The sequence below is a fragment of the Paenibacillus diazotrophicus genome, assembly GCF_042610465.1.
On the sequence record NZ_JBGJZN010000005.1, the window covers coordinates 173015 to 230685 of the forward strand.

Annotated in this window: 56 protein-coding genes and 1 riboswitch (2 of these 57 running past the window's edge); of the genes, 44 read left to right on the forward strand and 12 right to left on the reverse strand. The window is 52.9% G+C overall.

Going from position 1 to position 57671, the window contains the following annotated elements; all coding sequences use genetic code 11:
* From ACAN54_RS19820 to ACAN54_RS19840, 5 genes are all read left to right on the forward strand, one after another.
* Window positions 1-470, forward strand: partial view of a DUF3891 family protein gene (locus ACAN54_RS19820; protein WP_379159216.1) — the 3' portion only. It extends 319 nt beyond the left edge of the window; 470 of the gene's 789 nt are visible here — the last part of the coding sequence; its start codon lies beyond the left edge, outside the window; the stop codon is at window positions 468-470.
* A 41-nt stretch (window positions 471-511) separates the two neighbouring features.
* Window positions 512-1252 carry an ion channel gene (locus tag ACAN54_RS19825; protein ID WP_379159219.1) on the forward strand — a complete coding sequence of 247 codons (741 nt, stop codon included), beginning with the start codon at window positions 512-514 and terminating at the stop codon, window positions 1250-1252.
* A gap of 42 nt (window positions 1253-1294) precedes the next feature.
* The gene (locus tag ACAN54_RS19830; protein WP_379159222.1) at window positions 1295-2230 is read left to right on the forward strand and encodes a metallophosphoesterase; all 936 of its coding nucleotides are present in this window, start codon (window positions 1295-1297) and stop codon (window positions 2228-2230) included.
* An 85-nt stretch (window positions 2231-2315) separates the two neighbouring features.
* On the forward strand, window positions 2316-2858 hold the full coding sequence (locus tag ACAN54_RS19835) for a GNAT family N-acetyltransferase (RefSeq protein ID WP_379159225.1): 543 nt from the start codon (window positions 2316-2318) through the stop codon (window positions 2856-2858).
* Between the two features lie 244 nt (window positions 2859-3102).
* A complete protein-coding gene (locus tag ACAN54_RS19840) occupies window positions 3103-3840 on the forward strand; it encodes an NADPH-dependent oxidoreductase (RefSeq protein WP_379159877.1) in 738 nt (245 codons plus the stop codon).
* A 73-nt stretch (window positions 3841-3913) separates the two neighbouring features.
* Here the strand turns inward: ACAN54_RS19840 and ACAN54_RS19845 are convergent, their stop codons facing one another.
* Together ACAN54_RS19845 and ACAN54_RS19850 are read right to left on the reverse strand one after the other, a co-directional pair.
* A complete protein-coding gene (locus tag ACAN54_RS19845; RefSeq protein ID WP_379159228.1) occupies window positions 3914-4723 on the reverse strand; it encodes a histidinol-phosphatase in 810 nt (269 codons plus the stop codon).
* Between the two features lie 143 nt (window positions 4724-4866).
* Window positions 4867-5769, reverse strand: coding sequence for a LysR family transcriptional regulator (locus ACAN54_RS19850; protein WP_379159231.1), 903 nt, complete (start codon window positions 5767-5769; stop codon window positions 4867-4869).
* Between the two features lie 466 nt (window positions 5770-6235).
* Here ACAN54_RS19850 and ACAN54_RS19855 point away from each other — a divergent pair, with 466 nt between their 5' ends.
* The 5 genes from ACAN54_RS19855 (at window position 6236) to ACAN54_RS19875 (ending at window position 11040) form a co-directional block, all read left to right on the forward strand.
* Window positions 6236-6691, forward strand: a complete 456-nt coding sequence (locus ACAN54_RS19855) for a chemotaxis protein CheX (RefSeq protein WP_379159234.1) — start codon at window positions 6236-6238, stop codon at window positions 6689-6691.
* Window positions 6692-6719: 28 nt separating this feature from the next.
* Window positions 6720-7496: an SDR family NAD(P)-dependent oxidoreductase gene (locus ACAN54_RS19860; RefSeq protein WP_379159237.1), complete on the forward strand. Its 777-nt coding sequence runs from the start codon at window positions 6720-6722 to the stop codon at window positions 7494-7496.
* Between the two features lie 100 nt (window positions 7497-7596).
* Window positions 7597-9078, forward strand: coding sequence for a DEAD/DEAH box helicase (locus ACAN54_RS19865; RefSeq protein WP_379159240.1), 1482 nt, complete (start codon window positions 7597-7599; stop codon window positions 9076-9078).
* Entirely contained in the window at window positions 9075-9821 is a 747-nt protein-coding gene (locus tag ACAN54_RS19870; protein ID WP_379159243.1) for an ABC transporter ATP-binding protein, read from the forward strand. Before ACAN54_RS19865 ends, ACAN54_RS19870 begins: the two co-directional genes overlap by 4 nt.
* A 1-nt stretch (window position 9822) precedes the next feature.
* Window positions 9823-11040 carry an ABC transporter permease gene (locus ACAN54_RS19875; protein ID WP_379159246.1) on the forward strand — a complete coding sequence of 406 codons (1218 nt, stop codon included), beginning with the start codon at window positions 9823-9825 and terminating at the stop codon, window positions 11038-11040.
* Window positions 11041-11386: 346 nt separating this feature from the next.
* Here the strand turns inward: ACAN54_RS19875 and ACAN54_RS19880 are convergent, their stop codons facing one another.
* The 4 genes from ACAN54_RS19880 to ACAN54_RS19895 all read right to left on the reverse strand — a co-directional run bounded on the left by ACAN54_RS19880 (window position 11387) and on the right by ACAN54_RS19895 (window position 14270).
* Entirely contained in the window at window positions 11387-11497 is a 111-nt protein-coding gene (locus ACAN54_RS19880) for a hypothetical protein (RefSeq protein ID WP_020429695.1), read from the reverse strand.
* Window positions 11498-11653: 156 nt separating this feature from the next.
* Window positions 11654-12955 (reverse strand): aminotransferase class I/II-fold pyridoxal phosphate-dependent enzyme, encoded by a 1302-nt coding sequence (locus tag ACAN54_RS19885; RefSeq protein ID WP_379159249.1) that lies wholly within the window; start codon window positions 12953-12955, stop codon window positions 11654-11656.
* A 108-nt stretch (window positions 12956-13063) separates the two neighbouring features.
* Window positions 13064-13588 carry a hypothetical protein gene (locus ACAN54_RS19890; protein WP_379159252.1) on the reverse strand — a complete coding sequence of 175 codons (525 nt, stop codon included), beginning with the start codon at window positions 13586-13588 and terminating at the stop codon, window positions 13064-13066.
* A 67-nt stretch (window positions 13589-13655) separates the two neighbouring features.
* A complete protein-coding gene (locus ACAN54_RS19895; RefSeq protein WP_379159255.1) occupies window positions 13656-14270 on the reverse strand; it encodes a pyridoxamine 5'-phosphate oxidase family protein in 615 nt (204 codons plus the stop codon).
* Window positions 14271-14415: 145 nt separating this feature from the next.
* On the opposite strand from ACAN54_RS19895, the gene ACAN54_RS19900 reads away from it, so the two are divergent.
* The 7 genes from ACAN54_RS19900 to ACAN54_RS19930 all read left to right on the forward strand — a co-directional run bounded on the left by ACAN54_RS19900 (window position 14416) and on the right by ACAN54_RS19930 (window position 21855).
* Window positions 14416-16080, forward strand: coding sequence for an aminotransferase-like domain-containing protein (locus ACAN54_RS19900; protein ID WP_379159258.1), 1665 nt, complete (start codon window positions 14416-14418; stop codon window positions 16078-16080).
* Window positions 16081-16210: 130 nt separating this feature from the next.
* Window positions 16211-16996, forward strand: a complete 786-nt coding sequence (locus tag ACAN54_RS19905) for a helix-turn-helix domain-containing protein (RefSeq protein WP_379159261.1) — start codon at window positions 16211-16213, stop codon at window positions 16994-16996.
* A gap of 455 nt (window positions 16997-17451) precedes the next feature.
* Complete coding sequence (gene gpmA, locus ACAN54_RS19910; RefSeq protein ID WP_379159264.1) at window positions 17452-18201, forward strand: 2,3-diphosphoglycerate-dependent phosphoglycerate mutase; 750 nt, start codon at window positions 17452-17454, stop codon at window positions 18199-18201.
* A gap of 327 nt (window positions 18202-18528) precedes the next feature.
* Window positions 18529-19371 carry an imm11 family protein gene (locus ACAN54_RS19915; RefSeq protein WP_379159267.1) on the forward strand — a complete coding sequence of 281 codons (843 nt, stop codon included), beginning with the start codon at window positions 18529-18531 and terminating at the stop codon, window positions 19369-19371.
* Window positions 19372-19547: 176 nt separating this feature from the next.
* Window positions 19548-20393, forward strand: coding sequence for an imm11 family protein (locus ACAN54_RS19920; RefSeq protein ID WP_379159270.1), 846 nt, complete (start codon window positions 19548-19550; stop codon window positions 20391-20393).
* The gene (locus ACAN54_RS19925; RefSeq protein ID WP_379159273.1) at window positions 20393-21214 is read left to right on the forward strand and encodes an imm11 family protein; all 822 of its coding nucleotides are present in this window, start codon (window positions 20393-20395) and stop codon (window positions 21212-21214) included. The genes ACAN54_RS19920 and ACAN54_RS19925 overlap by 1 nt, the downstream gene beginning before the upstream one ends.
* Window positions 21215-21348: 134 nt before the next feature.
* The gene (locus ACAN54_RS19930; protein ID WP_379159276.1) at window positions 21349-21855 is read left to right on the forward strand and encodes a DUF2569 domain-containing protein; all 507 of its coding nucleotides are present in this window, start codon (window positions 21349-21351) and stop codon (window positions 21853-21855) included.
* Between the two features lie 117 nt (window positions 21856-21972).
* Here the strand turns inward: ACAN54_RS19930 and asd are convergent, their stop codons facing one another.
* Together asd and ACAN54_RS19940 are read right to left on the reverse strand one after the other, a co-directional pair.
* Complete coding sequence (gene asd / locus ACAN54_RS19935) at window positions 21973-22764, reverse strand: archaetidylserine decarboxylase (RefSeq protein WP_379159279.1); 792 nt, start codon at window positions 22762-22764, stop codon at window positions 21973-21975.
* 89 nt (window positions 22765-22853) lie between these two features.
* Window positions 22854-23948, reverse strand: coding sequence for a YheC/YheD family endospore coat-associated protein (locus tag ACAN54_RS19940; RefSeq protein ID WP_379159282.1), 1095 nt, complete (start codon window positions 23946-23948; stop codon window positions 22854-22856).
* 236 nt (window positions 23949-24184) lie between these two features.
* Between ACAN54_RS19940 and ACAN54_RS19945 the strand changes: the two genes are divergently transcribed.
* The 5 genes from ACAN54_RS19945 (at window position 24185) to ACAN54_RS19965 (ending at window position 33532) form a co-directional block, all read left to right on the forward strand.
* Window positions 24185-29599 carry a WIAG-tail domain gene (locus ACAN54_RS19945; RefSeq protein WP_379159285.1) on the forward strand — a complete coding sequence of 1805 codons (5415 nt, stop codon included), beginning with the start codon at window positions 24185-24187 and terminating at the stop codon, window positions 29597-29599.
* A 390-nt stretch (window positions 29600-29989) separates the two neighbouring features.
* Complete coding sequence (locus ACAN54_RS19950) at window positions 29990-30838, forward strand: glycosyltransferase family 2 protein (RefSeq protein WP_379159288.1); 849 nt, start codon at window positions 29990-29992, stop codon at window positions 30836-30838.
* The gene (locus ACAN54_RS19955) at window positions 30835-32019 is read left to right on the forward strand and encodes a glycosyltransferase family 2 protein (protein ID WP_379159291.1); all 1185 of its coding nucleotides are present in this window, start codon (window positions 30835-30837) and stop codon (window positions 32017-32019) included. Before ACAN54_RS19950 ends, ACAN54_RS19955 begins: the two co-directional genes overlap by 4 nt.
* Window positions 32016-32753, forward strand: coding sequence for a glycosyltransferase family 2 protein (locus tag ACAN54_RS19960; RefSeq protein WP_379159294.1), 738 nt, complete (start codon window positions 32016-32018; stop codon window positions 32751-32753). Before ACAN54_RS19955 ends, ACAN54_RS19960 begins: the two co-directional genes overlap by 4 nt.
* Window positions 32754-32800: 47 nt before the next feature.
* Entirely contained in the window at window positions 32801-33532 is a 732-nt protein-coding gene (locus ACAN54_RS19965; protein ID WP_379159297.1) for a sugar phosphate nucleotidyltransferase, read from the forward strand.
* 84 nt (window positions 33533-33616) lie between these two features.
* Here ACAN54_RS19965 and ACAN54_RS19970 read toward each other — a convergent pair whose 3' ends face one another.
* A complete protein-coding gene (locus ACAN54_RS19970) occupies window positions 33617-34162 on the reverse strand; it encodes a GNAT family N-acetyltransferase (protein WP_379159299.1) in 546 nt (181 codons plus the stop codon).
* A gap of 254 nt (window positions 34163-34416) precedes the next feature.
* Between ACAN54_RS19970 and ACAN54_RS19975 the strand changes: the two genes are divergently transcribed.
* The 11 genes from ACAN54_RS19975 to ACAN54_RS20025 all read left to right on the forward strand — a co-directional run bounded on the left by ACAN54_RS19975 (window position 34417) and on the right by ACAN54_RS20025 (window position 43760).
* Window positions 34417-34710: a nucleoside-diphosphate sugar epimerase gene (locus tag ACAN54_RS19975; RefSeq protein ID WP_083606978.1), complete on the forward strand. Its 294-nt coding sequence runs from the start codon at window positions 34417-34419 to the stop codon at window positions 34708-34710.
* 24 nt (window positions 34711-34734) lie between these two features.
* Window positions 34735-35073: an alpha-helical endospore appendage domain-containing protein gene (locus ACAN54_RS19980; protein WP_379159302.1), complete on the forward strand. Its 339-nt coding sequence runs from the start codon at window positions 34735-34737 to the stop codon at window positions 35071-35073.
* A complete protein-coding gene (locus ACAN54_RS19985) occupies window positions 35070-35381 on the forward strand; it encodes a hypothetical protein (RefSeq protein ID WP_379159305.1) in 312 nt (103 codons plus the stop codon). Before ACAN54_RS19980 ends, ACAN54_RS19985 begins: the two co-directional genes overlap by 4 nt.
* Window positions 35378-35785 (forward strand): hypothetical protein, encoded by a 408-nt coding sequence (locus ACAN54_RS19990; RefSeq protein ID WP_379159308.1) that lies wholly within the window; start codon window positions 35378-35380, stop codon window positions 35783-35785. The genes ACAN54_RS19985 and ACAN54_RS19990 overlap by 4 nt, the downstream gene beginning before the upstream one ends.
* A 166-nt stretch (window positions 35786-35951) precedes the next feature.
* Window positions 35952-36476, forward strand: coding sequence for a GNAT family N-acetyltransferase (locus ACAN54_RS19995; protein ID WP_379159311.1), 525 nt, complete (start codon window positions 35952-35954; stop codon window positions 36474-36476).
* Between the two features lie 209 nt (window positions 36477-36685).
* A riboswitch (purine riboswitch) is annotated at window positions 36686-36784 on the forward strand.
* A gap of 63 nt (window positions 36785-36847) precedes the next feature.
* Window positions 36848-38185, forward strand: a complete 1338-nt coding sequence (locus tag ACAN54_RS20000) for a 5'-deoxyadenosine deaminase (protein ID WP_379159314.1) — start codon at window positions 36848-36850, stop codon at window positions 38183-38185.
* 118 nt (window positions 38186-38303) lie between these two features.
* Window positions 38304-38894, forward strand: a complete 591-nt coding sequence (locus tag ACAN54_RS20005; RefSeq protein ID WP_379159317.1) for an RNA polymerase sigma factor — start codon at window positions 38304-38306, stop codon at window positions 38892-38894.
* The gene (locus ACAN54_RS20010; protein ID WP_379159320.1) at window positions 38894-40063 is read left to right on the forward strand and encodes a hypothetical protein; all 1170 of its coding nucleotides are present in this window, start codon (window positions 38894-38896) and stop codon (window positions 40061-40063) included. Before ACAN54_RS20005 ends, ACAN54_RS20010 begins: the two co-directional genes overlap by 1 nt.
* Before the next feature lie 168 nt (window positions 40064-40231).
* The gene (locus ACAN54_RS20015; RefSeq protein ID WP_379159324.1) at window positions 40232-42130 is read left to right on the forward strand and encodes an LTA synthase family protein; all 1899 of its coding nucleotides are present in this window, start codon (window positions 40232-40234) and stop codon (window positions 42128-42130) included.
* A gap of 9 nt (window positions 42131-42139) precedes the next feature.
* Entirely contained in the window at window positions 42140-43585 is a 1446-nt protein-coding gene (gene wsfD / locus ACAN54_RS20020) for a glycan biosynthesis hexose transferase WsfD (RefSeq protein WP_379159327.1), read from the forward strand.
* Window positions 43575-43760, forward strand: a complete 186-nt coding sequence (locus ACAN54_RS20025) for an aspartyl-phosphate phosphatase Spo0E family protein (protein ID WP_379159330.1) — start codon at window positions 43575-43577, stop codon at window positions 43758-43760. The genes wsfD and ACAN54_RS20025 overlap by 11 nt, the downstream gene beginning before the upstream one ends.
* Before the next feature lie 99 nt (window positions 43761-43859).
* Here ACAN54_RS20025 and ACAN54_RS20030 read toward each other — a convergent pair whose 3' ends face one another.
* A complete protein-coding gene (locus ACAN54_RS20030; RefSeq protein WP_379159335.1) occupies window positions 43860-44621 on the reverse strand; it encodes an AAA family ATPase in 762 nt (253 codons plus the stop codon).
* Between the two features lie 212 nt (window positions 44622-44833).
* On the opposite strand from ACAN54_RS20030, the gene ACAN54_RS20035 reads away from it, so the two are divergent.
* The 3 genes from ACAN54_RS20035 (at window position 44834) to ACAN54_RS20045 (ending at window position 48911) form a co-directional block, all read left to right on the forward strand.
* The gene (locus ACAN54_RS20035; protein WP_379159338.1) at window positions 44834-45916 is read left to right on the forward strand and encodes a CgeB family protein; all 1083 of its coding nucleotides are present in this window, start codon (window positions 44834-44836) and stop codon (window positions 45914-45916) included.
* Between the two features lie 31 nt (window positions 45917-45947).
* Window positions 45948-47081, forward strand: a complete 1134-nt coding sequence (locus ACAN54_RS20040) for a CgeB family protein (RefSeq protein ID WP_379159341.1) — start codon at window positions 45948-45950, stop codon at window positions 47079-47081.
* 291 nt (window positions 47082-47372) lie between these two features.
* On the forward strand, window positions 47373-48911 hold the full coding sequence (locus tag ACAN54_RS20045; RefSeq protein WP_379159344.1) for a glycosyltransferase family 4 protein: 1539 nt from the start codon (window positions 47373-47375) through the stop codon (window positions 48909-48911).
* Window positions 48912-49340: 429 nt separating this feature from the next.
* On the opposite strand, the gene ACAN54_RS20050 is transcribed toward ACAN54_RS20045, so the two are convergent.
* On the reverse strand, window positions 49341-49694 hold the full coding sequence (locus ACAN54_RS20050; protein WP_379159347.1) for a hypothetical protein: 354 nt from the start codon (window positions 49692-49694) through the stop codon (window positions 49341-49343).
* Window positions 49695-49806: 112 nt separating this feature from the next.
* On the opposite strand from ACAN54_RS20050, the gene wecB reads away from it, so the two are divergent.
* The 8 genes from wecB to ACAN54_RS20090 are packed head-to-tail and all read left to right on the forward strand — an operon-like array spanning window position 49807 to window position 56810.
* Window positions 49807-50901 (forward strand): non-hydrolyzing UDP-N-acetylglucosamine 2-epimerase, encoded by a 1095-nt coding sequence (gene wecB / locus ACAN54_RS20055; protein ID WP_379159350.1) that lies wholly within the window; start codon window positions 49807-49809, stop codon window positions 50899-50901.
* Window positions 50891-51877 carry a polysaccharide biosynthesis protein gene (locus ACAN54_RS20060; protein WP_379159353.1) on the forward strand — a complete coding sequence of 329 codons (987 nt, stop codon included), beginning with the start codon at window positions 50891-50893 and terminating at the stop codon, window positions 51875-51877. Before wecB ends, ACAN54_RS20060 begins: the two co-directional genes overlap by 11 nt.
* On the forward strand, window positions 51874-52713 hold the full coding sequence (locus ACAN54_RS20065) for a dTDP-4-dehydrorhamnose reductase family protein (RefSeq protein WP_379159356.1): 840 nt from the start codon (window positions 51874-51876) through the stop codon (window positions 52711-52713). Before ACAN54_RS20060 ends, ACAN54_RS20065 begins: the two co-directional genes overlap by 4 nt.
* Entirely contained in the window at window positions 52683-53708 is a 1026-nt protein-coding gene (locus tag ACAN54_RS20070; protein ID WP_379159359.1) for an SDR family oxidoreductase, read from the forward strand. The genes ACAN54_RS20065 and ACAN54_RS20070 overlap by 31 nt, the downstream gene beginning before the upstream one ends.
* Complete coding sequence (locus ACAN54_RS20075; RefSeq protein ID WP_379159362.1) at window positions 53705-54421, forward strand: glycosyltransferase; 717 nt, start codon at window positions 53705-53707, stop codon at window positions 54419-54421. Before ACAN54_RS20070 ends, ACAN54_RS20075 begins: the two co-directional genes overlap by 4 nt.
* Before the next feature lie 33 nt (window positions 54422-54454).
* On the forward strand, window positions 54455-55027 hold the full coding sequence (locus ACAN54_RS20080; protein ID WP_379159365.1) for a class I SAM-dependent methyltransferase: 573 nt from the start codon (window positions 54455-54457) through the stop codon (window positions 55025-55027).
* 26 nt (window positions 55028-55053) lie between these two features.
* Window positions 55054-55776, forward strand: coding sequence for a glycosyltransferase family 2 protein (locus tag ACAN54_RS20085; RefSeq protein WP_379159368.1), 723 nt, complete (start codon window positions 55054-55056; stop codon window positions 55774-55776).
* Window positions 55773-56810, forward strand: a complete 1038-nt coding sequence (locus ACAN54_RS20090; protein WP_379159371.1) for a glycosyltransferase family 4 protein — start codon at window positions 55773-55775, stop codon at window positions 56808-56810. The genes ACAN54_RS20085 and ACAN54_RS20090 overlap by 4 nt, the downstream gene beginning before the upstream one ends.
* 78 nt (window positions 56811-56888) lie before the next feature.
* Here ACAN54_RS20090 and ACAN54_RS20095 read toward each other — a convergent pair whose 3' ends face one another.
* Window positions 56889-57671: the 3' portion of a glycosyltransferase family 4 protein gene (locus ACAN54_RS20095; RefSeq protein ID WP_379159374.1), read on the reverse strand. Its footprint extends 294 nt past the window's final position; only the last 783 of its 1077 coding nucleotides appear in the window; its start codon lies off the right edge, out of view; its stop codon occupies window positions 56889-56891.

Genomic DNA, 57671 nt, shown 5'->3' on the forward strand with positions numbered 1-57671 from the left:
ATGAGCGGCTGATCGAGGTATCGGGTGAGGACAGTCCTGAGCTTACCGCCTACCTGAAGTACGAGGAGGAACGCCGGGCACGTATCCACCGTCTCCTGGAGAGCAGTAAACCACTCGCAGAAGGCGAATTGTATTATGATACGAGATTGCTGCAGTTCTGCGATGACCTCTCTCTTTATCTGGGTCTTAGTGAGCCGGGGAGCCTGAAATCGGAAGAGCATCCCTGGTTCCGTGACGGATTCTCCGGAAGTGAGGATTTCAGCTTCACGTCCGGACGGCTGATTTCGGCGGAGTGGCAGGACAAGACTACACTGTTGCTTGATCCTTTTCCATTCACAGAGAACGTCCATGTGAGTTTCAAGCTACGCCGGGTCTCCAAAAAGGATGTGAAGGACAAAGGTATCGCCCTTGCCTTCAGCAGCACGCCCGAAGAAGACTGCTGGATTACCGTAGCCAGCCGGCCGGAATAGCCGCGTTTGTGGCAGGGACGGAGAATAGGAGTGGTATGCCCATGGCTTGGTGGATGTGGACTCTCAATATAGCTGTAATGGTGATGATCTCATGGTGGGTATACCGGATGATGCTGAATAGGATGGGAAAAGGAGTGCTCGTGATCCCTATTCTGATCTATACGCTAATCTCGGTTCAGGATCTTCTGAACTGGATAGATCTTCGCTCCATTTTGCCTGGGGACCGGGGAATGCGTGCGCTTATTCTCATTTTCGCTCTTGCCTCCATGATCTTCTATGTGCTGTTTATTTTTCATGAAATTAAGGAATCAAACAGCAGAGAGGTCAGACTGCAGCAGACGCTCGTACGAATTAGCATTGCAGCCTTCACCTGCATTATTTTTTTCACTATCGTATATACATCCATATATAAGCTGTTCGGACAGTCCTCCTTTGATGGCAATGGGCTGGGCAAAGATTTGCTCAGCCAGCTGATTACCTTCCTCTATTTCAGTGTAGCCACCTTCACTACGGTCGGATACGGAGATGTGGCTCCGGTGGACAATACCTCACGTCTTGTGGTTGTCATGCAGATCAGCTTCAGCTTCATCACCGTAGCTTATGCGCTATCCATGCTGGGGTTGTTCCGCAAAATTCTGGGCCCCGGCTCGGAAGAGGAAATAGAGGCTGCGATTGATGTGAATATCGAAACAGAGGTTGAAGAAAAAGTAGACGAAGCAAAAGAGGAGATTCAAGAAGATGAGGCAGAGAACTCCTCTCCTTCATCCAACCCTGCCCCTTAGCGTTCATTCTTCGACAACCCTGCAAGAAAGGAGAACCTCCCTATGAATAATAGATCGTCTGGGGCTTCTCCGGGCCTCACGGCAGCTGGTGTAGAAGGCGGCCCTCCGCATAGTACTCCGCCCCCGCATACAGGCGGTGGCCGTACCCTTACCCGCCGCCAGTTCCTGGCCCGGGGAGCGGCTGCTGTATTCGGTGCAGGTCTGCTGACCAGCGGCTATGCCTGGCAGGGGGAGCCTAACTGGCTTGACATTACACGGCTGGAATTGTCTTTCAGGAATCTTCCATCCGCTTTTGCCGGAACGCGGCTGGTTCATTTCAGTGATGTGCATTTAGGATTCAACAAGGATGCGCATGATCTTAAGCGCCTGGCCGGACATATACAGGAGGCCCAGCCGGACATTATCTGCTTCACAGGAGATATCGTGGACAGCTATGCGGAAGATCTGGAGAAGTCTGTACCGATTCTCACAGAGCTGAGTGCACCGCTCGGTAAATATGCAATCCTGGGCAACCATGATTATAAGAACACAGAACTGCTTACCCATCTCCTGAATAACGCCGGGTTCCGGGTGCTGCGGAATCAGTCTTATCTGGTGAAGCGGGGCGGCGCAACCATTGCGGTTACCGGACTTGATGACATGCTGCACGGCAAACCTGATCCCCAGGCGGCGCTGAAGGGTGTCCCTGAGGAGATGTTCACACTGCTCATGATGCATGAGCCGGACTATGCAGATACGGCTGAAGCTTATCCCTTCCATCTCCAATTGTCCGGCCACAGTCATGGCGGGCAGATCCGCCTGCCCTTATTGGGTGCGGCTTACACACCTTATGGATCAAATAAGTACATAAGCGGCCTTTATTATACGGAGCAGAAGCAAATGCCAGTGTATGTAAACAGGGGGTTCGGCGAAACCTACATGCCATTCCGGTTCATGTGCAGGCCTGAGCTGACTATTTTCACCCTGCGGCGGACGTAGTACAAAGATCACGCTGTTGGCTGGGAACGGGGCAGAGGGAAAGGCTGGGATTCCATCACACGCACCTATGAAAAGGAGGAGCCTAATGAGCACTTTCGATACGGTATTATCCATGGGACGGCAAGGCGAAAAGGTTGAAATAAGAACAATGCCATCCACGGATGCCGGAGTGCTCAGTGCGCTGCTCAAACATCCGGAGGTGAATCCGCATATTCTGCTGCGTCAGGCTGACAATTCATCGCACACCTATTTGGAGAAGCTGGTGACCCGGATGCTGTATGCCTTTGATCCTTGCGCGCTTCATGCCGGGATTTATGTCAGAGGACGCCAGGAGCTGATTGGAACAGTATCCCTGCAGAACTGGAACCGCCATGAGAACAAGGCTCTACTAGGATATATGCTGAATCCGTTATGGTGGGGGCAGGGAATTGCCACAGAAGCCGTCAGACTGCTGCTGGATTACGCTGTTCAGGAGCTGGGACTTCTGAAGATCGAAGGACGCTGCCGTGGTGACAACCACAGGTCGGAGCGGGTCATGATCAAAAACGGGTTGACCCTGGAACGAATCCTCCCTATGCCAGGCAGTTCCGGGGATGTAATGAAAGTATTCACATTGTTACACAAATGAAATAATGCCGTTATGAAACTCTAACAGTGTCCGGTTAAACTAAGTACATGACCCCCTTTTGAAAATATAAATGCTGCTCGGACCCGATGATTCGGGTCCATTTTTTTTGTGCGGCGATCCTCCTTTGAAGCGTTTTGAAGAATAGAGGGAAGCTTGGCCAAGACTGGCGGCTTCCATGTCAATTAGGATATGATGGTCTTAATCATCCAGTAATAGACCAGGAGGTTAGTATCCATTGAACGAAGTGATCCGAACATTAATGAATCACCGCTCCTACCGGCAGTATCATCAGCAGCCCGTGGAGCCGGAGAAGCTAAAGACCATTATCGAAGCCGCTCAGGCAGCCCCGTCTTGGGTTCACGGTCAGCAGGTATCTATCATTGCCGTGCGGAGTGAAGAGCGCCGCAAGCAGCTTGCAGTGCTCAGCGGGAATCAGAAGCATGTGGCGGAAGCTCCGGTATTTTTAGTGTTTTGTATGGATTTCTACCGGACCAAGGTGGCAAGTGAACTGGAAGGACAACCTTTTGAGGCCGCCAAGGATGTGGATGCGCTGCTTGTCGGCGCTACGGATGTGGGGATTGCTTTATCCAATGCTATTGCTGCAGCGGAGTCGCTCGGTCTGGGCATCATCCCGATAGGCGGAGTCCGCCGTCATACAGCGGAGGTGATCGAGCTTCTGCAATTACCGGAGTATGTATTCCCGGTTGTCGGGCTGTGTGTCGGCTACCCTGCCGAGGAGCTGCCGCAGAAGCCAAGACTTCCCATGGAAGCTGTACTGCACGAGGAACAGTACAATCCGGATGCAAAGGGTTGGATTGAAGAATATAATCTGGCCCACCGAATGTTCCTGAAGGCACAGGGGTTGACGGAGAGGGATTGGAGCAGCACGATTGCCCACTTTTATACCCTTAATCCCCAGTATGGGGATGCGCAGTATACGCTGAAGCAGCAGGGCTTCACCTGCGAGAATCTGACAACATAACAAAATGCACCACAGCCGCTCACGGAAGGACAGCAATCGTCCATCACCGTTCAGGCTTGGTGCATTTTTTGTACTAGAGTGGCACTGAGATTTTTGTCATCTGCTTGTAGTATACCCAATGATCGAACCCGATCTCCTTAAGTCTGGTCACCACAGCTTCATGCTGATCGGCGACACGGGAAGGCTTATGCGCATCGGAGCCAAAGGTTACATCCACTCCGTAATGCAGCGCCCGAGCCAGAATGTCATCGGAAGGATACCATCCGCCGCATAGCTTGGTGCCTCCTGAGGTATTGATTTCGATAGCGATGCCGCATTCCCCGATCACGCGCAGACACTCATCAATCTCTGCTGCAGCGGGGATATCCGAGAATTGCGGGAAATTGCCCTTCATGGCATCAATGTGACCGAGAATCTGGAACATGCCGCTGCGTGCAGATGCGGTAATCAGCCGGTAGTACTCAGCCTTGCTGGCAATCTTCCCTTTCTGGCTGAGCCCTTTCCAGCGGCCTTTATTAAAAATGCTCACACCGCCCACACTATGTACCGAGCCGATGATGTAATCAAACGGATAAGCCGACAAGGTACGGCGGTACAGCTCCGCATGTTCGGGGAAATAGTCCGATTCGATGCCGAGCAGAACGTCAATGGTGCCTGCGTATTCTTGCTGCAGAGCCAATACTTCTTCTACATAATGGGCGAGCTCGGATTTGGCCATGGCAATATGGGGAAAAGCCTGCTCCGACGGACTGCCGAAGTAAGGGGTATGATCGGAAATGCCGATGACTTCAAGCCCCGCAGCAATTCCGGCTTCAATATAATCCCTGATCGTTCCGTCCGCGTGGCCGCAGCGGAAATGATGGGTATGCAGGTCGAACTTCATAGATAGAACATCTCCTTAGGCCAAAATGAACAGAAGTTAAGTTTTAGAATGGTTGTCTATTGTAGTCTTCACTTCGTGGGGGGATATTATCGGGTGTTACTTGCCCCCGCATAGTGTTCGGGACACCATTCACTTGGCGGGGCTCACTCTGAGCCGATGAATTGAGCTTCCGGCATCCCTTTGAGATCGCTCAGAAACTGCCGCATGGCAGAGTTGACGTATTTGCCTGATTTGGTAATGACCCCAACAGGATGTGTGACCTCAAGCTCAATAATCGGAACGATCTTAAGGGTGCCGCTGCGCACCTCGGCGGATACCGACTGTTTCGATATCACGGCCGCGCCAAGATCCAGCTCCACCATCCGTTTGACTTCCTCACTGCTGGTCAGCTCCATAATAACTTGAGGCTGGATGCCATGCCTGGCGAATACATCATCAGCAAATCTCCGGCCGACCGTGTCCGGCGAGAGCAGAATGAGCGGGGTGTTGCGCAGCGCTTCGATTCCGGCCGTTTTGACCTGTGCAAGAGGGTGGCGTGGAGAAACCACTAATTCAAAGGTGTCATAGTAGAGTACAGAGGTAGTCATTCCCGGGCTCCGGCCGATCAAGTATCCAATACCGACATCGACCAGGCCGTTCTCCACATGCTGATAAATTTGGGATGAGGACATGGACGAAATGGAAGTCTTGATATGCGGGAACTGGTCTTGAAAATAGGAAAGGATTCGCGGCAGAATCTGAATGGCGATCGAGGTAGTCGTACCGAGTATAATATGCCCCTGGGGATTCTCGTCCAAATCCGCAAGACGCTGCTTAAGCTCTTCGACGATGCTTACGATCTGTTCCGCATGCGACAGGAATACCTGTCCCCTGTCTGTTAAAGTTACCGGCTGGTTCCGGTCTACGAGCTGGGTTTTGAACTCTTCCTCAAGGCTTTTGATCTGCGCTGATACCGCCGGCTGGGTCAGGTTGAGCAGTTCACCCGCCTTGCGGAAGCTCATGGTTTTGGAGATGGTAATCAGCGTCTCTAGCTGGCTGATATTCATGGACGTACCCCCTTTTGGCCTGATGACGGATGCCGCCTTTTAATTGTAGGATGTTAAAATAATGCCTTCATAGGACTTAGGAGTCCTTTTGTTAAGTAGGGTTATGAATATGCTCACGTGTCCGTAAGTGTTCGGGATAAGCCGTGAAATAACGCTCCACGATGTGGGCACGGATGGTTATAGGGGGTCCTGCTTAAGACTGGAGTAGTTACCGCCACAAGCCCTTTTTGTGCTATGGACGATGCTGCCTTATTAATATCTATCTTACGCTGGATGTCGGCATTTGATTAAATTATAGGAGATAACCTCCGGCAGGGCAATGTTGCCCACAAAACTATCATATTAATTCCTTCGACAAGACCATTAATTTTTGGTGAATAATACCGATATATGAAGTATAATAATCAATATTACTTAGGACTTTTGGTACATGACTAAAGCCTGGTAGAGGGGAGACAGCACTTTCATGAGAGCAGAAGTAATTAATCCGTTTTTAGAATCTGCAAGAATTGTAATTGAACAGGTGATACAGGTCTCGCCATCCACCGGTAATCTGGGGATAAAAGACATTGAGCTGATTGATAATCATATATGGATACAGGTCGGAATGACAGGCCAATTGAGCGGGAATATTATTTTCGGAATCGCTGAAAAGGTAGCGCTCAAGATCGTATCAGCTATGATGGGCGGTTATGTGATTACTGAGATGGACGAGATGGGACAGAGTGCAATTTCGGAGCTGGGCAACATGATCAGCGGTAATGCCAGCACCATTTTATCGAATCAGGGGGTAAGCGTCGATATTACTCCTCCGAAGCTGATGAAGACAGCGGGGATGTCGGTAATGCCGCGCAAAGCGCTGAGCATCCCGCTTTTGATGGAAGGCATTGGTGAGCTTGATATTCAGGTAATGATCTCTTAGTCGGACAATTGGAGCTGAGACTTTATTCATGGAACTACAAGATAAAGTGGTTGTGATAACAGGAGCTTCGAGCGGGATTGGAGCGCTTACGGCCCAGATGCTCAGCAAGCGTGGGGCTGTGCCTATCCTGCTGGCCCGATCCGAAGACAAGCTGAAAGAAACAGCGGCCGGTATACCGGGCGTTTTTGGCCTGTATATCTGTGATGTTACCGATGAGGCCCAGGTCCATAAGACCTTTGCGGACATCCTTAGCGCCCATGGAAGAATTGATGTTCTGTTGAATAATGCCGGGTATGGCAAATTCGCTGGGTTTACGGAGATGGAGTCCCATGAATTCGATGACATGATGGATGTGAATTACATGGGCATCGTACGGTGTACCAAGGCTGTAGTCCCGCATATGCTGGAACGGGGAAGCGGTCAGATTGTCAATGTAGCATCCATGGCTGGCAAAATCGGCACAGCACGTTCCGTTGCTTATAGCGCAACCAAACACGCTGTGCTGGGCTTCACTAACGCACTGCGTCAGGAGCTGCGCACTCAGGGGATTACCGTCTCGGCGGTTAATCCGGGGCCGATTGCCACGGAATTCTTCCGAACTGCTGATCCTTCCGGCAGCTACGAGAAAAGTGTAGCCCGGATCATGATGACACCCGAGCATGTGGCCAAGAAGATCGTGAAGCTGATCGAGAAGGGGAAGGAAGAGATTGATCTTCCCGGCTTTGCGGCATGGGGTATCCGCTTGTATGGTCTATTTCCCCGTCTTGCGGACAAACTTACCTATAATATGATGAACCGGAAATAATAATGGCTTAGAATGGATCAAAAGGCCTTCCATTTGGTGGAGAGGCTTTTTTGGCATATAATGAACATATTATCTCACACGAAAAGGATGAATTACTAATATGAATAAAGCTTCTTTTGCGGCCATCGGGATTCAGGAAGACCTCGTTGCCCGATTGTCGGAATTCGGCATTCAAGATCCATCGCCTGTGCAGGAGCAGACGATTCCGCTGCTGCTGGCGGGAAGAGACGTGCTTGCCGCATCCCAGACCGGGACCGGTAAGACGCTGGCTTACCTGCTGCCGCTGCTCCAGGGGATTCATCCTGAGCAAAAATCACTACAGAAGCTGGTGCTGGCGCCTACTCAGGAGCTGGCGATGCAGATTCTCCGCGAGGCGGAGCGGTATGGAGCCCACCGCGGCATTAGGGTGATGGGGCTGATCGGAGGCGCAGCGATTAAGCGCCAGATCGATAAGCTGCGCGAGCATCCACACCTGGTTGTGGGTACGCCCGGCCGTATCCGGGAGCTGATCGGGCTCCGTAAGCTGAAGATGCATGAGGTGACCACGATTGTCATCGATGAAGCGGATCAGATGTTCCAGCTCAGCGGTGCAGGTGAGGTGGCGAAGATCGTCAGCAGTGCGCTGCGCACGCGTCAAATGGTTATGCTGTCGGCGACCATCGGTCCGGAGACGAAGGCGCTTGCAGCACGGGAGATGAAGAATCCCGCGGAGGTCGGTATTGAGCCGGGTGTCATGACTGCCCAGAGTCTGGAGCATCACTATGTGGTTAGCGAGGAGCGCAATAAGATAGATATGCTGCGCCGTGTGATCCGTCATTACAATCCGGATCGGGCGATTGTGTTCGTCAATGCCACCGACGATATCGCTGAGGTGACTGCGAAGCTTAACCATCTGGGGCTGACGGCAGCCGCACTCTACGGCGACGCGGATAAGGTGACGCGCAGCAATGTGCTTGCCCGCTTCCGTGACGGCAAATTCCGTGTGCTGGTGGCCAGCGACGTAGCTGCCCGGGGTCTGGATATCGAGAATCTGACGCTGGTCGTCAGCTTCGATCCGGCTTTCGACTCGGAGCACTATGTGCACCGGGCCGGGCGCACGGGCCGCATGGGACGCCGCGGCCTGTCTGTAACGATCGTCACGGAGCAGCAGACGTTCATCATGCGTAAGTTCGCCAAGGAGCTGGACATCCAGCTTGAGGAGAAGGAAATGGTAGGCGGCAAGGTACGAGCCGCCGATGAGGCCCGCAGCGAGTACCGCGGCGGGATGGATTCCGGACGCCGCGATGGCGGCAGCCCGCGCGCGGACGGATCTGCGGCGCGCAGCAGCAAGCCGCAGGTGCGGACTTCGGCAGCGGGAGGCCCAGCCTCCGCGGCCGGGGCCGCTGTTCCGCAGCCGGGAGCAGCTGCAGGTCTTGGTGCGCGGCGCGATCAGCAGCGCCGCAGCCCGGGTTCCGGCGCAGGAGCCGGAAGCGGCGCTCCTGCGAGCAAGGCGCGCAGCAGTGCGGAGCGCGAGAAGAACCGCAAGAACAAGGGAGCGCCCAAATGGCTGAAAGACAAAACCCCGAGAGGTGACGGTCAATGAATACTGCCCCCGTACTGCAAATTACGGGCTTAAGCGGAGGTTACAGCCTGAACAAGCCGGTGCTGCACGATATCGGCCTTCAGGTGCAGCCTGGAGAAATGGTCGGGCTGATTGGATTGAACGGAGCAGGCAAAAGTACAACAATGAAGCATATTCTGGGCCTGATGTCACCGCATAAAGGTGAGATCACCGTCCAGGGTAAGACCCGGATCAGCGACCCTGAGGCCTATCATGGTGCGCTGTCTTTTGTACCGGAGTCGCCCTTGCTCTATGAGGAAATGACAGTCCGTGAGCATGTGGAATTTACCGCCAGGGCATATGGTGTGGAGCGCAGTGATTATGAATCCCGCAGCAGCCAGCTGGCCGCACTCTTTAATATGGAGGACAAGATGGATACCCTGTCCTCGCATTTATCCAAAGGCATGAAGCAAAAGGTTATGATCATGTGTGCTTTTGTGGCGCGTCCGGCGCTGTATGTAATCGATGAGCCGTTTCTGGGGCTGGACCCGCTGGGCATCCGTTCCCTGCTCGATTTCATGCTGGATCTGAAGAAATCCGGGGCTTCGATTCTGCTAAGCTCCCATATCCTCTCCACCATCGAGAATTACTGCGACCGCTTCATTGTCCTGCACCGCGGCAAGGTGATCGCGGAAGGTACGCTGGCGGAAATGACCGCGGCTGCCGGGCTGCAGGGATTGAATCTGGAGCAGCTGTTCTACGAACTGGTTCAAGGGGGGAAATGATATGGATTTGAAGGAGCTGCGCCGGCAGCGGCGCGGCAGGTTCACCGGAAGCCTGATCCCCTATATGGGTTATATCATTCAGAGCGGCGTAGCCATGATGTTCCTGCTGGTCTTAATCATCTTCTCAGCCTGGTACACTTCACTGCTCCGCGATGTTCCGGCGGGTATTCCGATCCGCTGGATTATGCTGGTTCTCCTCCTGCCTGCTGCTGCACACAGCAGCTTCAGGACATATCTGCAGAGTCCTGATACCATCTTTCTATTGCCGCAGGGACACCGGATGAAGGAATATTTTGCTCCGGCCTGGGTTGCCGGGAATGTCTGGAAGATTCTGCGGCTGGCTTTTGTGCTGATTACCCTGTGGCCCCTCTACATACGCACGGATGAATCTCATCAAATGCTGCTGGCCACACTTGTTGTACTGATCCTGGTGAAGCTGCTGGCAAGCTTTGGCCTGTGGCGGGAGCTTACTATGCTGTCCCGTCCGGCTGCTCTGGGCTACAACCTGCTACGCTGGGCAGTCTCGGGATTGATGATTGCCGCATGGCTGTGGCAGCCCTCTCTGCGCGCAATAATCTTCATCGTGATTCTGGCAGCAGCCTATCTGGCTGCGCTTGCGGTTCCCGGACGGCACGCTGTTCCCTGGGAACGCCTCATTGCCACCGAACGCAATCAGGGAGCGATAGCGCTAATGATTCTAGGCTGGTTCGTGGATGTACCCGGTCGGGAGCAGCGGGTCTATACCCGCCGTTACCTGTCCAAATGGGGCCGGGGCATCCCGTGGCGGCGCCCTACCGCCTACCGCTATCTCCTCACCAAAAGCTTTGCCCGGGGTGACATCTTCGGCATTGTGCTGCGGATCGCTGTTCTGTCGCTACTGCTGGTCTGGTGGAACCGGGACAGCTATGTGGGCAGCGGTATTTATCTGTTTTTCCTGTTCATTATAGGCGTGCAGCTGTCGGCGCTGCGCAAGCTGCAAAGCGAGTCGTTCTGGCTGACTATCTATCCTCTACCGGAGGGCAGCAAAGCAAGCAGTACGATTCAGTTCATCTTCCGTGCACATTTACTGTTGGCGGTATTGACCGGTCTACCTTTCCTAGTCGCGGTAGCCGGGCGCCCACTGCCTGTAATCGGCACCTTTCTTGCCGGCGGCCTGCTGGCGTATCTCTTCAGGACCCGTGCTTCCCGCAAAGCTGCGCAGGAGGACGACGATATCTAGATGGAGTTAACTTGGGGATTTGATAAGAGGTCAATTATTCTAAGTGGATAAAGGCCCATTTAGTTCTACACTCACATCAGTTCCTAAGGAGCTTCAGGGTCTTCTCTATGCTTTCAAATCCTCAGCTCTTAGGGATCTCACAGTCTTATCAGTATCTGAAAAAAACGCCTTGGCTGGAGCATTGGCTCCCGTCAAGGCGTTTTTTGAGTTCATGATAGGTAAGGTTATCCAGGGAACATCTGGAATGGGGAATCCCATCTTTACTTCCGCAAGTGGCAGGGAATGGCGTACAACGCGGGTAGGACGGGAGAGAGCCGGGGCCCCCTCCCGGGATGGTTATTCCCGGTTAGACAAAGAGTGAACGGCTGATGATGACCAGCAGGATAAAGAGAACCAGAATTGCACCAGTGCTTGTAAATCCAGGGTATCCATATCCGCCTCTAACTTCTTCGCTCATGTTCATTCCCCTTTCGCGTGTGAGTTGTTGTACTTGAGTACACCGTATTGTATGTGCGGAGAGAACAACGTGTATAGGCCAATGCCATAACGGCCTGCAAAAAAAATACAGCCCCGGCATGGCCGAAGCTGAATTCTATGAACAAGGCTTGCTAGATCAGGATTTTTCCAGATCCTGTATTCCGGCATAGACCATATCGAATAGATCTTCGAGCTGATCTTCCTCAATACAGGAGAAGGCTACGCGCAGATCAGTCTCCCCTAGGGCAATCGTGCCCAGACCGTAGTTATGAATCAGGTGCTGGCGCAGATCGTCGGCGTGAACAGTGTGCAGCTTCAGGCACATGAAGTATCCGGAGTTGAAAGGATAATAGCTCCAGACCTCATTGCCGTATTTGCCGCCGTCCATCAGTGCCTTCACTTTGTTGGCACGGCCCTTCATGATCTGGAATTTCTCTTCCTTCTGCTCGGCGAACTCTGGCGACTTGAGTGCATCCAGGACAAAGGTCTGCGAAGGATGCGGTCCGCTGGAAATGGTGGCACGGATAATTCCCATCGTCTTCTGTTCCAGGGCAGAGAGTACTTCCTTGCTGTCTGAAGCATAAGTGATAAAGCCGACGCGGAAGCCCCAGACAAACTCTTCTTTGGTCGCACCGTCAATCTTCACGGCTAGTACACGCGGATGCAGATTGGCCAGACGGCCAAAGAGGGATTCCTTCAGTGAATCTTCAAAAAAGAGCCCGAAATAGGCGTCGTCGCTGACCACTACGACATTGATGCCCTCTTCTGCCGCACGCAGAATGGAAGCCACAATCGCTTCGCCTTCCTTGATTCCCGGAGTATAGCCTGTAGGGTTATTCGGAAAGTTAAGCAGCACAATCGCTTTGCCGCGGTCCTTCTGGGCTAGCAGTGCATCCAGTAGTCCCTCGCTGTTGAAGTTCATATCTTCAGTGAAAAGCGGATAGTTGACGGAATCTGTGAGACGGCGCACACCGAAGGTCAGCTCGTAGTTCTCCCAGTTTTTGTCCGGATAGATGACAGCATCACCTTGATCTGCGAACAGGTCGGCAACGATGCTGAGCCCGTGAGTCAGGGCATTGGTAACGATAGGGTTGCCGAAGGATTTGCCTTCAAGCGACGGCGTCTCGCGAAGCATTTTCTCACGCCACACGGTGCGCAGCTCAGGTTTGCCTGCTGGCGGAGCATAACCATACAAGTCCTTGGGGCTGTAAGCGGAGAGCTTATCCTGAATAACGCCAAGGTGCATAGGTACACCCTTTTCAGTGGCAATACCGATAGTTGCATTGTATTTCTTCGCATGAGCGGCCGCTTCAGCGGATTGGCTCAGAATTCCCTCTTTGGGATAATACAGCGCTTTGCCAAGATTGGAGAGCATATCGTATACATATTCATTGCCTGCCTTGATGCTGTCATTCAATTGTCCAGCCAGTGGATTCATCGGTTTCATCCTTCCGGGTATTCTTCTGGGATATACGTTAACATTGCCTAACATTATATCACCGTGATTCCCCGCCGTCACTGCTGAAAGAGGCAATTTCCATTACTTTTAAAATATTTGTGGTGGATCCTCCCAGACCTGAACCTCGATATAGCGCTCCGGCCCGCAGGTCCCCCTTGCATTCCATTCCTGAGGCCAGCCGAATTGCGAAATGATCTCCCGGAGCTCAGCAAGCAGATACACCTGACCCCGGTAAGGCTTGCCGTCCTGAACTCTCATTGTGGGGAACAAGTCACCATACGTGAAGCTGATACAGCTTGGAGAAAAGAGATCCATAGGAATCCGGAGCTCAGCTCCCCTGGGATACCATTCCAGCAGCCACGGACAGCTTCCTAGCGTCATATAGTGGGGCTGCTGGCGGACGGGACGGCCTCCTTTGGCGATAAAAGCTTCCCGGGCCTTGTGCTCCAGGCTGCGCCGGATATCGAGATAATCCGCTGAACGCTTGCTGGCAAAACCTTTGCCCTCCTGACGTATGCCCGCAAGAACATGCTCCGCTTCCTCCGGCGCCAGATCGGATAAATTCCGGAACGGCCCTGTAGATTGATCATAGTAGTGGTACAGATCCTCCAAATTCTATCCCGCCAATCTAACTTGATATTAGTGTGGTATCTATAGAGATATAGTTATATTTTACCACTCAGGAATGGTAGGGGCAGTATTTTTCCATCATGGCAATCGTCTCCGCATCACGTTCCCCGCGTCTCTCCTGAAGACCCTGAGTAACAGCATTCCGTGCATCATCCTTCAGATTCTGGCCGAATTTGAACTTGGCGGTTATTTCTTCGGGAACGATCCGTACAACGGCGACACCCTTCAGCGCTGAGCGGTATCTGGGATCTTCGGGATCTATCGGGGCGTAGCCTCCTTCCGGCTGAAGCTTGTGCATAAAATGAGCAAGTACGGCTGCTTTTTCGGCGAGGTCTTCAACAAGCTCCGCTGTTCCATAAGCGGTTACGCTTTTGAAATAGGCGGTGGCAGGACAGGCAAGCTCGGGATCGCTGAAATAGGAAGGAATGATGGCGTATTCGTCGGCAACCGTGAAGCATACCTGCTGATTGTGGCGGATGCTCTTCATTTTGCCTCCCGCGTGGCTACCGTGAAAATAGAAATTTCCTTCCATATATACAAAGTTGAGCGGTGTTACACGCGGCAGCCCTTTCTCATCACTGGTCCCGAGAAAACCAAAGCTCATTCCGTGTAGAAACCCGGCCAGCTCCTCTTCCTGCTCTACCTGAAATTCTTTTCTGCGCATAACGGCACATCCTTCTCTCATTAGTGGTGGAACCTTATGTTCCGGGTCAATAGGGTCTTCTAAGAATAGAAGAGGAATTGACAATAAAAAAGGACCGGTTTACATTAATTTTATTAGTCCACTTTGACGTGGAGAGGGTGGGGATATGAATTTCACGCTGCCTTACGACCAGTACCTGACGGTGCACCGCTACAAATATCTGGCCTTATACCACGCGCTCCGCGCGGCTATTCTTGGCGGGACTCTGCCGGGTGGAACCCGACTGCCGTCTACCCGGAAGCTGGCAGAGCTGTACCTGATCTCGCGCGGCTCGGCATCTCAGGTATACGACATGCTGCTGGCAGACGGCTACATCCGGACAGAGACTGGCCGGGGCACTTATGTGGCGGATGACAGCTTTTATCCCTTGGAGGGGGAACGCGAGAAGGCGGATCAGGAGATTTATGGTGATGTCGTGGTGGGAGCTGCCAGGGCAGAGTACTCAGGGGATGCGGATGTGGGTGCGGGTGTGGGTACACGAATGGATGAGAGTGTGAGTGCAGGTTCGGGTTCGGGTTCGGAAACGGATGCGCGTGCGGATGCAGGTGCCAGTGCAGGTATAGATATAGGTCCAGAAACAGATGTCGGAGTACCTTGTTGTGGAAGCGGAATCCCGCTCTCCCGCTGGGGACAACGCCTTATGGAGCGGAAAGTTCTCATATATGAGCGGGAGGAAGCAGATATCGTCAGCTTTCGCAGCCGCGGGATGCTGATGGAGCATTTTCCTTATGAAGAGTGGCGGAGTGCACTGAAATATGCCGGCGGTAAAAGCGGCGGGCGGCTGGAAGGCTATTGCCCTCCCCAGGGTGAAGAAAGCCTGCGGCGGTCGATTGCCGCCCATCTTCGGGTGACACGGGGCATCCGGGCGGAAGCGGAGCAAATTGTGTTGTTCAACGGCTCGATGCAGGGCATCGTCCTACTGACACAGCTCTTGCTGGAGCCGGGTAGCCCTGCCGTTGCCGAGGACCCTGGATTTCACGGCATCCGCAGGGCGGTGGAGATCACCGGCGGGAAGCTGCTGCTGGGCGAGGTGGACGGAAGCGGGCTGGTGCCGCAGGATTGGGCGGCCCGGCTGCTGTTCGTTACCCCAAGCCGCCAGTTCCCCACCGGCGCTGTTCTGCCGCTTGACCGGCGGCGCCGGCTGCTGGAATGGGCGCGGCGGCAGGATGCGCTGATTGTGGAGGATGATTACGACAGTGAATTCCGCTGGGGCGGGCGGCCCATCGAACCGCTGAAAGCACTCGACCGCGAAGAGCGTGTCGTCTACATGGGTTCGTTCTCGAACAGCATGTTCTCTGGCCTGCGGCTGGGTTATGCCGTGCTCCCGCCCTTGCTGATCCAGCCGGTGACCGCCGCCAAGGCGCTGTATGAGCCGCTTCCGGGAGGCCTATTGGAGCAGCGGGCCTTGGCGCGCTTCATGCAGACCGGCGGCTACAGCCGTCATCTGCGGCGGATGACGCGCCTCTATGGCGAGCGTGCCCGGCTTCTCCGCTCGCTGCTGTCCGGGCGGCTCGGTCTGCTGTTTGAGCCGCTGCCCGGCGATGCGGGGCTGCATATCTACGCGCGCTGGCGGCGCAGCAGTGCGGAATTCGCCGCCTTCCGGGCGGCGGCGCTAAGGCACGGGACGGACTTCAGGGACGCGGCGTTGTACCAGGCCGCAGCGGGTGCACCGGCGGCTTGTTTTTCTTTTGCCCATTTGAATGGCGAACAATTGGTAGACGGAGTCAACCGCCTGCTGCTGGCGTGGGCGGATGTGCAAAATCGGATCTGACAAGGTATGATGAGATTATGGAACGGTGTGTAGAATTCCGCAAAACTTTAGATTATGCTTCCGAAGCGAGTTTTGCTGCATAGCAATTTCAAGGAAGTAGAATTCCGCAAAACTTTTAGGAGGGAATATTATGCTGCATGCATCGCCGTCCTCTTTTGTAATCCTGCCGGCTCTGGCGAAGATTGTCTGTGAACCGGGCTGGAAATGGCAAAAAAGAGAGAAGCCGCTGCAAAATTATGATTTGTTCTATGTCTGGAGCGGGGAAGGCACAGTTGTGCGCAGAGGAATTCCCTATCAGGTGGGTAAGGGAAGCTGCTTCCTGTTCCGTCCGGGAGATCATACCAGTGCGAGCCATAATCCGCAGAAGCCGCTTGTGCTTACATATATTCATTTTGATGTGACTGAGGATGTGACCGATATTCCCGAGCCGTACCGGGAACTGACCGAGACAGTGGAATTCGAGCACTTGCTGGCGCGGTATGTCCGCCTCTTTCTCGTCAAGACCTTTGCGGCTGAGGAGGAAGGGCAGCTGATCCTGAAGCAGCTGATGATCCATCTGCTCCGTGAGGATCAGGTGATGCCGGTGGAACGTCATGTGAGCAACCAATTGGCGGAGGTTATTCATGAGGTCGCCAACTATGTCAGCCAGCATCCCGGAGCAGTGCACCGGGTGGAGGATTTGGCGGCGCGCGCCGGGCTGTCTCCGCGTTATTTTTCGATCAAATTCAAGGAGATTACGGGCTCTTCTGTCCAGTCCTATGTGATCCGCACCCGGATTGAGCGGGCACAGCATCTTCTGCTGTATGCCGGAATGAATGTAACCGAGGTGGCGGATGCGCTGGGGTACCGTGATATTTTCTTTTTCAGCCGCCAGTTCAAGCAGCATACCGGTAAAAGTCCGTCCGAGATCCGCTAATCCTCTGTTTGTTTCAGCTTTTTCCAGCTGGGGTAAATACCTTGCAACCTGGTTACATGCGATATACACTGCAGCCTGGAAGGGGAGAACGACGGAATGATTATGAGACGACGGATCTGCAACAACGACTGCAAAGGCGGGGGAAGCAGGATTGCCCGCAACCGCTGGAGACGATGGAAGAGCAGCAGCCTGGTGACTACGGATCATTGGTTTTGACCTAACTAAAAGGACAGATGGGTCCTGAAAAGATAGCTTATCCAGATCAACGAAGGGACCGGGGCCGGGTTAGGCATCCGGTCTTTTTTGACTTCAGGAGCAGAAATTCATCCGTGTATGAGAGCGCCTGGGCGGGGGGATAAGGATAAAGAGTGTGAGTCTTGAACAACCCGGTCAGCAGGCCTATGATGGGTAAGGATAGAACGATAAGAAACTACACAGGCCGGAGGAGAGAGAAAATGTACGAAATCGTGTTGATACGCCATGGCGAGAGCGAGTATAACCGCCAGAATCTGTTCACAGGCTGGAGCGACCCGGATCTGACGGAAAAGGGAGTAGAAGAAGCCAAAGCTGCCGGGAAGCTGCTGAAGGAGGCGGGCTACACTTTCGATCTGGCCTTTGCTTCTGTGCTGAAACGTTCGATCAAGACGCTCAATTACGTGCTGGATGAGATGGATCTCCTGTGGATTCCTGTGCAGAAGTCCTGGAAGCTGAATGAGCGGCATTACGGCGCGCTGCAAGGACTGAGCAAAAGTGAGACTGCGGTAAAATACGGCGAAGAGCAGCTGCATATCTGGCGGCGCAGCCTGTCGGTCCGTCCTCCGATGCTGGAGCCGGATGATCCACGGTATGCGCGGAACGATATCCGTTACAAGGAGGTTCGTCCCGGAGATATTCCACGCGGGGAGAGTCTGGAGGATACGGTGCACCGCGTCGGCGATTTCTGGGGCAAACGCATTGTGCCGCTGATCCGCAAGAAGGAGCGGGTACTGATCTCGGCGCATGGCAATACGCTGCGGGCTTTGATCAAATTCATGGAGGACATTGACGAGAAGGCGCTGCTGGATCTCAATGTGCCGACCGGAGTCCCTCTGGTCTACAAGCTGGATGATGATGTGAAGCCGATCAGCCGCTTTTATCTGGGGGAGCCGGAGGAAGTACAACAGAAGGCCCGCGAGGTAGCGAATCAGAGCAAGGTGACGGAATAGCCCGCCTGCTATTATTTTGTGTAACCCATACTGTAAAAATATCAGCTCTGCAGAGTAGCTCTGCAGGGTTTTTTGATGATTGTGTGACCGTATTATTTTATAAATGAAATGAAATGGGTATAAAGTTTCAAATGACTACAAACTTCTACGACTAAAAGCGTGCGTCTAAAGTACTAACTATCAAATTGCGTGTGAATTCGACAATAGATTACATAATAATACAAAATAAGCGGTTGTAGGGATTCCTTTATTAGATTATTCTTTCAAAGTGAAAATTTGGGGGAGAAATGTATTTATAGGAGGAAATATAGAAAAGGGAGTATGTAGATGAAAGTTTATGAATTAAACAACAGTCCACAGGCTATGACATTAACGGGCGAAAGAACTTACGGGATTTCGGGCCATCCAATAGCAACGGATTTTAGAGGGGACTCTAAAATTGATGATTGGGAGCCTATAAAGCTTGAGACTCTTTACAAAAATACTTATATTGATTTTCCTCATTATATAATTGGGAAGCCAATAGTATCTGAAAAGGTCAAACAAATACTAGAGCCCTATATAGAATCTGAGGTGGAAATCCTACCGTTAATTCATGATGAAATGGATTTATATATGCTGAATGTTACTAATATGTTGGACTGTGTAGATTGGAAACGCTCTGAGGTTGAGTGGTTTAAAGATAAATATTTCATGGGGTTTATAAAGCTTAAATTTGACCTTTCCAAAATACCAAATGACACATATTTATTTAAAATTAAAGAAACTGCAAAAACAACGGTATACGTGACAGAAGCTTTTAAGGAATTAGTCGAACAACATCAACTGAAAGGGCTCAATTTCTCACTAGTCGAAGACTCTGAATTCACAGAGGAAATGGAACTGGAACAGCAACGCAGATACGAATCGGCTTTGTTGGATATTGAGCGCAATAAAGGTCCGGAATTTACTTACGAAGAAGCTGAGGCGCGAGTCGATCAGAACAAGGCAGTTGCCAGTGGCAAATGGAAAATGCAATTGGACGATAAAGGGAGGTTCTGGCTGGGGACCTTGACTCTGGAGCTGGAGTATAACTGGGTTAGACCGAAATATATCCCGCCAATCCTGCTTGGCTACCAATGGCACGAAGTAGAAAAGTCTGAAATTAACCTGAAGAGCCACGAGGAATAATATGTACTCATTATAGCGGTCTTTCACATTAATCATAAGCTTGTCGGCCGATATTAACACTATTGAATATATTCATAGCACCAATTAAGAAATGCCTGCTCTGCGGGATTGAATGCCATTGAAGCTAAGAATACGGATACCTCCAAACAAGTATTTGAAAAACGAGGTGCATATTAATGAAGGTATATGAATTAAAAGTCAATCATTCTAAAACGACCACATTGGTCATGAAAAATCGTGAACAACTTTCATCTCATTCTATTCGTAGTGACTTTATGGGGCAAACGTTAGCTCAGGATTGGCAGCCTGTTGAAATGCAGACGCTTAGGAGCAAGATGTTTAATGATTTTTTTGATTTTGTGCCTGAGAAACCAATAGTATCTCAAAAAGCTATGCAGATACTTAAGCCTCATACAGTATCTGATGTCGAGTTCCTTCCACTAATACATACTGAGCTCGATATATTTATGATTAATGTAATCAATATTATAGATTGTGTGGATTGGCAGAATTCGAAGGCTAAATGGTTACTAGAAAAGTATTTTTCGGGTTTTGATAAGCTGGTATTTGACTTTGCTAAAATCCCGGAAAATACCTATATGTTCAAAATTAAAGAACAGGCAACAACTAAAGTATATGTTACTGAATTATTCAGAGAACTCATCGAAGAACATCAATTGCCGGGTCTGGATTTCTCGGTCGTATATGATTCGGAATTCACGGAGGAAATGGAACAGGAACGGAAACGTAAATATGAAGAGGCGCTACTCGCCATTGAGAATAACAAAGGTGTGGAGTTTTCTTATGCTGAGGCTGAGCTAAGGATAGATCAGGGCAAGGCCGTCCAAAGCGAGAAATGGAAAATGCAGTTCGATGAACAAGGAGAATTCTGGCTGGGACAATTAACACTCGATCTGGAGTATAAATGGGGTAGACCTGTCTATATCCCGCCAATCCTGCTGGGCTACTCTTGGCATGAAGTTGACTTAACTCCAATTAAATCGAAGTATTCGGAGGAATAATGAGAGTATATAAATTAAGATCTAATGACGACTCCATGGATTTAATGCTTGATTGTTCTGTCAGTTCAGAGCATCCCATAGAGTCGAAATTTAAAGGTGATTCCAAATTGCCGACATGGACGCCTCCGATTATGTACACGAATAATAAACGGAAATACAACGATTTTCCAAGATACTTATCTGGACATCCAATTGTATCAGAGAAGGTAAAAGATATTTTATTGCCAATTGTTGCAGAAGAAGTTGAGACACTTCCTTTGGCTCATCCTGATTTGAAGTTGTTTATGCTCAACATCACAAATGTCATTGATTGTGTTGATTATAGCCGTTCAGTTATTAAGCTAACTGGGAAAGGTAACTTTGCCCGATTTATAAAGCTCGTTTTTGATTTTTCTAAAATACCTGAAAACACTTATATGTTCAAAATCAAGGAAACAGCCATCGTTCAAGTTTTTGTAACGGATGCATTTAAAGAGCTTGTTGAACTCCATGGTCTTAAAGGCTTGGATTTCTCAGAAGTATACGATTCAGCTTTTACTCTAGAAAAAGAAGAAGAACAAGAACGTAATTATCAAGCAGCGCTTGATTCAATTGAGCGCAGTAAAGGGATTGAATATTCATACGATGAGGCTCGTATTCTCATGGAGCAGGGAAAAGCTGTTGCCAGCGGAAAATGGAGAATGCAACTGGATGAGAACGGTGAACTGTGGATAGCGGATTTATCACCAGCTTTGGTGTACGACTGGGGACAGCTGATTTATATTCCTCCTGTGTTCATGCTTTTACAATGGCACGAAGTAGTGAAGTCTGAAATCAACTAGTAAGTGCTGTAAATTATGAATCGGAATCTGCTGCCCAACTCCTCATATCAGGCACGCACAAGAACTCTCAACGAACAATTAGCACCACTAGAAGTCACGGCTATTTGGCCGCAAATATAAGGAGGAAGAATGAATTGGAAAATGAAGTGCAACACGAAATGAAAGTATATGCTCCACTTGGCCCTTCAGGGCTTGGGGGCTGGCTGGTGGTTGTGCAGATGGGCTTGATCGCAACGATGGTTATGTTGGGGTTACAGATTTTGAATTACAACTTGCCAAGCTTTCAACCGGAGTACTGGGACACGCTTACCTCTAAACAGGGAGAGTTATACCACCGGCTATGGGCTCCGGTGATTATTTTTGAAGCCGCTGCGAATGTGCTGTTGCTGCTGCTCTGCGTCTTTACACTGGTGTTGTTTTATCAGAAAAAAGCACTATTGCCCCGGATGATCATTCTGTTCTACTTCAGTAGCCTGGCGATGGGTATCATCGATTATATTTTTCTGCTGAATATACCGCTAGCAAGAGAAATGGGCCAAGGCGAAAACGTCCGTGATCTTGTCCGAGGGGTCTTCACCTGCATTATTTGGACATCCTATTTCCGGAAGTCGGAGCGGGTAGCCAACACATTTGTGCGGTAAAATGTAAAATATCCTGATTGCCGGGAGAAAGAGGAGATACATAATAAACCAATCAAAGCCCCGTCCAAGGCAGCACATATGTGCCTTTGTACGGGGCTTTGATTGGTACCAGACATATTAGTTAGGACGCTGCAGTTCACCCAGCAGTTCGCCCATCTTCACCTTGGTCCCGCTGACAAGCCCGGAACGGGGGGTGAAGCTGCCGTTCTCAAGGAGCAGCACCACGGTCGAGCCGAATTCGAAATAGGCCAGATCATCACCGATCTGCCAGGCATCGGTCTCTTCATCCGCATAATGGATACTGCTGACATTCATCGCGCCGACCTTCACCACGGCAGCTTCCCCGTTGGCTCCGGCGATATAAGTAATCAGCCGCTCATTGCGGCTCAGCACACCCTTCATATGCCGCATGCCGAAATCATTGACAGGATATGCCCTCCCGCGGATATGTTCACTCTCGACCTTGCGCCCGGTAAGGGGGGCGTGAATCCGGTGATAATCCGTGGGACTTAAGTACAGCACGAAGAAAAAGCCTTTTTTGTACAGCTCCAGGTGAGGGGAGTGATTCAAAAGCTCCTCCAGCTCATAATCCTGGCCTTTTACATTCATTATGGTTCCGGAATGAATCTCGCCCATGGCGGTAATCAGCGCATCTACGGGGCTGGCCACAGCATTCTCACCGATAGCGATCGGGCGCATGCCAGATTTGAGATGACGGCTGAAAAATTCATTAAGCGTAAGGTATTCCCCGAAAGGCTTCTCTGCTTCAGAAGCGGGAATATGATAAGTCCGAATAAATACCGGGATCAAAAAACGGCTGAGTCTGCTATGGGAAAAAGCCCCCATTAACCGGGAAAGCCATCTGTGCGAGGATAGCTCGGTCATCAGCCGCAGCAATTGTTTTACCATGAGTATCTCCCTTCCATCATGCAGCAGCACGGCCCTGGGTCCAGGACCGTCTTCGCTCTGCATTATATTGACATAGAATAAGAGACAAATCAATAACGGATGTGCCGTGAAGGATGGTCAAGCAGATATCGTGCATAGGCCATAGGCTTCCGGTAACTCTCCTTCCAGGCTCCGGTCAGTCCGGCTTTGCGGAAGCCGTAGCGCTGATCGCGGCCGTTGCATTCGATGAAATAGACCTGGCCTTTGTCCGTAACGCCCATGTCTAGCCCGATGTCTGCAAGCCCCGGAAGGCTCCGCTCCAGCTCACGTGCAATGCTGAGGCTGTAAGCCAGAACAGACATGCGGATGTTTGCTGCCGCTGCCCCGGAGAATACCTGCTCCAGTGCATATGAAGAGTCCAGTGCTTCTCCACCCCGGGCAATGTTGGAGACGAAGCCGCCTGGTGCCGCACGTTTGGCGAATAGTCCGGTGACCTGCCATTCCCCGCCCCAGCCGCGCTGCACCGTGACACGCAGATCAAACGGACGGCCCCCAATCTCGGCCAGCGAGATACGTTCCTGAACCAGGTAGGGGGTGGAAGCCAGACGCACCCGAAGTGCTCTGGGCAGTGCATCCTGATTCACCTGGAGGCTGATCCAGCTGCGGTAGCCGAGAGGCAGATAACTCCAGCGCCAGATTCCTGGGCTACTCCGCGTCAGGCGCATTACGCCTTGACCGATACTGCCGCGGCAAGGCTTGAGAATGAGGTCAGAATAGCTGTCCATCATCTCCTTCAGTCCGGATCTTCCAGCCGAGGTGGCGGGCAGAAGCCCGCGCAGTCCGGCATTCTGCTCCAGCAGTCCATGGATCTGATCTTTGCCATAGCGGTTGCATGTATTATATACCTGTATACCGCTGCCCAGCAGTCTATCGATTCCATGGCTGCCTGGATCGTAGATTGCCCGGTTATGGATAACGTCTGGCGTCGGGATGATCACTCTTCTATAGCCTCGGGTTTCTTTCATATATGCGATGCTGTATCCGGTATGCGTGTCAATGTCGGACAGTTTCAGGAAGCTGGGGGTCAATCCGTATGCGGCGGCGGCTTCCTCGTAGCTTTTCAGCGACTCCTGTCCCGTTTTTTGCCGGGGAACGCCCCGGTGCATAGCGGCATTTAGCAAGATTCCCACGAGCTTTTGCCCCATGTTCGTTCCTCCCGTTATCTTCTATAGTTCCGGCTGTTCCTCTATCTGTGTCATTGTATGTGTGTAGCCGCCCTTTAGGGTGGACGGATGTGCGGTAACAGATGCCCTTTTTTGTAAAAGTTCGGTTCCTCCGGGACGATTCAGATTTTACAGGCTTGGTGTAAACGGGTGTCATCCGCCCAGCGCCCTGCATATGATGCCTAGGAGAAACAATAGATGGAAGGAGGAGACTGCTTGTGAAGGGCTCCAGAAAAAATCAGCGCCGCAGTTCCAAAAAGCCGCTCTATGTTGTGGATAATCCGAATATGAAGGAACTCAGTATGCTGGGAAGCAGTCCCAAGGTACAGGAGGTTACAGATACCTCCGGCAGCGTAGCTCCGGATACCGGGAGTATAACTATGAAGGTTAGCGGGGTGGATATGCTTGAAGCAGCGGAATCCGTGCAATCTGCCGAACTTGATCAGCAAACACTTCAGGAACAAGTGGTGGAACATACCGTTTCGGCTGCGGAGTCTTTACCATTGAACCCTGAAGTCATACTGCCAGTGGCGGAAAAAGAACGTCTCCAGCCCGTATATACGGATGATTTGTCCGACGCTGCCGTTACGGGAAGCAAAATCGCCCCCCGCACCATCGACGGGTCCAAGCTGAAATTCGGCATCATCGGCACGCCTTGGCTGCAGGATTATGCTGTGCAGAGCATCAATATCGCGGACAAGGCAGTAACTTCCTCCAAGCTGGCCCCTGAATCGGTAACGGGTGAGCATTTGGCGGAGGGAAGTATCAGCGGCGGCAAGCTGCTCGACCATTCGATCGGCGGCGAAAAGCTCAAGAACGGCAGTATTGGACCGGATAAGCTGGCTGACCGGATTATCGGCGGAGGTCAGATTGCCGACCAGGCCATTACCAGCCGTCATCTTAGTGACTGCATCATCACCTCCGACCTGATCGAGGATGGAGCGGTGACCGGCGAGAAAATAGGGAGCAGCACCATTGTCAGCCGCCATCTGGCCAACGGGAGCATTGACCGTTCCAAGCTGGCGGACGAAGCGGTAACAAGCGACAAAATCGCTGACGGTGAGATCAGCGGCGACAAGCTCGGGGATGCTGTTATTGAGAGCCGGCATATCAGCCTTGGCGCCATTACAGCTAAGCATCTGGCTCCGGGAGCCATCGGGCCGGAGCAGCTTGCCAGCCGCCTGATCGGCAAAGAACAGCTTCAGTCCGGGGTCATCGACAGCGGCCATCTCGCTGATGGTGCGGTAGGTTCGCGCCAGATTGGCAAGGAAGCCGTAAGAGCCCAGCACTTAAGCCCGGAAAGTGTGAACGGCAGCCACATCGCTGACGGGGAGATTGCCGGCCGTCATTTGGCGGACCGCAGTATTTCTTTTGTGAAGTTGGCGGAAGGGGCGGTAGGAACCGCTCAGCTTGTGGAGCAGGCAGTTACTTCTTCCAAAATAGCGGACCAGAGCATTCTTGCCCACAAGCTGGCGGACGAAGCTGTGACGACACGGCACATTGCCAAATCTGCGGTAAGGGGACCTCAGATTGCCATGCAGGCTGTCGCATCCGTTCATCTGCAGCGCGAGTCAGTAGAGCATTCCCATCTGGCGGCGGACTCCGTCGGTTCAGAGCAACTGCAAGAACAGTCGATACTTACGGGCCATTTGGCAGACGGAGCAGTTACCGGGGATCAACTGGCTTTTGGATCGGTTGACGGAGAACATCTCCGTCCGCAAAGTATTACCCCGGACAAATTAGCGGATGGGAGTGTTATTACCGCCAAGCTGGCTCCGGGTGCGGTTGGCGGCAACGCAATCGCGCGGGAAGCTGTCAGCGGGGAACATATTGCTTTTTGTACAGTGGAGGAAAAGCATCTCGCAGATTCCAGTATCAGCGGCCGCGTATTACAGCGGGAGGCGGTGGATACCGAACATTTGGCACCGGGGGCTGTAGAGCGCAGACATTTGGGGGATAACAGTGTGACCTCCTCTGCCCTTCAGCCAGGTTCGGTAGTGGGTGAGAAACTGGCAAACGGGGCGGTAAAGGAAATCCATCTCTCTGCAGGTATAGTGCAGCCGCATCATTTGGCTGATCATGCTGTCACTTCATTGAAGCTGTCACCGGAAAGTGTATCGACCGATAAGTTGGGCGATCTGGCTGTTACAGCCATCAAGCTGGCAGATGGAAGCGTGGAGGCTTCTAAGCTGGCGGCATCTGCCGTTCAGGCAGAGCACCTGAATGCGGGGGCTGTGGGTTCTGGGGCAGTCAGTGACGGCGCTGTGCAGGGAAGACATCTGGCGCCGGGGAGTGTTGGCGGGGCGCATATCCGTCCGATGTCTATCGGGAACGGACATATCAGCCCGAGCTCCATCTCTTCCATTCAGATTCAAGATGGCAGCATCAGTGGAGCCAAGCTGATAGAAGGCGCAGTCTCATCCCGCCACCTTGCGCCGGAAAGTGTGGCAGGCAGCCATTTGGCGAAAGCTTCGGTGGAAGGGAAGCACATCGGGCAAGGTGGAATCACCTTAGCGCATCTGGCTGAAGAAGTCCGCAGTGTGCAGATTTTGCCGGATGGCAGTATTACCGGAGAGAAGCTGGCAACGGGTGCTGTGGGGTCAGACCATCTGGCCGCCGGAAGTGTAAGGGCAGGGCATTTGGCGGCGGAAGCGGTGGAAGGACAGCATATTCGTCCCGGAGAGATTACCCTGGCGCATCTGGCGGAAGAGACGCGTAGTGCAGACTTCCTGCCGGATGGAAGCATCGGCGGCTCCAAGCTGGCCGAGGGTTCGGTTGGTTCGTTCCATCTGGCTACAGGCAGTGTGTATGCGGATCATCTGACAACAGATGCGATAGACAGCCGCCATATCCGTTCCGGCAGCATTCTGCTTGAACATCTGGCCAAGGAAACGCTGACCTCTGAATGGCTGCCGGATGACAGTATTGGAAGCGGGAAGCTCACAGCCGGTGCGGTGAGTTCGCTGAATCTCCAGCAGGAAAGCATTTATGGTGAACATCTTGCAGACGGAATACTACAGGAGCGGCATCTGCGTCCAGGTCTGATCAAGCTTGAGCATCTTGCAGATGAGACGCGCAGTGCAGCACTGCTGCCGGATGGCAGTATTGGAGGCAGCAAGCTGGCTGCTGGCGCAGTGGGTTCTTCACAGCTGGCTTCCGGAAGCGTATATGGAGGACATTTGGCAGCGGATGCGGTAGACAGCCGCCATATCCGCCCCGGAAGCATCCAGCTGGGGCATCTGGCCGCTGAGACGCTGAGCGCGGATCTGCTGCCTGACGGTAGTGTAGGAGGCAGTAAGCTGGCGGCAGGTGCGGTGGGTTCGCAGCATCTGGAGCCGCAGATCATCCAGGGCGGTCATCTTGCAGATGGAGCGGTGGAAGAACGCCATTTGGGCAGCGGAATCGTCAAGCTGGAGCATCTGGCGGATGAAGTCCGTAGTGCTGAGCTGCTGCCGGACGGCAGTATTGGAGGCAGCAAGCTGGCGGCAGGTGCGGTAGGATCACAGCATTTGCAGCCGCAGAGTATCCAGGGCGGTCATCTGGCAGATGGAGCGGTGGAGGAGCGCCATTTGAGCAGCGGGATCATCAAGCTGGAGCATCTGGCGGATGAAGTCCGCAGCGCGGAGCTGCTGCCGGATGGTAGCATAGGCGGCAGCAAGCTGGCGGCAGGAGCAGTGGATTCGCAGCATCTTCAGCCGCAGAGTATCCAAGGCGGTCATTTGGCAGATGGAGCGGTGGAAGAGCGTCATTTGAGCAGTGGCATCATCAAGCTGGAGCATCTGGCAGATGAAGTCCATAGCGCAGAGCTGCTGCCGGATAGCAGCATTGGAGGCAGTAAGCTGGCGGCAGGAGCAGTGGGTTCGCAGCATCTGCAGCCGCAGATCATCCAGGGCGGTCATCTGGCAGATAGAGCTGTGAAAGAACGCCATTTGGGTAGCGGGATCATCAAGCTGGATCATCTGACGGATGAAGTCCGCAGCGCGGAGCTGCTACCGGATGGCAGCATCGGCGGCAGCAAGCTGGCGGCAGGAGCGGTAGGATCACAGCATCTGGAGGCGCAGAGCATCCAAGGCGGTCATCTGGCAGATGGAGCGGTGGAAGAACGCCATTTGGACAGCGGAATCATCAAGCTGGAGCATCTGGCGGATGAAGTCCGCAGCGCGGAGCTGCTACCGGATGGCAGCATCGGCGGCAGCAAGCTGGCGGCAGGAGCGGTAGGATCACAGCATCTGGAGGCGCAGAGCATCCAAGGCGGTCATCTGGCAGATGGAGCGGTGGAAGAACGCCATTTGGACAGCGGAATCATCAAGCTGGAGCATCTGGCGGATGAAGTCCGCAGCGCGGAGCTGCTACCGGATGGCAGCATCGGCGGCAGCAAGCTGGCGGCAGGAGCGGTAGGATCACAGCATCTGGAGGCGCAGAGCATCCAAGGCGGTCATCTGGCAGATGGAGCGGTGGAAGAACGCCATTTGAGCAGCGGCATCATCAAGCTGGTGCATCTGGCGGATGAAGTCCGTAGCGCGGAGCTGCTGCCGGATGGCAGTATTGGCGGCAGCAAGCTGGCGGCAGGAGCGGTGGGTTCGCAGCATCTGGAGCCGCAGAGCATCCAAGGCGGTCATCTCGCAGATGGAGCGGTGGAAGAACGCCATTTGGACAGCGGCATCATTAAGCTGGAGCATCTGGCAGATGAAGTCCGCAGCGCGGAGCTGCTGCCGGATGGCAGCATTGGCGGCAGCAAGCTGGCGGCAGGAGCGGTGGGGCCCTACCATCTGGCTCCGGCCAGTGTATACGGAGGCCATTTATCCCCGGGTTCCGTGGACGGCCGCCATATCCGCCCTGGCAGTATCCATTTTGAACATTTGGCCGAGAGTGCGCTGAGCTCTGAACTGCTGCCGGACGGTAGCGTTGACGGAAGTAAGCTGGCAGCGGGTGCTGTAGAATCGCAGCATCTGCAGCTCCAGAGTATCCAAGGCGGGCATCTCGCCGATGGAACGCTGGAAGAACGGCATTTGAGTCCAGGCATCATTAAGCTGGAACATCTCGCGGAGGAAACCCGCAGCGCGGAGCTGCTGCCGGAAGGTAGCATCACAGGGGAGAAACTCGCATTCGGCTGTATCGGAACAGCGCATCTGGCTGAAGGTGCAGTGGGGAATTCTGAGCTTCAGGATGAAGCGGTGGATGCTTCCAAAATCACCTCATTCGCTATCCAAACCCGCCATTTGGAAGAGGACAGCGTACAGGGTTACCATATTGCTCCTGGTGCCATCACGGGCGATCATCTGACGCCTGGCTCGGTAAATACCGAGCACCTGTCGTTCAGTCCGGTACAGAGTGCGGGCAACCGGGAGGTGCTGCAGCAGTTTGGCATGACAGCCTTTATGTTCAACGGTGATGCAGAGAGTGTAGAGGTGACAGTAGCTTTTGATGAAAGCTTCGGCCACACCGGTTATGTCCTTGTTGCGATGACCAATCAACCTTTCTTTCATGCTTCATTGAAGAACAGAGGGGCCGGAGAAGCGGTTATAGAAGTGGTGCGGCTGCGTGAAACCTCACATTTCTACGGTGTGTTATCCTGGATTGCCCTTGGCACTCCCTTGGTGAAGCCGGTAGCGGATCATCGGGTATTTGATTAGTCGGCTGACGGGAGCAGGTAGAGGTTAAGATACAAGATGGAAGGAAGGGCTGATCCCAAGGAAAAGATGGGGCAGATCAGAACCTTAGGAAGTGAATGGATAAGGGCAAAGGGCGCAGCCAAAGGCTGCGCCCTTTGTGCGGTGATGAACTGGAGCCGGTCATTTCCGGGATGATGAGAAAACCTGGTTCTGGTTGCTGCGGGCGCTGAAGCCCATATTCGCTGCTCCAGTATCCTTACATACGAATACTTGTACCGGACATTAGGCGGTGAGCGGGCTTTTGTCCAAATTTCTGCGCAGGGGGAGACACTTGCCGTTACCCGGGACAGCGGAATACATAGACTGTGATGTAACCCTCAGCCCGGAGACCATGCCCTGCAAGGAAGGTGGATGAGCTTGAAGCATACACGTACATCTGCCCGCCGCACGGGTCGGCGGGCTTTGCGACCAACGCGGAGGACTTCCCGGCCGGTGCGTTCTGACGTGCTGCGCCCTGTGGCCAATCACCCGGACCCTTATGTGTCGGTGATTATTCCGGCTATGAATGAAGCCGGAACGATCGCTAAGGTGATTGCCGGTGCGAGGGGAGTCCATCCCCGTTGTGAGGTTATTGTTGTGGTGAATGGTTCTGCCGATCATACGGCAGACATCGCGTTATCACTGGGTGCCCATGTCATTCTCTTCGAGCAGCCGCTAGGACATGATGTGGGCCGCAGTATCGGAGCAGAGGCTGCCAAGGGGGAAGTTCTTCTTTTTACCGATGGTGATCTAGTCATTCCTGCTTCACAGCTGCGTCCCTTTGTGGCCGCAGTCAGTCAAGGAACAGATGTCGCTCTTAATGATTATTCAGGTCCGGTACGCGGCCACTTCCCGCATCCGGTAGTACTCTCCAAGCATGCGCTCAATATTATTCTTGGGCGTCCGGACCTGAAAGGCTGCTCCATGACGGCGGTACCCCATGCGCTCAGCCGCAGAGCTTATGCCAGTCTGGGAAGCAGCCTGTTGTCAAGGCCGCCCCTGGCACATGCCCAGGCTGTGCTTGACGGCTTGTCTGTGAAGGCGGTGCATAAGATCCCTGTCGGCAGGCTGAATGCAATCCGCCCCAAGCGGGCGGGGACGGATCCGCTACGCGAGGTGATTCTTAAGGATCATCTTGATGCGGCAGGCCTGGTGATTCAGCGCAGAGGCGAAAGAGCGGGGTTCGGCGACGGGAACCGGCGGAGGGAGATGGTGAGATGAGAGCGGTGATGTCTGAATCTATATCAAGCTCCCGGCAAAAGACACCTGCGGCACTTCCCGCCCGCGGTGCTAAGGACCAAGCACGGCAGACTGCGGCTGTGCGGCGGGCGCGGGCTGCCTTGTCTGGTGCCTCTGCCGCATCTGTCTCACCGGGCGCAACCGCCCAAGGCAGTTCTGCGGCTGCCCTTATTGAGGCGGCAGGAGCTTCATCTTCCCGCCGGAATGGAGCGGTCCGTTCCATCGGCCGCCGCAAGAAGACTCCTGCTGCCACGGCCGGAGGAGCCGCAGTCCGCCGGAGTACCACCGGCAGTCCTGCCTCCAACCGGCAAAGAGTCGGCCGTCCCTCTCGCCGCGTAGCGGCAGGTGTTAAGGCTCGAGGCTCCTCCACTTACCGGGGAGCAAAGCCGCAGCTGCCGCAACTGAATGGAGCGTTGTCGGTGATTATATCGGCCCGCAATGAAAGGCAAGCCCTACCTGGGTTGTTGAAACAGGTAGAGCGGCTACATCCGGCCGAAATCATCGTAGTCCTGAATGGGTGCACGGATGACAGTTATAAGTTCGCCCGGCTATGCAAGCAGGCCGCAGTGGTGCATTGCCCGGAATCTGCCGGGCATGACGTGGGCCGGGCCATTGGGGCCAAGCTCAGCCGGGGGGACATCCTGCTGTTCCTTGATGGAGATATGGTCATTCCTGCGCCGCAGCTGGCTATTTTTGCAGCGGCCGTGGACGGCGGGGTGGATGTGGCGCTGAATGATCTGGATATGTTGCTGCCTGCATTTGGCTTAAGCGACGATGTCACCCGCTGCAAGCTGTATCTGAACAGCGTATTGGGGCGCAGTGATCTGGGTGTCAGCTCGATGACCGCTGTGCCGCACGCCTTGTCACGGAGGGCCCTCGAGCGGATCGGCTACCGTGAGCTAATGGTCCCTCCCAAAGCGCAGGCGATCTCGATTATAGAGCAGCTGCGGGTAGAGAAAGCCGGGACGGTAAACGTCATTAAGCGTAACCGTCTCCGCCAGGGAAACATAGGAGCCGGCAACGCCATAGAGCAGCTGATTACCGGGGATCATGCCGAAGCGCTGCTTCGGGTGTTGATCCACCGCGACAAAAGCTGCGGGTTCACCGGTGAAAACCTGCTGGAGCAACGGCGGCAATTGGCAGCCTGGAGGAACAGCCTATGACGATAACCAGTATCATAATTCCTACGTACAACAGGGTCGGGCTGCTGCGCTCCTGTATTGAATCCATCAGGGCAAATACGGAACACGCTTATGAAATCATCGTGGTCGACAATGCCTCAACGGATGGTACCGATGTTTATTGCCGTGAGAATAAGCTGACCTTTATTTCACTTCCAGAGAACCGGGGATTTCCGGTGGCTTGTAATCTGGGATTGCAGTTGGCCTCAGGGGATGAACTGTTGCTTTTGAACAATGACGTTATTGTACCGAGGGGTTGGTTGGAGAACCTCAAGCAGGCTTTGTACAGTGCACCGGACATCGGCATCGTGGGGCCTGTAACGAATTATGCCAGCGGCCGGCAGCAGGTGGCGACGTCATACGCGAATATCTCCGAATTCCATGCTGAGGCTCAGCGGGTGAGTCTCCAAGGTCTTCTCGGGTGGAGAGAAACACGGCGGCTGGTCGGTCTATGCTTTTTATTAAAAAGAGAGCTGATGGACACCATTGGACTCCTGGATGAGCGGTACTCTCCCGGACATTATGAGGACGATGATTACTGCTACCGCGCCCGGCTGCGGGGTTACCGTCTGCTGATCGCCGGGAATTGCCTTGTGCATCATGAAGGAAGCGCCAGCTTCAAGGAGGTCTACTCCTCCGGGCTTCAGGAGCTGGTGGAACGGGGGCGCAGGATATTTATGGATAAATGGAGCATAGATCCTGCACAGTTCATCTAAACGGTTGACCCAAAGGCTAAAGCCACAGATAAAAAGGAGGAAAGTAAGTGAAAGGAGTCATACTGGCGGGCGGAACAGGATCAAGGCTATATCCGCTGACCCGGCTTATGAACAAACATTTGCTTCCGGTCGGCAAATATCCCATGGTGTGTTACGGTATCGACCGATTGCGCCGGGGGGGCATAACCGATATTCTCCTGGTCATCAGCAAGCAGTCCGCGGGACAATATACGGATTTTTTAGGCAGCGGCGCAGAGTTTGGCGTCTCTCTGACTTACAAAATTCAGGAGGCTGCCGGTGGCATTGCGGAGGCACTGGAGCTAGCGGAGGGGTTCATTCTCCCGGGTGAGCGGTTTGTTGTGCTGCTTGGTGACAATCTTTTTATGGATGATCTGATGCCTTATATGAAGAGGTATCTGCAGCAGCCTAAGGGGACTGCCAAGGTCTTATTGAAACCGGTAGAGGATGCGAGAAGATACGGCGTCCCGGTGTTCGACAGTCAGGATACCGGCTTGATTGCCTATATCGAAGAGAAGCCGGAGCATCCGAAGTCAACATATTGCGTAACCGGCATTTACATGTACGATGAGGCTGTATTTGATATTATCCGGCGCGTATCTCCCTCCAAGAGAGGGGAGCTTGAGATTACCGACGTGAACAACATTTACGCAGCAAACCGTAGACTCAGTTACGATGTGCTCAAGGAATGGTGGAGTGACGCAGGAACGTTCCAGTCTCTTTATGAAGCTGGAGAAAAGCTGAAAAACACGCTGCCGTGAGGCGCGTGTTTTTTTGCGTGCGCAATATGCCAATCTCCCGCAGTTTCAGCAGCCCGGCTCCCCGCCAGCAGCCCGGCTCCCCGGCTACCGGCCCGCTACCCCGCTCTCTGCAGGAGCCGGGGCAGCAGGCCGGGCGATCCGCCACCAGATCAGCTCATCCGCTTCCCGGTGCTTGTGTGCGCCCAGGTGCTCAAGCACCTTGTGCGAAGCGGTATTATCTTTTTCCGTATCGGCAATAACCCAGAGTGCCCGGGGATCGCTGAAGATCCAGTCGCAGATACACTGCACAGCCTCCGTAGCGTAGCCTTGTCTGCGGTGGCTCTCATGGATGAGATAACCCAGGATGACTTCGCCCTGATCATTAGGGCAGCCTTTGAGAATGATGAAGCCGATCAGGCGCTGCTCTTCCCGCTGAATAACCGCCCAGTTCGTCAGCCACGGATAGTTGAGCGGGTCCTTCATTACTTTGGAGTACCGGATCTGCATGGCATATAGCATTTCATCGTCCAGCTCCGTACCACTGGGGTTCAGGCCCAGAGTCTGCTCCAGTCCGGCATAATTGATTCCTGCCAAGGATAGCTCTACCAGTGTTAAAGGCCGTAAATCCAAACGGCCGCTAATGATTTTCAACAGAAATACCTCCTGTTCCGCTCTTGCCGCTTCCGAGATTCTTATGTAAAAGGTTAAAATCCACTCTCAGCATAATATCGCTATTCAACATTTGTCAATATTTAACATCCCTATGAATGTGCCAAATTACCAGTCCGCCGTTACCGCCACCCCCTGCCTCCTCCCCAGCTATTCCGCAGTAACCTACAGTAAGGGCGCGCACCGCGGGGGCTTCTGCCGCATATGCTGTAGCAGGGCGTTTGAGCAAAGGAGACATGAAGGTGCAGAGTAAAATAACGAAGGTCCTGCAGCACATGGCCCATACGCACGAACAGATGGCGCGGATTCTCGATGCCGAACGCCACGTAGCCGTCCGTATGTCGCAAATTGTCCATGATCTGCCGGATGTGGAGCCTGACTTTGGCGGATTCAGCGGGCTGGTGGAGAGCACGGGTCAGGTTAACAAAAATATTATTGCCTACCTGAACGCAATCGCTGACCTCGAAGAGGCGATGGCTGAAGGGGTAGGCAGGGTCATCAAGGAACTGGGCGGCCAGGAAGAAGAGTAGCGCTTAAGGAGCAGGAGGTGGAAGATGAGCAGAGAAAAGGCTTTTCTGCAGATGCTGGAGTCGTCCGCCACTATTCAGTGGAACATCGCGATGATCCTTGAGGCTAAAGCGGTGGAAGCGGAAAAAGTGAAGCAGTGGGCACAGCATCATATCCACGCTAGAGCGTTCGACTCCCATGAAGAACAGCTGAAGGAATCCATCTCCATTCATGAGGTGATCGTGGAAATGGTAGAGGGGCTGACCAAGCTGGAGAACGGACTGTACAGCAATCTAAAAGCGGTGCTGGGCAGCGGTGAAGAAAGCGGCGAAGGGTTCGGCGGTATGTCCGGCGAAGGATTTGATTTTGGGGAAGACAGCAAATGAGCGGCGGGCTGCTCTCTGAACATGCCGTCAAGCTGGAGATGATCCGCTCCATTGCCCGCAGTCAGGCTGCACTTGCGGCCATCCTGGAGAGTATCGCCGAGGTTACAGGGCAATCGGAGCTGACAGCCCGCAAGCTGAGCGACAATATCCGGATTCTAAGCCAATATCAAAGCGCGATGTGCCGGATGATGTCCGGTATTTCGCTGCACCGGCCCAAACGGGGAATTCCTGCTGCGCCTTGGCTGAGTACGGCTTGCGCAGGCGGTACCTCTGGAAGTACAAGGAGTACAGGAGGAGTGGAAGGATGAAGAAAAAGAAACTTGGAAAGCTGCGCTCGGGCGGCAGAACCCGCAGACGCATACTGCTGTCGCGCAAAGCCAGAGTCCGCAAAGGGCCTTTGCGCAAAACGCGCAGAGGTTTAATCCGCCGTACGGGCAAGACCAAGAGAAGTCTCTTGCTGCGCAGAAAAAGAAGGCTCCGCCGCCGGATCGCCCGGAGGGTGCATGTCATTCAGCCGCCTGTACAGGTAGTAGCCGCTGTTGAGGCTCCGCCCGTGCCGCAGGTGGTACCGCTCCCCCCGGATTTGGGCGTCCCTCCGGAAATGCCCCCGGGAGACGCCTTTCAGCAGGGCTACACCGAAGCATACAACGTGGGGTTCGATGCAGGTTTCGCCAAGGGCTTCGAGGACGGGCATAAGCTGGAGCTTGGCTAATCCGCGCGGAGTCACAGAATGAGCGGCTCTGTAGAGGCATAAGATGTCTGCCGCCTCTATAGAGCCTGCGGATTACCCTGCACTATCGAGCTCACTCCCGGATATGGTAGACTTCTTAACAGAATCTCTAACAGGTTCAAATGCCGATAGGAAAGCAGGGATGTACATGAGTGGGAATGAGATACGCATTGCTCAAGAAGATGAGATCGGAGAGATCATGGAGCTGATTGCCAAATGTGTACAGGTCATGCAGGAGGGCGGAAGCGATCAATGGGATGATACTTACCCCAACCGTGAGGTTATAGGGAAGGACATTGCTGACGGTACCTTATATGTCTGTGTGGATCAGGGCGCCATTGCCGGAATCATTGTACTGGACGAAAACCAGGCGGAGCAATATAAAGCGATTGACTGGCTGGTGGCAAAGGGGCCGAATCTGATGATGCACCGGCTGGCCGTTCATCCGGAGGTTCAGGGCAAAGGGATTGCCCGCAAGCTGATCGCTTTTGCTGAAGAGTATGCAAATAGCGGCGGATATACCAGTATACGGCTGGATACCTATGCCAAGAATAACAGGGCACTGACGCTGTATTCATCCCTTGGCTATGAACGCAGAGGCGAAGTGGATTTTCCGGGGCGGACAGCGAACTTTCCTGTGTTCGAGAAAGTGCTGGCATCCGGTGATGAATAATGGACAAGCCTGCAAAAGATAACAGTCGGGGTTCCGAGTGAAGTGGACAAGCAATAGATTGATATTTAGTGATAGATAAACTAACACAATTAGAGTTATCCAATCGATTATTTACATGTTAACTCTTGAAAAAAATATTTAGTGTTATTTTATCTTACTCATATTGACAATAAAGTTGTCATTCATTTATAATGGGGTTATTCAGTAAGCAATTGAATAATCCTTTTTTTCGTATATCCTTAATAATTGGTTTAAGGGTCTCTACCGGGAACCGTAAATTTCTGGCTACGAAAATATGCCTTGGCATATTTTTGTGGCCTTTTTGTGTTAACGGCAGCTAAGGATGGCAGAAGACAAGGGGGACGACGAAGATGGCAAACATTCTGATCAAGAACGCAGAGATTATCACTATGAACAAGCAGGAAGAAATTATATATGGAGATATCCGTATCCAGGACAACCTGATTACCGAGATCGGCACCGGACTTGCGGCACAGGGGGATGAACGTGTGATTGATGCCACGAACCGCACAGTCATCCCCGGTTTTGTCCAGACTCATATACACCTCTGCCAGACGCTGTTCCGGGGCAAAGGGGATGATCTGGAGCTGATGGACTGGCTGCGCAAGCGGATCTGGCCGCTCGAAGCGGCGCATGACGAGGAATCGCTCTACTACTCCGCCATGCTGGGAATTGGGGAGCTAATCTCCAGCGGCACGACGACCATTGTGGATATGGAGACGGTGAATCATACGGATTTTGCGTTCCAGGCGATTGCGAAGAGCGGTATCCGCGCCTTGTCTGGCAAGGTGATGATGGATCAGAAGAATGCCGATGCACCCGCAGCGCTGCAGGAGGAGACGGCGGCTTCGCTGCAGGAGAGTGTGGATCTGCTTGAAAAATGGAACGGGTACGGCGGTGGACGGATTCAGTATGCATTTTCGCCGCGTTTTGTGATCTCCTGTACGGAGCAACTGCTGCGGGAGGTGCGCGATCTCTCGGAGCGATACGGGGTTAAGGTGCATACGCATGCCTCTGAGAATTTGGGGGAAATCGAGATCGTTCAGGCCATGACCGGGATGCGAAACATCGTCTATCTGGATCATCTGGGGCTGGCGAATGAACGCCTGATTCTGGCGCATTGTGTCTGGGTGAATGAGGAGGAGCGGCGGATTTTGCGCGACAGAGGCGTTCATGTCAGTCATTGTCCCGGCTCTAATCTGAAGCTGGCTTCCGGTATCGCCGATACACCGGCCATGCTGCATGACCATATCCATCTCAGCCTTGGCGCAGATGGTGCTCCATGCAACAACAACCTGGATATGTTCAATGAAATGCGGCTGGCTGCCATGATCCAGAAGCCGCAGCATGGACCGACCACGATGGATGCAAGAAGTGTGTTCCGGATGGCGACAATTGGCGGAGCCCGGGCCGTAGGCATGGAGGATCAGATCGGCAGCATTGAAGTCGGCAAAAAAGCAGATCTGGCGATCCTGAATCTCTATAACTTCCACACCTTCCCCTCTTTTGATGTAGATCCGATCTCCCGTATTGTCTATTCTGCCACCCGTGCGGATGTGGAAACCACGATTATCGACGGAGACATCCTTATGGATAAAGGTCTGCTGAAGACTGTAGACAAGGACACGGTGCTGCATGAAGCCAACCGTTCCATTAAAAGACTGTTGGCACACACATCGCTGGTCTAATATATCCGCTAACGATGTAACAGCAGAGGGGAGAGGCCCTCTGCTTTTTTTTGTCTTTTTTAGTGATTTCGGGAACCTTTCCATTAGAATTAAGGTCATATCAAGTGAGGTGAAGGCGTTGGAACTGGGATGGGATATGGAACACCAGCAGCTGGTGCATGCGGCCGCCATGAGCGAAGAACAGCTGAGGCAGATTATGGATTTTTACGGCGGTGAGATATGGAATTATATTTATTACCTTACCAAAAGCGCCGATATAGCGGACGACCTGGCGCAGGAGGTATTTATTAAATGTTATTACCGGATTGGGACCTACCGGGGCTCCTCGTCCTTTAAGGCGTGGTTGTTCACCATAGCCCGGAATACGGTATTCTCTTACCGCAAATCGCGGTTCTTCCGGTCAGGGCTCTGGGGCGGTGTCCAGATGATGACCCATGCTGAACCTGCCAAGAATAGCTTCCCTGATGAACTGCTGGGCACAACCCGCTCTGCGGAGATGGAGTACCTTGGCAACCGCCGGATGGATGAGATCTGGAACGTGATCATGCAGCTTCCTGACAAGTTCCGCGAGGTACTGGTGCTGGATCTGAAAGCGGAGCTGTCTATTCAGGAAATCGCCGGATTAACTGGACTCTCACCGGGAACCGTCAAATCCAGGCTGCACCGGGCGCGGCATAAGATCCAGGTGAAATTAAGGGGGATGGAATGATGAAGGAGCGGGAGCCTGAGTGGTATGAAGATGCTCGGAAGGGTCCATTCCGGGAATCAAGGTTCACGGATACGGCAGCCGATAATGTCATTATGCGTGTGCGAAGCGGTGCACTGGTCCCGGAGCGGGTGAGTAATAAGCTGCGATTAAGCTTCATAGCGGCTGCGATCCTTCTGCTGTTGGCCGGAACCGGAGCCTTCCTCCAGCAGAAAGGAATTCTGGGTGAAGGCAGACAGGCGGGGTTGTTCTATCAGGAGGTGAAAACCCCCGACCTAACCGATGCCGGGCTCCGCAAGACAGCCGAGCGTCTGATGCAGGAGCAGCTTGGGAAGAAGCTTCCTTTTGTGACTCTGGAGCGTATAGATAAAATAAATGAGGCCCGGCTTATTTTTGGAGATATGACATCTCCCAGCACCTTCAGGATAAATACACAGACCGGTGAAGTGATGGATTGGAATATGAACGCTCTTTATAGCCTTGAAGAAATTGATCCAAAGCTTATCAGTGATGCCACCGGGAAACTTCGGGACAGCGGGTATAAGGGGGAGTTTACAGTTACCGGGCTTAAGAGGAACGTAGTGCTCTGGCAAGAAGCGGATGCCGTCCAGATCCATGAGGTTCTCCTCGGAAAAGAAGGACAAATCGATTATGCAAACGGCATTTATGCCGGGGCGACATTTAACATGGATGCTGGTGAGATGGGGGATGAAGTAATACAGAAAGCGGATCAGGCGCTTATGCTGCTTAGAGGCGAGGGCGAAGATCACTTGTATCAGATTACTCGGAGCTTGGGCGCAGACTGGGATGTAATTACATTAATATATGGTCAGGATGAAAATGGGCCTTCCACTGTGATGATGGATTATGCCACACATCAAATCTTGCAAGTAGAGGACGACACTTTATATAGCGAAGGGTCCTATGATTCCGGAATTCGTGGCGAGCAGGACACGAACCTGCTGGCTATGGATAACACCAAGCTTCAACGCTCGGCCGCCGCTATTGCAGATAAACTGTTCGGTATCCGTCTGGAGGATTATACGATTGTTCACAAAACGATAGGGAACATTACATTTGAGAGCCCGGGGGGAAAGTTTCGTATCAACGCCTCGTTTAACTATGACGGAGTATTCTACAGTATGGACCGGCAGATAAGTACTTCTGAATGATGAGATGAGGCGATCATAAGTAAAAGTTATGAAGGGACGTTTGCCTGTAAAGGCGGCGTCCTTTTTTTGATAACCCATGGAACTATTGTTATACTAGAGAAATCTGAGATTTTACAAAAAAAGAGAATTGGGTTAACAAAAATCATCTAAAAGTTAAGAGGGGAAGTTATGAACGAGAGTAAGCCTGTGCGGGTAGGGGCACATTTCTATATCGTGGCAGGGCTGATCTGGCTGAAGCTGCTGCTGCTGCGGGGGCTGTTTTTTGACCGGATTGCCTGGGAATGGATTGCAGCGGATTGGGCTCCGGTGCTGCTGCTGATGGGGATTCTGGCCCTGGTCCTTCCGGCCCGGCTGAAGACAGGGGTGTACTGGGCATTCAACGGACTGATGTCGCTGGTGTTGTTTGCGGCCAGTGTGTATTTTAATCATTTTGGCTCGGTTCCAACCTACCTGGCCTTGTATGAGCTGAATCAGGTCTTTCAGGTAAAAGAGAGCGTAGAGTCTACGATCCAGATTGTGGACTATCTATTTTTTGCGGATCTGGTGGTCATGTTTGTCTACTGGCTGTTCCGCAGATGGAGCAGAGGGGCATCCCGGCCGCTGCGCCGCTATGTCTCACCGGGCGCACGAAGAGTACAGTGGATCGTTATTCTGGTTGCGATTATAGGCGGCGGCTCGCTGTCAGCCTACTCCATTCACGCGGCTCGCGGAATTACCAACGAGCTGGTACAGGCGGAGAGCGCAGGGTTCCTGAATTATGAGGTGTTCGCAGTAATGAAATCCCAGGAGGACAGCGGCCTCATCGGTACAGGGGATATCAAGGATACCATTGCCAAGGTGAACGCGCTTGAGACTACTTATCCTTATAGTAGTAAGCCTGCAGGAATCATCCCCGATGAATTCGGTTCGCAAAAGGGTAAGAATGTAATTGTTATTCAGATGGAAGCTTTTCAGAATTTTCCTTTGCATCAGTCGCTGGACGGGCAGGAGCTGACACCGGTGCTGAACCGTTTGGCCGGGGAAGGAATTTATTTTCCGCATGTCTACCAGCAGATTGGGGCGGGCAACACTTCAGATGCCGAGTTTATGAGCAATACCTCCATTTATCCGATTGCTTCGCTTGCCATGTCCACCGGCTTCGGAGACCGGGTGCTGCCGAGCCTGCCGCGTCTTTTACGGGATAAAGGCTATGAGGCGTATACTTTTCATGTGAACAAGGTCGGCTTCTGGAACCGCAATGAGCTGTATCCGGCGCTGGGCTTCAATGGTTATTATGACAAGGGTGCCTTCAAAAATGACCATTTCAATGCCTTTGGCGCTTCTGATGAGCAGCTCTATATTACGGCCTTAGACAAGCTGGTTGCGCTGCAGTCCAAAGGAACACCCTTCTATGCCCAGCTGGTGACGGCTTCGAGCCATCATCCCTTCAAAATCCCGGATGCCTTCAAAAAAATCACCCTGCCGGAACATTTGCAGAATACGATGCTGGGTGACTATCTGACGGCCATCAACTATACGGATTACGCTGTAGGAACACTTGTCGAAGGACTGAAGCAAAAAGGGCTCTGGGAGAATACTGTGCTGGTGCTGTACGGTGACCATTTCGGGCTGCAGCCGCAGGATGTTCCGCCGGAGCAGGTGGAGGAGGCACTCGGGATCCCTTACGATTCCCGGATCAGCCGCTTCAACATCCCGCTTATTATTCATACGCCGGGAATGGCAAAGGGCCGGGTGGTAGAGCGCACCGGGGGGCAGCTCGATATCTTGCCTACCCTTGCCAATCTGCTCGGCGTATCGCTGAAGCAGGAGGGGTTCACGGCTTTTGGACATGATCTGATTAATATTGACCGCAACGTGGTGGGGATGCGCTATTATTCGCCGACAGGGACTTTTTTCAATGACGAGATTATGTTCGTGCCGGGCAAGGGTTTCGCAGATGGTAAGGCGGTGTCGCTGGATACGCTCGAGCCTGTGGCGGATTACAGCAAATATCAGGGGGATTATGATTATATTCTGAAGCTGATGGGCTTATCGGATGAATATGTGAAGCTGCTTCCGCAGCGGTAAGGGGAAAAGATGAAACGATTAATCAAAGCAGACAATCTCATTGTCCTTGCAGGCTGTGGGCTGATTATTTATTTGCTGTTTGTGCAGCCGTTCGTGGGGGTTGCCGACAATGGCGACTTCAAGCGGATGATGAGCACAGTAGGACTGGATTATTATAATGCTGCGGAAAGCTATGCCGACCGGTTTTTCAGCTTCAGCCATTCCAGGTTTTCCTATGAAAATTTATTCGAGGGCTTCTACCCTTCCTCGCAGATTGTACTGGTATTGGTGCCAAGACTGCTGGCCGGGCTGGTGCACGGCAGTTACTTTGATATCCGTCTGCTGGCGGCGGTGTATGCACTATTGCTGCTGACCGCCACATGGCTGACAGTGAAGATAGGGACGCGAAGCTCTTATATTACAGGACTGCTGCTAGGCGCAGGAATGTTATTCGTATTTTATGATATCGGGTACCTGGCTTACTTCAATTCACTGTTCGGTGAGCCGGTGTCGATGGTGGCCATGCTGCTTACCTTTGCGCTGGGGCTGAGGCTGTCCCTACAGGAGCGCCCGACCACCAAAGGCCTGACACTGTTTTTTATCGCTGTCCTGTTTCTGATCTGCTCCAAAATCCAGAATGCGCCGGTCGGTATCGCCTTCTCTCTAATCTTTCTGCGGTTTATGACACTGAACGGAACGGGGAACTGGCGCAAGCTGGCGATGCGGTTCGCAGTGGCGGTGTGTCTTGTCTCTGTAATCATGTATGTGGCTGCGCCCAAGGAACTGAAGCATATCAATCTGTATCAGACCGTGTTTTTCGGGATTTTGAACCAATCGCCGGATGTGTTGGGGGATTTGCGCGAGCTAGGCTTGCCGGAGAAGCTGGAAGTGCTGGCGGGAACGAATTATTTCGAGGCTGGTACGGCTATCAAGCAAGATGATCCGTCGCTTCAGGCAGATTTCTACGACCGGGTCTCCCATAAGGATGTGCTTTTCTTCTATATTAAGAATCCCTCACGGCTAATAGACGGCATGAAATATGCTGCCCGGAACAGTATGGACCTGCGTCCTTATTATCTGGGAAACTATGAGAAGTCAGAGGGGCTGCCGGAGAAGACCTTATCTTATACGTACAGCACCTGGAGCCAGTTCAAAAGAGAGGTTCTTCCGCATTCACTAGGCTTTTTGGCTGTTTTCTATCTTCTCTATTATGCCGGAGTCCTCTTCGAGTATTTCCGCAGCCGGGATTTGCGTGGACGGATCGCGGGTGAACTGCTGATGCTGCTGGGGCTGATTGGACTATTTTCGTTCCTGGTTCCGATTCTGGGGGATGGCAGGGCCGATATCGGGAAGCACTTGTTTCTGTTCAACGTCTGCTTTGATATGATGGCTGTGGCGATGTTCGGCTGGCTGATCCATAAGCTGGTTCGACTGGTACAATCCATGCTCGGGAGGGAAGGCCGCTATGGGAGATAGACAACATCAGGCACAGATTGAACACGCCAGAAAAGAATTACATACCTTGGCCTTGGAGCATGGGATTCAGCATCCCCGGGTGCTCAGCCAATCGGTGAAGCTGGATGCTCTGATCAATGAGTATTTTGATTGTAAGGCTGTTGATGACGACAAACACCCGGAGAGAGATTCGTAGATTGCAATGCGGGTAATGCAGGACAATACGGGAAAATGAGAAAGACACTTGTACAGACATGCTTTATCTGTGCAGGTGTCTTTTTTGTGCTTCCATACTTCAATCGCCTTCCAGCAGTTCCCGCAGCATGCTCTCACGGTCGTTCATGAATGCTTTGGTCACGGTATAGTGCTCTGTGTCCTCCAGTGCAACCTGACGGATGCCCTCGCCTTCCAGCAGATAGATTTCAGAGCCGGGATAGGACATTAGAATAGGAGAGTGGGTAGCAATGATGAACTGTGAATGCTGCTCCACAAGCTCGTGCATGCGTACCAGCAGCGACATTTGCCGCAGCGGGGAGAGGGCGGCTTCCGGCTCGTCAAGAATATAGAGGCCTTGTCCCCCGAAGCGGTGGACGAAGGCGGCAAAAAAGGATTCTCCATGTGATTGCTCATGTAGTGACTTGCCTCCATAGGAATTTTTAATCATGCCTCCTCCCGGCTCTTCATCCAGCCGGTCAATATAAGAGGCTACATTGTAGTAGCTCTCCGCACGCAGAAAGAAGCCGTCCCTCGGGCGTCTCACCCCTTTGGCAATTCGCAGGTACTCATACAGGCTGGAATGCGAAGAGCGGGTATTGAAGGAGAAATTCAGCGTTCCGCCTTCCGGATTGAACCCCCAGGCTGCAGCAATACCCTCCAGCAGTGTGGATTTGCCCGTACCATTCTCTCCGACAAGAAAAGTAACCTGTTTCTGAAAAGCTAACTTGCTGAAGCTGCGGATCACCGGCAGATCAAACGGGTAGGCCTGAAAGGAAGGGACCCGATCACGCAGCAGCTCCGCATGACGGATATAGAGCATGTTGTTATCTGACGCAACCATTGTCCCACTCTCCTAATCTCATCATTTGTCTCTCACTTGCTTCCATAATTGTAGCCTGAGTGGAATCTATCTGCAAAGGTTCGGGCATCCCGGGCGAAAGACAGGGGACATATGCCAATTTCGGCAGGATACAGACAGATGTCCATGAGGCGGATGCTGACTCCGCATATAGTTATATTGTCTTGAGAATATGACGGGGCAGGGTGAAAGCCGTGAAATCAAATAAGAGAAAAGTGCCTCCGCGGGATTACCGCGACGGTTATCAGGAAGGCTACCGTCTCGGTCTCTGTGAAGCCGTGAAACGCCTGAATTCTCCAGAGGCAGGGGCATGCCGGCCGTTCAAGCTGATGTATGTTCCCCAGGGATTTCAAGCGATTGATACGGGAGTAACGGAAGCACTGGGACAGCTCGTTAGCGAACTGATAATCAGCTCTCCGGACACGATGCTGGAGATAGCCGCCCGCGAGTCGCCTGGAGCCGTGCTGGTCATGAATGGTCTGCATGTGTTTCCCGAGAATCATCTGGAACAGATCGCGGAGATACGTAAACTGGGTATTCCTACAGCTATCTGGTTCGTAGATGATCCCTATTTTACGGAGGATACATCAGTCATTTGCCAACATTATGACCATGTCTTTACACATGAACTGGGATGTGTGGAATTCTACCATGATCTGGGAGTAGGCTCTGTGCATTACCTGCCGCTCTGCGTGAATCCGCAGATGTTCTATCCCCGCCGCACTGGGCCGCAGTATCAGTACGATATTGTGTTCATCGGCAATGCTTTCCGCAACCGGACAGAGCTGTTCGACGAGCTGACTCCTTTTCTCCGTGGCAAGAAAGTGCTGATTGCCGGGGGGTTCTGGGACCGCCTGAACACGTATGAGGAGTTGTCACCTTTTATTAAAGATGGTTTCATCCCTCCGGAGGAGACCGCTAATTATTACAGTGGCGCGAAGCTGGTCATTAACATTCACCGTCCATGGGAGGGCGGGCAGGATAACCGGAACTCCTTCCAGCTTCCCTCCCGTTCGATTAATCCCCGGACCTATGAGATCAATGCCTGCGGGACGATGCAGCTAACCGATGTCCGTGAGGATCTGGGCAGCCATTACCGTCCGGGTAAGGATCTGGAAACCTTTGCGGGGCCCGACGAGCTGAAGCACAAAATCGAATACTACTTGAAGCACGAGAAGGAGCGCCGTCAGTTCGCACTGCAGGGGCTGCAGACTACACTCCGCCATCATACTTTCCTTGCGCGTCTGCCCTATCTGCTGAATGTTCTTACTTCATAAGCCCGGCAATCCAATATAAGGAGCGAAAACCATGAACAATAATTTTATCATGCCAGCCCCGCCGCTGCCGCGGACGCCAGCGGAAGAAGAGAAGCTCCGCGGCCGGCTGACCGGCTTCAAGCTTGGATTCGATGAAGGTTATCTGCGGGGAAGACTCGCCATACTGGATGGACGTCCGGAGGAGCCGCTTCCGGTCCGCAACATCCATGTCATGTATGTGGCTTCGGGAAAAGGTTATCCGTATTCACCGCTTGACGATGCGGTGCTCTATGCCCTGCAAAGATTGACGGTCAAGGTCACGATTACCGATGTGCGGCAGAATCTGGTGGAGCTGGCGGATGTGGAACGCCCTGATCTTGTGCTTGTTCTGGATGGCATGGATCTGCCGCTCGATCAGGTTGCCATCCTGCGCGGCCGGGGCATCAAGACAGCGATCTGGCTCACAGATGATCCGTATTATACGGATTTCACCGTTAAAATCGTAGCGCACTACGATTATGTGTTCACCCTGGAATTGAATTGTGTGGAATTTTACCGCGGTCTGGGGTGCGCGGAGGTGCATTATCTGCCCTTTGCCGCCCACCGGGAGCATTACCGTCCGACAACGGGCCGGTCACCGGTCAGCCGGGATATCAGCTTCATTGGCTCGGCTTATTGGAACAGAGTTCATTTCTTCCGTGAAATTATGCCTGAGCTGATGAGCTACAACACCGTTATCAACGGGATTTGGTGGGATCGTCTACCGGAGGCCCCCCAGTATGGGGAGCGCATTGAGATTGGCAAATGGATGACGCCGCAAGAGACGGCTGTCACTTACAGCGGCTCCAAAATCGTCATTAATCTTCACCGTTCCCATATCGACGAGGCGGCGAATAACAATACGCTATCGATCACTGCCGCTTCACCTAACCCGCGCACCTTTGAAATTGCAGCCAGCGGAACCCTTCAGCTGAGTGATGCCAGAGATGATATGAGCTCTTTTTATAAAGTGGGGGAAGAGATCGACACGTTCACAAGCCCGCAGGAAATGATGGATAAAATCCGCTTCTACCTGAGTCATGAAGAGGAGCGCCGTGCTATGGCTCTGCGCGCTTTTGAACGGACGCTTAAAGATCATACCTACACCAAACGCCTGAATCAGCTGCTGACCGTGATCTACGGCTAGGCTTACGGGTGAATGGAAGGAAATGTGCGTATATCCGGGGGACAGGTGTCGTGCCGGCATTTGTTCCTCCTCAATATACTACTGGAGTACCAGGCTTTGGCATTTGCCGTTGAACAGTGCTGCAGGCGCGGCGGGTCTCCAGCTTACGGTGGAGCGGATGCTTCTGAAGGAGCCATGAAATTAAGCGGATGCTCTGAAGGGAGCCGTAAGACTAAGCGGAAGCTTCCGAAGCGAGTTTTACTGCGAAGGTAAGTACTGTATGTAATGCTCCGTAAAACTTTTAGGAGGTGAATGGCTGCTCCGCAGGCATGCCTGGAGCGCCGAGACACCATGGCCGACAAAGCGACAATCGTGCTTTTTTCCCATGTATCCAATACACGCAGCATTACCGGTGCAGAGAAGCTGCTGCTGTTCTTCAGCCGGGAGCTGTTACCGTATTTCAACTGCATCCTTGTGGCGCCCCAGGAAGGCAAGCTGACACGGCAGGCACGCAAGAACGGACTGAGCGTGCAGCTGCTGCCGATTCCGTTGGTCTACGGGATATACACACCGTATGCCGGCTTGGAGGCGGATATCCGCAAATTTCAGGAAAGCCGTGAATACGGCGAGCTGTTAGACTGGCTTTCTGCACTGCGTCCGGCTTTTATCATTTCCAGCACCTGTGTTCATGCTTTGCCGGCGATGGCGGCCAAATCACTGGGTATCCCAGTGGTGTGGAAGATCTCTGAGACGATTACCGACAACGAGTTTACTCCCATCAGCACAGGGTTGATCCACAAGAACAGTGATGAGATTCTTGCCATCTCTCATACGGTCGCGGCCTGTTTTCCGGAGGATATCCGCGAGGAAAAGGTAACCCAGCTTCCTCCCTCCTGGAACGAGTCAGAGATGATGATTGAAGCCTGGAGCAAGCTGCGGGGCGAGCGCCGCCGTGATTTGCGGGTTGCACCAGCGGAGCCGCTGCTCGGCTATATTTCTTCCTTTATTAATGTGGAAAAAGGATTGGAGCATTTTGTGAAAATGGCTGTTCAGGTATCGGAGCGGCATCCTGAAGCCAAATTCATCGTCGTCGGCACACCCGGGGATAAAAGCTACTATGAGCGTTGTGTACGCAAGGTCAAGCTGGAAGGCCTCACCTCCCGCTTCAGATTTATTGGTTACGAAAAGAATCTTGCCGATGTCTATTGTGCTATGGATATCCTGGTCGTTCCCAGCCTGATCCGCGAGGGATTCGGGATGACGGCCCTGGAAGGAATGGCTTTTGGCAAACCGGTGGTAGCCTATGCCTCCGGCGGCTTGTATGAAATTCTCTGTGCGGCCGGATGTGAAGGACTGCTAGCGCCGGTAGAAGACATTGATGTCCTGGCGCAGCGTGTGAACAGCCTTCTGGCGGAGCCTGGTCTGGCTGCCGCTATCGGCAGCCAGGCCCGGGAGCGCGTCGACGCCGTCTACGGACCGGCGGCCTACCGCACCCGGCTGCTGGGCCTTGCGGAGAGGTGGAATCTCCGCTACTGCGCCGCGCCGCCAGAACCTGCCGGCGCACTGGAGCTCCCCGCTGCTGATGCTTCAGGCAGCGGAGAGCCCGCCCCGCCGCCGCTGCCGGAGCCCCGGCAACGTCGGCGGAGCTCCGCGAGCCGCGCCGCACGGCTCCGGCGCAGCAAGCTCCGGCGCGGCAAGCTCCGCCGCGCCAAGACCCGGGCGCGCAGCCGCAAGCGCCCGGGCCGCAAGCGGCGCGCGGCGGGAAGCGCGCGCCGGCCCGGCAGCGGCGGCAAGCACCGCCGCGCGGGCCATGCACGACGCCGGGCGAAGCGGCGGCGCAAAGCGGCCTAGGCCTGCGGGGGCACCGCCGGCCGAAGCCGTAAGCACGCCGCCGCAGAAGGCGTGCATCTGCATTTGCTGCGCGGCGTATGTGCGCAGCAGGCTGCAATCGTGCCGTGTACGTAGTAACGGCACGGCTGCTATTCCGCCACCCAGGCGCCACATGCACCCAAGAAAAGTGAAAATGCAGCTAAAACAGCGCCCGAAGGATGAATAGGTGGAAAAAGTAGACTTATTTCTCGCTGAAATCATCATTTAGAAGATTTAGGTGGAAAAAGTAAACTTAATTAGACGACGTGACCTTAAAAAGAAGCAAAACGATTGAACTAGTGATACTTTTTCCACTTATATTGTGGAACGCGTAATATTCGAGCAACTTAGTGATACTTTTTCCACTTAATCAGTTACCAGTGTCTCCAAGAAGAGATGTAACGTTTTACATTAACTTCTTGATGCTGCCACCCGGCCGCCACACGCACCCAACAACAGCAAAAATGCCGTTAATACCGCCGCCTGCGCGCCACACGCACCCAACAACAGCAAAAATGCCGTTAATACCGCCGCCCGCGCGCCACACGCACTCAACAACAGCAAAAATGCCGTTAATACCGCCACCCGGCCGCCACACGCACCCAACAACAGCAAAAATGCCGTTATTTCCGCCACCTGCGCGCCACACGCACCCAACAACAGCAAAAATGCCGTTAATACCGCCGCCCGCGCGCCACACGCACCGAACAACAGCAAAAATGCCGTTAATACCGCCACCTGCGCGCTACCCGCACCCAACGTCATCAACGCTTTCTTTTCTTACCAGTGTGCCGCCCGCGCGATACCTGTGGGCCGTGCACTCAACGCCAGTCCGCCGCGCTTCTGCGGCAGGCTAACCTCAAAGGGGAGTGAACCCATGAAGATCATGACGATTTTGGGCACACGGCCCGAGATCATTCGCCTAAGTGTTATTATTCCGCTGCTTGATGAGCACGCAGAGCAGCATGTGCTGGTGCACACAGGGCAGAACTTCACCGCGAGCCTCAGCGGTATTTTCTTTGCTGAGCTGGGGCTGCGGGCACCGGATTATGTGCTGCAGGATAAGCAGGCGGGACTTGGCGGGCAGCTTGCCGCTATGTTCGGAAGCCTGGAGAGCATCCTGCTCAAAGAGCAGCCGGACCGGATTCTGCTCCTGGGAGATACGAACAGTGCGCTGTGTGCCATCCTTGCTGAGCGGATGGGCATTCCTGTAGTGCATATGGAAGCAGGCAACCGCTGCTACGATCTGAAAGTGCCGGAGGAGAAAAACCGCCGTGTCATAGATGCTGTCTCTACTATAAATATGCCCTATACCCAGCAGAGTAAGCGGCATCTGCTTAGCGAAGGGTTCCCCGGCCAGCGTATTGTATTAACCGGTAATCCGATCCATGAAGTCATTACGCATTATGAGCAGCAGATCGCAGCCAGCGATGTTCTGAACCGGCTGAATCTTACGGAGGGCCGCTACTTTCTGGTTACTGCACACCGGGCAGAAAATGTGGATGATCCCGAATCGCTCCTGCAGATTATGTCCGGACTGAACCTGGTGGCAGAGCATTTTGGCATCCGGCTGATCTGCAGCATCCATCCCCGTACCCGCTCCAAGCTTACGGAGCAGTTCAAGCTTGTGATGAACCCGCTGGTGGAATTCCATGAGCCTTTCGGATTTTTTGATTTTGTCCATCTGGAACGGTACGCCTTGTGTGCGATCACCGACAGCGGAACCGTACAGGAGGAATGCTGCCTGATGGGAGTGCCCACCGTAACGATCCGCCGGACCACAGAACGTCCGGAGACGGTGGATTGCGGCAGCAATGTTGTGTCAGGAGTGGAGCAAGACAGTATTTTGCGCTGTACCCGGCTGATGACGTCATTGAGTCCTGAATGGGAGGCGCCGGAAGGTTATTTGACCCTGGATGTCTCGGTTAAGGTAGTCAAATTTTTGCTTGGAGGGAACCTGCATGTTCAATAATAAAAGGATTTTGGTTACAGGCGGAACCGGTTCCTGGGGGCATGAACTCATCCGGCAGCTTTTGCCGCAGAACCCGAAAGAGATTATTATCTTCTCCCGCAGCGAGTCTGCGCAAGTGGCAATGAACCGCGAATATGAAGATTCCCGCCTCAGTTTCATCATCGGTGATATCCGTGACAAGGATGCTTTGATTGCAGCCTGCCGCGGCGTTGATTATATCTTTCATCTGGCGGCGCTCAAGCATGTTCCGGTCTGCGAAGATCAGCCATATGAAGCGCTCAAGACCAATGTGGTCGGTACCCAAAACGTCATTGAAGCAGCGGTCTCATGCAATGTGGAAAAGGCCATTTACATCTCCACCGACAAGGCAGCCAATCCTTCAAATTTCTATGGTATGACCAAAGCCATCGGAGAGAAGCTGTTTGTCTACGCCAATCTGCTGGGCTCAAGCACCCGGTTCGTGACGGTACGCGGCGGCAATGTGCTGGGAACCAACGGCAGTGTAGTCCATCTGTTCATGAAGCAGATCAGGGATAAGGGACAAGTGCGGATTACCGATATGAAAATGACCCGCTTCTTCTTCACCCTTCGCGATGCCATCACCTTACTGTTCAAAGCCTCCGAGGTTAGCCTCGGCGGAGAAATCTTCGTCATGACTATGCCGACCTGCCGGATCGTGGATCTGGCCGAGGTGCTGATTGAAGCCTCCGGCAAATCGGATGTGAGCATTATCGAAACGGGTATCCGCCCGGGAGAGAAAATTCACGAAATTCTGATGAGCGATTTCGAAAGCCAGACAACCGTCGTCTACGATGAGCAGTATCTGGTCATCCTGCCTACACTGGATATGCCTGAACTGAAGGCTTATTACAGCAGATATCCTCATGTTTCCTTCAGCAGCTTCAGTTCCGAGAACCATCTGATGGATCAGGAGGAGATCAAGGAAATCCTGATCAGGGGAGGGTTTCTAGAGTGAAGCTGCTTATCCTCGGTGGAAACGGTATGGCGGGTCATATGCTGGCGGATTATTTCCGCCGCCAGGGCAAGCATCACGTCTTCCATACAACCCGGGATAAGAGTGATCTTGGCGGGCTGTATATAGATGCCGATGATGTTGCCGGAGTTGAAAAGCTGGTCGAAATCGTCTCTCCCCATTGCATGATTAATGCCCTGGGTGTCCTGAATCAATTTGCCGAACGCGATAGAATCGGCGCATACCATGTGAATGGTTTTCTGCCTCACCGCCTGCGCCGTGCGGCTGACAGTGTCGGAGCCCGCCTCATCCACATCAGTACCGACTGCGTGTTCGAAGGAACACGCGGCGGCTACACAGAGGAGGATACGCCTGACGGAACATCCGTATATGCAGTCACCAAAAGTCTTGGAGAAGTGCGGGAGCAAGGGCATCTGACCATCCGGACTTCGATCATTGGTCCGGAGATCCGTCCCTCCGGTATCGGACTGATGGAATGGTTCCTGGCCCAGAAGGGAGCCGTATCCGGCTACCAGCGGGTGATGTGGAATGGTGTCACCACCCTCGAGTTGGCTAAAGCTATAGATTCACTGCTGGATTCGAAGGTGTCCGGCCTGATTCATCTGGCGCATCCGCAGCCGGTCAGTAAATATGAGCTGCTTCGGTATATGCAGGCCGCATTCGGCAAGGAGGATACCGAGATTATCCCTGAGTATGCACATATTCAGGACCGCACTTTGATCAGCACGAGAGCGGATGTCCAGGTGCAGTTGCCCTCGTATCCTGTCATGCTTGCCGAACTCGCGGCGTGGATGAAGCAGCCGGCGATGTCGATATGAAGGCGCGGAGACTGCTGATTACCGGAGCATCCGGATTTACCGGAAGACATGCGGTGGCTTACTTTCATGCAGCAGGTACCGAGGTGACAGCCGTGGTTCGGAGCTCCGTAGCACCCGGCATCTTTCCTGCAGATGTGAAGCAGCAGGTCTGTGATCTGAGCGACCGCAGCGCGGTCAGGGCGATGATTGAAAAGACTCAGCCGGATGAAGTCCTTCACCTCGCCGGTAAAAATTCGGTGCCTGAGTCCTGGCAGGACCCACTACTTTATATGGAAATGAATGTAATGTCTACACTCTATTTGCTTGAGGGATTACGTACTCAGCCGGTCCGCCGTATTCTGGTAGCCGGCTCCCGGCTTAAGTTCAATCCGGGATATGCGCAAGGACCTCCTCACCCCTACAGTCTAAGCAAAACTCTGGAGGAGCTAGTATCTCTTGCCTGGTATTCGTTGTTCAAACAGCCTGTGCTGCTTGCAGAGCCCAGCAATCTGATCGGGCCCGGCCCGTCGACTGGATTTTGTTCTTTACTAGCACAGCATGTGGTGCGGAGCGAGGTTGCTGGAGGCACTTCGGCACCTCCCGCGCCGTTTAAGCTCTCCTCCCGGTATGTTCTCCGGGATTTCCTTGATGTACGCGATGCAGTAAAGGCTTATGATTGGATTTTGCGCACCGGTGAGCCGGGAAAGATCTACAAGATTGACTCCGGCATTCAGCGGGAGCTTGGAGCGGTAGCAGAACAGCTGTTGGCACATGCGAGGGGTCCGGTTGAGATGGATTGGGGACCGGAGAACAGAGGAACAGAACAGGCTGCTGCACCGGCGGCAGCGGCCGTTCCGTCAGCAGGTTGCGCAACATTAGCTAATCAAGAAGGATTATCCGCAGTTGCTGAAGACAATACTGCAAGTCTCGGCTGGCGTCCGCAGCTGGAGTTCTCCCGCTCTCTTGCAGATATTGTAGACTATTACCGGGCAGGCATGAAAGGAGGGGCTTCATGAAACCGAGAGTATCCGTGGTGATTCCTTTTTACAATTGCCCTTATATTGAGCAGGCGCTGCAAAGCGCCCTGAACCAGTCCTGGCAGCCGTATGAGATCATCGTTGTCGACGATGGTTCTACTATGCACAAAGACCGTATTATACCTTACCTGCCGCACATTCATTATCTGGGCAAGGCCAACGGGGGGACTGCATCTGCCCTGAATCACGGGATCCGTCATGCCACAGGCGACTATGTGGTCTGGCTCAGTTCAGATGATATGTTCTACCGCGACAAGATCAACAATCAGGTACTGTTCATGGACCAGAACCACCTTCTGATCACCTACACTAACTTCAATTACATCAATGAAAACTCACAATTGACTGCACTTAACGCGGCTGCGGTATTCCCGAGCCATCTTGAGTATTTACGTTGTTTTTTACAGGGTAACCCTATTAACGGCTGCACGGTAATGTTCAAACGCGAGCTGTTCGGTGCCATCGGGCTTTTCGATGAGTCGCTGCCTTACACCCATGACTATGACCTGTGGTTCCGCTCGATTCTGAACGGATATGCACCTGTAATGCTGAATCAGTCTCTGACTGCCTACCGGCGGCATGAAGGGATGGGAACGATTAAGCATTATGATGCCATCATGGCTGAGGCTGCTGCCACCAATGCCCGTTACAGCCCCATGCTCCGGGGTTTAATTGCCTCGATGGGCGGCTGAACAGCGACCTGACCGCTAGAGGAGGTGGAATTAATGTACCGCGAAATCGTAGTGAAGGACTTTCTTCCCGTTCTTCTAGAGCATCTGAAATTTGCGGAGAGTATTCTGGATGTGGGGAGCGGGACCGGTACGCTGCTTGAACGATACGAGGCTAAGGTAGTGATCGGGCTTGATATTCACAGGCCATATCTGCTGCACCGCAAGTATACCGCGCCTCATATCATTCCGGTGCATGCTGATGCCAGACATATCGATGAACTGTTTCTGCCAGGCACCTTCTCGGCGGTGACGTTCATCGATTCTCTGGAGCATTTCACCATGAGAGAGGGCAAGGAACTTCTAAGAAAGGCAGAGATCATTGCCGCTAACCGCGTGGTCGTGTTTACCCCGCGCGGTTTCTTTCCCCAGGAAGCGGATCATTACCATCTGCACGGAGAACAGTTTCAAAAACACCGGAGTGGTTGGGAACCGGAGGATTTTCTGGAGCTGGGATATCATGTGACGGTGCTTAAGGGCTTCCATCATGCGGAGAATCCTTCATTCCAGGAAGCGTTTGGGCAGAATCATGCGCCATTGGATGCTCTACTGGCCTGCAAAACCGTATAACTATAGTCCGGAAAGGGGGTGAGCGCATGAATCATGGAACCAAGGTTTCAGTGGTTATCCCATTTTATAATTGTCCATACATCCATAATGCCATAGAAAGCGTACTTGCGCAGAGCTATCCCGATATTGAGCTGATCGTTGTGGACGACGGATCAACACTTCATATGGAGAAGCTTGCACCTTATGTAGACCGGATCAAGGTGCTCCACAAAGCAAATGGCGGTACGGGTTCCGCTCTCAATCTGGGGATTCAGGCTGCCAGCGGGGCATATTTTGCCTGGTTAAGTGCTGATGACTGCTTTCATCCCAATAAAATCAGCCGGCAGATGGAGATATTGCGTGATTCACAGACCTCTTTTAATCACACAGCTTATTATTACATCAATGAACTCGGAGAGCGCTTTTCCGGCATGGTAAGTGCACCTTTTCATAGCAGAGCAGAGTTGATCACAGCCCTGATGAAGGGTTGTCCGGTCAATGGCAGCTCAGTGATGATGGATATGAAGATATTCAAAAAGGTTGGACTTTTTAATGAGAAGCTGCTGTATACCCAGGATTATGATCTCTGGCTCCGTATTCTGCCCTATTATGAATGGTCTTATATCGCAGAGCCGCTGCTGGATTACCGGGTGCATCAGGAAATGGGCTCCCTCATTCACAGTGACGGACAGAACCTGGAGATTAAGCAGGTACAAAAAATGCATTACAATACTCTGTCGAGACTGCTCAGAAAGGAGAGAAGGAGATGAGAGTAACCTTTCTTATTCTGACCCTATCCCGGGGAGGCGCACAGCGGATGCTTGCAGAGCTCGCCAACGGCCTCACAGAATTAGGACATAAAGTGACCATTGTCATGTCGTGCCGCGGTATTGTGGAATATCAGATGAAATGTCCGGTGCTGCTTGCCGGAGCCGACTTGATAACCGAGGACGATATTCCTGCGGGTGATGTGATTGTTTCCAACTACTACAAGACTGTACCCGTGGCGCAGCGGGCAAGTGAACAGGGAAAAGGGGCGCACATCCGTCTGGCGCTCTGTTATGAGCCGGCGTTTCTGCCGAACAATAATGAGTCGTTTGCTTCGTATCATCTTTCACCGAATCTGCTGGTGCTCTCACGCTGGCAGCAGGGGATCGTACACATGAATCATGGAATCAAAGGCCGGATTGTGCCCATTGGCATCAGTGCGGGTTTTTATAATATGCATTTTCGTGAAGTGAGCAGCAAGCTAATTGTCACTGCCATAGTGCGCAAGCCGGAGGGGGGCTTCTCGGGGCACCGGGAACAGGAATATCTCCTGCAGCAGCTGGATTTGATCAAAGCACAACACCCGGAGATCGTGATCGATCTGATCACACCGCCTGGTGAATATGCGGAATCTTCATGGCTGCAGACTCTGTTTGCAAGCGGGTATTATCGTCTGCGTACGCCTTCTAATGATGAAGAACTCTGTTATCACTACAATGAAAGTAATATTTTTATCAGCTCCAGCACTTATGACAGCGGCTCACTTCCTGGTCTTGAAGCCATGCGCTGCGGGGCGGCACTTGTAACGATCTATTCCGGAGGCAACCTTGAATATGGTGTTCATGGGACCAACTGCCTGATGTCGTACCGGTATGAAAACCGGCTGGCTGAAGATGTTGTAACGCTCATCCGGAATAAGGAGCTTCGTGAACGCCTGGCCAGGGCCGGTGAGGCAAGCTCAATGCAATTCACCTGGGAGAGAAGTGTGGAGATTTTCCAGGCAGAACTATTTGAGCTGTTATCGAAGCAGGGCTGAACCAGAATCTGGATTATTATACCGGATAAAGAACCTTCAACTCCACGTGGCTGTGTGGGACTGAAGGTTCTTTGTATGCTAAAAAATGGCGAAGGAATTCATCATCTCGCGAAAGGACTGGGCATATTGCTCGGAACCGAAACGGGAGATCATATGAAGGCGCCCCTGCTCGCGGATGAAGCTTCGGAGGGGAAGATCATTCATCAGCTCCAGGCCTTCGGTAACGGCAGCTTCCACATTGCCAAGCGGATAGAATTTGCCGGTGCGATTATGAATGATAAAGGACCGCACACCGTCAGAATCTGTGCTCAGTACCGGACAGGTACAGCAGACGGCCTCGGCAACGGCGTACCCAAATCCCTCAGTGATGGAAGAGGACAGCAGGAACCCGCCTGAAGCGGCAATAGAGGAGTAATATACGGGCATTAGATGATTAGGAATATTGGTAAATACATTCAGCCGGTCATTCAGTCCCAGAGCATGAAGCTCGGCATCGAACAACTGCTTCTGCTCCGCAGTCGCCAGATCCGGATCATGGAACATCCAGAGATGCAGATCAGGTTTGCTGTGCCGGATGTGATGGGCAACTTTCAGGAATTCGCTCCAATTCTTATTTGTCTCCAGGCGTCCTACCCAGGCGATTACCGGATCACAAGGCGGTTCACCGGGAATGTACCGGAAGGATTGGACATCGACAATATTGGGAATGATATAACGCTGCAGCCAAGGGCAGATCGAGATAAACAGCTCCAGCAAATGATCCGTAGGCGGAATCAATACAGCATTACAATAGGAACGTAAAAAAGGCACAGCCTCCTTAACCACGAGCTTGGCTTCTGTTGTTGTGCCCAGGCCCTGGGA

Coding starts and splice junctions, on each gene's coding strand:
- ACAN54_RS19825 (WP_379159219.1), top strand. CDS start 512: ATGGCTTGGTGGATGTGGACTCTCAATATAGCTGTAATGGTGATGATC.
- ACAN54_RS19830 (WP_379159222.1), top strand. CDS start 1,295: ATGAATAATAGATCGTCTGGGGCTTCTCCGGGCCTCACGGCAGCTGGT.
- ACAN54_RS19835 (WP_379159225.1), top strand. CDS start 2,316: ATGAGCACTTTCGATACGGTATTATCCATGGGACGGCAAGGCGAAAAG.
- ACAN54_RS19845 (WP_379159228.1), bottom strand. CDS start 4,723: ATGAAGTTCGACCTGCATACCCATCATTTCCGCTGCGGCCACGCGGAC.
- ACAN54_RS19850 (WP_379159231.1), bottom strand. CDS start 5,769: ATGAATATCAGCCAGCTAGAGACGCTGATTACCATCTCCAAAACCATG.
- ACAN54_RS19855 (WP_379159234.1), top strand. CDS start 6,236: ATGAGAGCAGAAGTAATTAATCCGTTTTTAGAATCTGCAAGAATTGTA.
- ACAN54_RS19860 (WP_379159237.1), top strand. CDS start 6,720: ATGGAACTACAAGATAAAGTGGTTGTGATAACAGGAGCTTCGAGCGGG.
- ACAN54_RS19865 (WP_379159240.1), top strand. CDS start 7,597: ATGAATAAAGCTTCTTTTGCGGCCATCGGGATTCAGGAAGACCTCGTT.
- ACAN54_RS19870 (WP_379159243.1), top strand. CDS start 9,075: ATGAATACTGCCCCCGTACTGCAAATTACGGGCTTAAGCGGAGGTTAC.
- ACAN54_RS19875 (WP_379159246.1), top strand. CDS start 9,823: ATGGATTTGAAGGAGCTGCGCCGGCAGCGGCGCGGCAGGTTCACCGGA.
- ACAN54_RS19880 (WP_020429695.1), bottom strand. CDS start 11,497: ATGAGCGAAGAAGTTAGAGGCGGATATGGATACCCTGGATTTACAAGC.
- ACAN54_RS19885 (WP_379159249.1), bottom strand. CDS start 12,955: ATGAATCCACTGGCTGGACAATTGAATGACAGCATCAAGGCAGGCAAT.
- ACAN54_RS19895 (WP_379159255.1), bottom strand. CDS start 14,270: ATGCGCAGAAAAGAATTTCAGGTAGAGCAGGAAGAGGAGCTGGCCGGG.
- ACAN54_RS19900 (WP_379159258.1), top strand. CDS start 14,416: ATGAATTTCACGCTGCCTTACGACCAGTACCTGACGGTGCACCGCTAC.
- ACAN54_RS19905 (WP_379159261.1), top strand. CDS start 16,211: ATGCTGCATGCATCGCCGTCCTCTTTTGTAATCCTGCCGGCTCTGGCG.
- gpmA (WP_379159264.1), top strand. CDS start 17,452: ATGTACGAAATCGTGTTGATACGCCATGGCGAGAGCGAGTATAACCGC.
- ACAN54_RS19915 (WP_379159267.1), top strand. CDS start 18,529: ATGAAAGTTTATGAATTAAACAACAGTCCACAGGCTATGACATTAACG.
- ACAN54_RS19920 (WP_379159270.1), top strand. CDS start 19,548: ATGAAGGTATATGAATTAAAAGTCAATCATTCTAAAACGACCACATTG.
- ACAN54_RS19925 (WP_379159273.1), top strand. CDS start 20,393: ATGAGAGTATATAAATTAAGATCTAATGACGACTCCATGGATTTAATG.
- asd (WP_379159279.1), bottom strand. CDS start 22,764: ATGGTAAAACAATTGCTGCGGCTGATGACCGAGCTATCCTCGCACAGA.
- ACAN54_RS19940 (WP_379159282.1), bottom strand. CDS start 23,948: ATGGGGCAAAAGCTCGTGGGAATCTTGCTAAATGCCGCTATGCACCGG.
- ACAN54_RS19950 (WP_379159288.1), top strand. CDS start 29,990: ATGAGCTTGAAGCATACACGTACATCTGCCCGCCGCACGGGTCGGCGG.
- ACAN54_RS19955 (WP_379159291.1), top strand. CDS start 30,835: ATGAGAGCGGTGATGTCTGAATCTATATCAAGCTCCCGGCAAAAGACA.
- ACAN54_RS19960 (WP_379159294.1), top strand. CDS start 32,016: ATGACGATAACCAGTATCATAATTCCTACGTACAACAGGGTCGGGCTG.
- ACAN54_RS19975 (WP_083606978.1), top strand. CDS start 34,417: ATGAAGGTGCAGAGTAAAATAACGAAGGTCCTGCAGCACATGGCCCAT.
- ACAN54_RS19980 (WP_379159302.1), top strand. CDS start 34,735: ATGAGCAGAGAAAAGGCTTTTCTGCAGATGCTGGAGTCGTCCGCCACT.
- ACAN54_RS19985 (WP_379159305.1), top strand. CDS start 35,070: ATGAGCGGCGGGCTGCTCTCTGAACATGCCGTCAAGCTGGAGATGATC.
- ACAN54_RS19990 (WP_379159308.1), top strand. CDS start 35,378: ATGAAGAAAAAGAAACTTGGAAAGCTGCGCTCGGGCGGCAGAACCCGC.
- ACAN54_RS19995 (WP_379159311.1), top strand. CDS start 35,952: ATGAGTGGGAATGAGATACGCATTGCTCAAGAAGATGAGATCGGAGAG.
- ACAN54_RS20000 (WP_379159314.1), top strand. CDS start 36,848: ATGGCAAACATTCTGATCAAGAACGCAGAGATTATCACTATGAACAAG.
- ACAN54_RS20010 (WP_379159320.1), top strand. CDS start 38,894: ATGAAGGAGCGGGAGCCTGAGTGGTATGAAGATGCTCGGAAGGGTCCA.
- ACAN54_RS20015 (WP_379159324.1), top strand. CDS start 40,232: ATGAACGAGAGTAAGCCTGTGCGGGTAGGGGCACATTTCTATATCGTG.
- wsfD (WP_379159327.1), top strand. CDS start 42,140: ATGAAACGATTAATCAAAGCAGACAATCTCATTGTCCTTGCAGGCTGT.
- ACAN54_RS20025 (WP_379159330.1), top strand. CDS start 43,575: ATGGGAGATAGACAACATCAGGCACAGATTGAACACGCCAGAAAAGAA.
- ACAN54_RS20030 (WP_379159335.1), bottom strand. CDS start 44,621: ATGGTTGCGTCAGATAACAACATGCTCTATATCCGTCATGCGGAGCTG.
- ACAN54_RS20040 (WP_379159341.1), top strand. CDS start 45,948: ATGAACAATAATTTTATCATGCCAGCCCCGCCGCTGCCGCGGACGCCA.
- ACAN54_RS20045 (WP_379159344.1), top strand. CDS start 47,373: ATGGCTGCTCCGCAGGCATGCCTGGAGCGCCGAGACACCATGGCCGAC.
- ACAN54_RS20050 (WP_379159347.1), bottom strand. CDS start 49,694: ATGACGTTGGGTGCGGGTAGCGCGCAGGTGGCGGTATTAACGGCATTT.
- wecB (WP_379159350.1), top strand. CDS start 49,807: ATGAAGATCATGACGATTTTGGGCACACGGCCCGAGATCATTCGCCTA.
- ACAN54_RS20060 (WP_379159353.1), top strand. CDS start 50,891: ATGTTCAATAATAAAAGGATTTTGGTTACAGGCGGAACCGGTTCCTGG.
- ACAN54_RS20075 (WP_379159362.1), top strand. CDS start 53,705: ATGAAACCGAGAGTATCCGTGGTGATTCCTTTTTACAATTGCCCTTAT.
- ACAN54_RS20080 (WP_379159365.1), top strand. CDS start 54,455: ATGTACCGCGAAATCGTAGTGAAGGACTTTCTTCCCGTTCTTCTAGAG.
- ACAN54_RS20085 (WP_379159368.1), top strand. CDS start 55,054: ATGAATCATGGAACCAAGGTTTCAGTGGTTATCCCATTTTATAATTGT.
- ACAN54_RS20090 (WP_379159371.1), top strand. CDS start 55,773: ATGAGAGTAACCTTTCTTATTCTGACCCTATCCCGGGGAGGCGCACAG.